The organism is Zobellia uliginosa, from assembly GCF_018860745.1.
GTDB lineage: Bacteria > Bacteroidota > Bacteroidia > Flavobacteriales > Flavobacteriaceae > Zobellia > Zobellia uliginosa_B.
Window position 1 is genome coordinate 1 of the sequence record NZ_JAHKPY010000006.1, and the last position, 57671, is coordinate 57671.

Annotated in this window: 37 protein-coding genes (1 of these 37 running past the window's edge); 23 read left to right on the forward strand and 14 right to left on the reverse strand. The window is 37.9% G+C overall.

The features are described from left to right. From KO521_RS10020 to KO521_RS10045, 6 genes are all read left to right on the forward strand, one after another. Positions 1-1176, forward strand: a 1176-nt coding sequence (locus tag KO521_RS10020; protein ID WP_215939790.1) for a gliding motility-associated C-terminal domain-containing protein, incomplete at its 5' end; no start/stop codon positions are given. 15 nt (positions 1177-1191) lie between these two features. Further along, complete coding sequence (locus tag KO521_RS10025; RefSeq protein WP_215939791.1) at positions 1192-2130, forward strand: PorP/SprF family type IX secretion system membrane protein; 939 nt, start codon at positions 1192-1194, stop codon at positions 2128-2130. 2 nt (positions 2131-2132) lie between these two features. After that, the gene (locus tag KO521_RS10030; RefSeq protein WP_215939792.1) at positions 2133-4061 is read left to right on the forward strand and encodes an OmpA family protein; all 1929 of its coding nucleotides are present in this window, start codon (positions 2133-2135) and stop codon (positions 4059-4061) included. A gap of 81 nt (positions 4062-4142) precedes the next feature. Then, positions 4143-5177: a COX15/CtaA family protein gene (locus KO521_RS10035; RefSeq protein WP_215939793.1), complete on the forward strand. Its 1035-nt coding sequence runs from the start codon at positions 4143-4145 to the stop codon at positions 5175-5177. Positions 5178-5204: 27 nt separating this feature from the next. After that, the gene (locus tag KO521_RS10040; protein WP_215939794.1) at positions 5205-5699 is read left to right on the forward strand and encodes a plasmid pRiA4b ORF-3 family protein; all 495 of its coding nucleotides are present in this window, start codon (positions 5205-5207) and stop codon (positions 5697-5699) included. 111 nt (positions 5700-5810) lie between these two features. Then, entirely contained in the window at positions 5811-6869 is a 1059-nt protein-coding gene (locus KO521_RS10045) for a nucleoid-associated protein (protein ID WP_215939795.1), read from the forward strand. A gap of 57 nt (positions 6870-6926) precedes the next feature. Here KO521_RS10045 and KO521_RS10050 read toward each other — a convergent pair whose 3' ends face one another. Then, the gene (locus KO521_RS10050) at positions 6927-8015 is read right to left on the reverse strand and encodes a hypothetical protein (protein ID WP_215939796.1); all 1089 of its coding nucleotides are present in this window, start codon (positions 8013-8015) and stop codon (positions 6927-6929) included. Between the two features lie 163 nt (positions 8016-8178). On the opposite strand from KO521_RS10050, the gene KO521_RS10060 reads away from it, so the two are divergent. The 6 genes from KO521_RS10060 to uvrB all read left to right on the forward strand — a co-directional run bounded on the left by KO521_RS10060 (position 8179) and on the right by uvrB (position 28981). After that, a complete protein-coding gene (locus tag KO521_RS10060) occupies positions 8179-20565 on the forward strand; it encodes a T9SS type B sorting domain-containing protein (RefSeq protein ID WP_252730001.1) in 12387 nt (4128 codons plus the stop codon). Between the two features lie 6 nt (positions 20566-20571). Next, a complete protein-coding gene (locus KO521_RS10065) occupies positions 20572-22614 on the forward strand; it encodes a DUF11 domain-containing protein (RefSeq protein ID WP_354668201.1) in 2043 nt (680 codons plus the stop codon). A 67-nt stretch (positions 22615-22681) separates the two neighbouring features. Further along, positions 22682-23584 carry an ABC transporter ATP-binding protein gene (locus KO521_RS10070; RefSeq protein ID WP_215939797.1) on the forward strand — a complete coding sequence of 301 codons (903 nt, stop codon included), beginning with the start codon at positions 22682-22684 and terminating at the stop codon, positions 23582-23584. A 5-nt stretch (positions 23585-23589) separates the two neighbouring features. Further along, entirely contained in the window at positions 23590-24423 is an 834-nt protein-coding gene (locus KO521_RS10075) for an ABC transporter permease (protein WP_215939798.1), read from the forward strand. Between the two features lie 128 nt (positions 24424-24551). Beyond that, positions 24552-26933, forward strand: a complete 2382-nt coding sequence (locus tag KO521_RS10080; protein WP_215939799.1) for a T9SS type B sorting domain-containing protein — start codon at positions 24552-24554, stop codon at positions 26931-26933. A 59-nt stretch (positions 26934-26992) separates the two neighbouring features. Then, the gene (gene uvrB, locus KO521_RS10085; protein WP_215939800.1) at positions 26993-28981 is read left to right on the forward strand and encodes an excinuclease ABC subunit UvrB; all 1989 of its coding nucleotides are present in this window, start codon (positions 26993-26995) and stop codon (positions 28979-28981) included. A gap of 443 nt (positions 28982-29424) precedes the next feature. On the opposite strand, the gene KO521_RS10090 is transcribed toward uvrB, so the two are convergent. Next, on the reverse strand, positions 29425-29850 hold the full coding sequence (locus KO521_RS10090) for an Hsp20/alpha crystallin family protein (RefSeq protein ID WP_215939801.1): 426 nt from the start codon (positions 29848-29850) through the stop codon (positions 29425-29427). 257 nt (positions 29851-30107) lie between these two features. Between KO521_RS10090 and KO521_RS10095 the strand changes: the two genes are divergently transcribed. Then, positions 30108-30479 (forward strand): DUF1456 family protein, encoded by a 372-nt coding sequence (locus tag KO521_RS10095; protein WP_215939802.1) that lies wholly within the window; start codon positions 30108-30110, stop codon positions 30477-30479. A 516-nt stretch (positions 30480-30995) separates the two neighbouring features. On the opposite strand, the gene KO521_RS10100 is transcribed toward KO521_RS10095, so the two are convergent. Next, entirely contained in the window at positions 30996-31457 is a 462-nt protein-coding gene (locus KO521_RS10100; protein WP_215939803.1) for an Lrp/AsnC family transcriptional regulator, read from the reverse strand. A gap of 562 nt (positions 31458-32019) precedes the next feature. Here KO521_RS10100 and KO521_RS10105 point away from each other — a divergent pair. The 5 genes from KO521_RS10105 to ald all read left to right on the forward strand — a co-directional run bounded on the left by KO521_RS10105 (position 32020) and on the right by ald (position 39124). Further along, complete coding sequence (locus tag KO521_RS10105; RefSeq protein ID WP_215939804.1) at positions 32020-34974, forward strand: TonB-dependent receptor; 2955 nt, start codon at positions 32020-32022, stop codon at positions 34972-34974. 35 nt (positions 34975-35009) lie between these two features. Then, a complete protein-coding gene (locus KO521_RS10110; RefSeq protein ID WP_215939805.1) occupies positions 35010-35510 on the forward strand; it encodes a hypothetical protein in 501 nt (166 codons plus the stop codon). A gap of 32 nt (positions 35511-35542) precedes the next feature. After that, on the forward strand, positions 35543-36730 hold the full coding sequence (locus KO521_RS10115; RefSeq protein ID WP_215939806.1) for a pyridoxal phosphate-dependent aminotransferase: 1188 nt from the start codon (positions 35543-35545) through the stop codon (positions 36728-36730). Between the two features lie 126 nt (positions 36731-36856). After that, positions 36857-38008, forward strand: coding sequence for a permease (locus tag KO521_RS10120; protein WP_215939807.1), 1152 nt, complete (start codon positions 36857-36859; stop codon positions 38006-38008). A gap of 36 nt (positions 38009-38044) precedes the next feature. Next, positions 38045-39124: an alanine dehydrogenase gene (ald, locus tag KO521_RS10125; protein WP_215939808.1), complete on the forward strand. Its 1080-nt coding sequence runs from the start codon at positions 38045-38047 to the stop codon at positions 39122-39124. Positions 39125-39208: 84 nt separating this feature from the next. Here the strand turns inward: ald and KO521_RS10130 are convergent, their stop codons facing one another. The 3 genes from KO521_RS10130 to KO521_RS10140 all read right to left on the reverse strand — a co-directional run bounded on the left by KO521_RS10130 (position 39209) and on the right by KO521_RS10140 (position 41794). After that, positions 39209-39553: a hypothetical protein gene (locus KO521_RS10130; RefSeq protein WP_215939809.1), complete on the reverse strand. Its 345-nt coding sequence runs from the start codon at positions 39551-39553 to the stop codon at positions 39209-39211. A 274-nt stretch (positions 39554-39827) separates the two neighbouring features. Next, the gene (gene sucC / locus KO521_RS10135) at positions 39828-41021 is read right to left on the reverse strand and encodes an ADP-forming succinate--CoA ligase subunit beta (RefSeq protein ID WP_215939810.1); all 1194 of its coding nucleotides are present in this window, start codon (positions 41019-41021) and stop codon (positions 39828-39830) included. Between the two features lie 134 nt (positions 41022-41155). Beyond that, positions 41156-41794: an LON peptidase substrate-binding domain-containing protein gene (locus KO521_RS10140; RefSeq protein ID WP_215939811.1), complete on the reverse strand. Its 639-nt coding sequence runs from the start codon at positions 41792-41794 to the stop codon at positions 41156-41158. Positions 41795-41959: 165 nt separating this feature from the next. Between KO521_RS10140 and lysA the strand changes: the two genes are divergently transcribed. The 3 genes from lysA to KO521_RS10155 all read left to right on the forward strand — a co-directional run bounded on the left by lysA (position 41960) and on the right by KO521_RS10155 (position 46525). Further along, positions 41960-43201, forward strand: coding sequence for a diaminopimelate decarboxylase (lysA, locus tag KO521_RS10145; protein WP_215939812.1), 1242 nt, complete (start codon positions 41960-41962; stop codon positions 43199-43201). Between the two features lie 116 nt (positions 43202-43317). After that, a complete protein-coding gene (locus KO521_RS10150) occupies positions 43318-43794 on the forward strand; it encodes a thioredoxin family protein (protein ID WP_436801488.1) in 477 nt (158 codons plus the stop codon). Between the two features lie 145 nt (positions 43795-43939). Further along, a complete protein-coding gene (locus KO521_RS10155) occupies positions 43940-46525 on the forward strand; it encodes a M1 family metallopeptidase (RefSeq protein ID WP_215939814.1) in 2586 nt (861 codons plus the stop codon). Positions 46526-46597: 72 nt separating this feature from the next. Here the strand turns inward: KO521_RS10155 and guaB are convergent, their stop codons facing one another. The 5 genes from guaB to KO521_RS10180 form a co-directional block, all read right to left on the reverse strand. Continuing rightward, the gene (guaB, locus tag KO521_RS10160; protein WP_215939815.1) at positions 46598-48070 is read right to left on the reverse strand and encodes an IMP dehydrogenase; all 1473 of its coding nucleotides are present in this window, start codon (positions 48068-48070) and stop codon (positions 46598-46600) included. A 199-nt stretch (positions 48071-48269) separates the two neighbouring features. After that, positions 48270-50744: a TonB-dependent receptor gene (locus tag KO521_RS10165; RefSeq protein WP_215939816.1), complete on the reverse strand. Its 2475-nt coding sequence runs from the start codon at positions 50742-50744 to the stop codon at positions 48270-48272. Next, positions 50725-52092 (reverse strand): HTTM domain-containing protein, encoded by a 1368-nt coding sequence (locus KO521_RS10170; RefSeq protein ID WP_215939817.1) that lies wholly within the window; start codon positions 52090-52092, stop codon positions 50725-50727. The genes KO521_RS10165 and KO521_RS10170 overlap by 20 nt, the downstream gene beginning before the upstream one ends. Before the next feature lie 3 nt (positions 52093-52095). Further along, positions 52096-53235: an imelysin family protein gene (locus tag KO521_RS10175; RefSeq protein ID WP_215939818.1), complete on the reverse strand. Its 1140-nt coding sequence runs from the start codon at positions 53233-53235 to the stop codon at positions 52096-52098. Positions 53236-53347: 112 nt separating this feature from the next. Beyond that, positions 53348-54568: a DUF4856 domain-containing protein gene (locus KO521_RS10180; protein WP_215939819.1), complete on the reverse strand. Its 1221-nt coding sequence runs from the start codon at positions 54566-54568 to the stop codon at positions 53348-53350. A gap of 204 nt (positions 54569-54772) precedes the next feature. On the opposite strand from KO521_RS10180, the gene KO521_RS10185 reads away from it, so the two are divergent. Continuing rightward, positions 54773-55189 carry a hypothetical protein gene (locus tag KO521_RS10185; protein ID WP_252730002.1) on the forward strand — a complete coding sequence of 139 codons (417 nt, stop codon included), beginning with the start codon at positions 54773-54775 and terminating at the stop codon, positions 55187-55189. On the opposite strand, the gene KO521_RS10190 is transcribed toward KO521_RS10185, so the two are convergent. Both KO521_RS10190 and KO521_RS10195 read right to left on the reverse strand, forming a co-directional pair. Continuing rightward, positions 55186-56052, reverse strand: coding sequence for a hydroxymethylglutaryl-CoA lyase (locus tag KO521_RS10190; protein ID WP_215939820.1), 867 nt, complete (start codon positions 56050-56052; stop codon positions 55186-55188). The genes KO521_RS10185 and KO521_RS10190 overlap by 4 nt on opposite strands. A 58-nt stretch (positions 56053-56110) precedes the next feature. After that, on the reverse strand, positions 56111-56710 hold the full coding sequence (locus tag KO521_RS10195; protein WP_215939927.1) for a LysE family translocator: 600 nt from the start codon (positions 56708-56710) through the stop codon (positions 56111-56113). Positions 56711-56954: 244 nt separating this feature from the next. On the opposite strand from KO521_RS10195, the gene KO521_RS10200 reads away from it, so the two are divergent. After that, positions 56955-57374, forward strand: coding sequence for a Dabb family protein (locus KO521_RS10200; protein ID WP_215939821.1), 420 nt, complete (start codon positions 56955-56957; stop codon positions 57372-57374). A 41-nt stretch (positions 57375-57415) separates the two neighbouring features. Here the strand turns inward: KO521_RS10200 and KO521_RS10205 are convergent, their stop codons facing one another. Continuing rightward, on the reverse strand, positions 57416-57671 hold the end of the coding sequence (locus KO521_RS10205) for a quinone-dependent dihydroorotate dehydrogenase (protein ID WP_215939822.1). It continues 779 nt past the right edge of the window; only the last 256 of its 1035 coding nucleotides appear in the window; its start codon lies beyond the right edge, outside the window; it ends in the stop codon at positions 57416-57418.

Consider the following 57671-nt stretch of genomic DNA (forward strand, 5'->3'; position numbering starts at 1 on the left):
GGAACCGATGGCGCTTTGACCATTTGTGCTGGAGAGACCGTAACCGAAGTACAACTTTTTAATGAACTCGGAGGCACTCCTGACCTAGGTGGGACCTGGTCACCCGCAATGGCAGGTGCGGGAACATATACCTATACCGTACTAGGCATCGCGTGCAATAATGATACATCAGTTGTCACCGTTAATGAAGAAACCCAACCCAACGCGGGAACAAATACAACACTCACCATATGCCCCAATTCCACCGTTACCCAAGACCAGTTATTTTCAGTCTTAGGAACAGATGATAAACGAGGTAGGTGGTTCCCAAATCCCGAAGGTGCCAATGCCGGAGTTTACACCTATACCATTCCTAGTAACATTTGCGGAAACGAATCCTCTTCAACTGTCACAGTTAATATTTCTAATCTTGATTCTGACGGGGATACCATATTGGACTGTTATGAAATACTGGATGACACCAATCCTTTTGATGATTGCGATTCTATTGGAGGAACACCCTTACCTGCTAGTGATTGTGATAATGATAGTCTTACTGAAGAAGAGGAAGCTTTACTAGGAACTGACCCTATGAATCCGGATACTGATGGTGATGGTGTTAGCGACGGAAAAGAAGTTTCTGATAATACAGACCCATTAGACAATTGCGATTTCTTATTAGAAAGCCAAACCCTTACTCCAAGTAGAATCTGGAATGATGCGGACTGTGATATGGACAACCTCACAAACGAACAAGAAATAGATAAGAGAACCGACCCTACCAACCCTGATACCGACGGTGATACGATAAATGATGGACAAGAAGTGATGGACAATACCGATCCGCTTGACCCTTGTGATTCTATTGGAGGAACTCCTCCCGCTAATATTTCATGTGAATTATTCGTTGAATTAGACTTGGTAAAACATGGCGATATTTTAAACGGAAATTTCAGGATCATCAACATTGACCGTTATCCAGAGCATCAGGTAGAAATATTCAATAGATGGGGTATCTTGGTTTGGGAATCTTCCAAGTACGATAATGAAAGTAATGCTTTCACAGGCCTATCGCAAGGGAGAATAACAATTATTGAAAATCAAAAACTTCCTTCAGGAGTGTATTTCTATAAAATTAAATACGTAGCAAAAGGTGAAGATAAACTTAAAGAAGGGTATCTCTATTTACAAGATTAAAGAGCAATAATAAGCATGAAAGGTATAATACCGAAAATATTATTTTTATTTCTGACGATGCAATTTTGCTTCGGGCAACAGGATGCCCAATTCACTCAATATATGTATAATACATTGACGGTGAATCCTGGTTATGCCGGTTCTAGGGATATTCTTGGTGTTTCGCTTTTACATCGTTCGCAATGGGTTGGAATGGATGGTGCTCCCAGCACACAAACCTTTACTATTCAAAGTCCGTATAAAAATAAAATGGGGATAGGATTTTCAATCGTTCATGATGAAATAGGAAATAATACCAACCAAAATACAAGTTTTGATCTTGCCTTTTCGTACGGCATACCTATCTCTAGGAATTACGAGTTATCATTTGGTCTATCCGCTGGAGGACATCTTTTAAATATAGATTTCAATAAACTAAGAAATTACAGTGCTAGTTTGGCTCCATCTGTAGAACAAGAGTTGTACAAAAAGTTTTCTCCAAATATTGGAGCCGGAGTATACTTACACTCTAACAAGTTCTATATTGGTCTCTCCGCTCCTAGTCTTTTAGAGACAGAACATTTCCAAAATCCAGATGATAAAGGTTCTGTAATAGCTTCTGAACGCATGAATTTCTATCTAATATCAGGATATGTTTTTGATTTGAACCCTTCATTGAAATTCAAACCTGCATATCTTTTAAAAGCTGTTCTCGGTGCACCACTTCAGGTAGACCTTTCTGCCAATTTTTTATTAAACGAAAAATTTACTTTGGGTGCGGCCTATCGGTTAGATGCTGCAGTGAGTGCTCTTTTCGGTTTTCAGATGAACAGACAATTCATGCTTGGCCTTGCCTATGACAGAGAAGTTTCATCATTAGGCGGCTCACAGTTTAATGATGGTTCTTTTGAAATATTCTTAAGATATGAATTTTTCAAGAACAACAAAATTGACCTAACCCCTAGATTCTTTTAGATATGAGCCTAAAACCTACATATCTGCTATTACTGCTCTTAGTTACCATAGGGTATACCTCCTGTTTCTCTCAAAATAAGAAAAAAGCAGCGGAGGCCGATAATTTTGATCATTACGCTTATATGCAAGATATTGAGTCCTACTCCAGTCTATTGGAAAAAGGGTATGATGAAATTACCATACACAAAAAACTAGGAAATGCCAATTACCATACCGCCAATTACGATGTAGCTACATTTTGGTATGAAAAGCTTTTGGAAAATGATGAAGTGGCTGTATCCCCTGACTACCTTTATAGATATGCACTAGCTTTAAAGTCCATTAAAAGGTATGATGAATCCAATGAATGGATGGAAAAATTCAAACAGGTTAAAACCAACGATATCCGCGCCAAATTATATACGGGTAATGTTAATTACTTAAAAGAGATTCAGATTCCAAAAGAACAATATACCATAGAAAATTTAACTGAAATTAATTCACCCGAGTCTGACTTTGCCCCCTCCTATTACTCAAAGAACTTGGTATTTACGACTTCAAGAGATCTTGAAACCCAGAAATATAACAAACTGCCTTACCTCAACTTATATCAATCAAAAATCACGGAAGAAGAAAATATAAGTGAAATTTCCGGACTCTCCCCTCTTCTGAACACAAAGGCCAATGAATCCTCCACAACTTTTTCAAATGATGGGGAAACCATTTATTTCACTAGGAACAACTTCTCTAAAAATGGATTTAAAAGAGATAAAAACGGAATTAGCAGACTAAAAATCTATAGATCTTTTAAAGAAGGTAATACATGGACAGAACCTGAAGACCTTCCTTTTAACGGCACCAATTACTCTGTTGCCCATCCCTCTCTAAGTAAAGATGGAACTAAACTTTATTTCGCTTCGGATATGCCCGGAGGTATGGGAGCGTCCGATATTTACGTAGTATCCGTTTTATCTAATGGCAGCTTTGGCGAACCCGTAAATATGGGAACCCTTATTAATACGGAAGGAAAAGAAACCTTCCCTTTTATCTCAGATTCAGACCTATTGTACTTTGCCTCTAACGGACATCCCGGTCTTGGAGGTCTGGATATTTTTAAGATAGATTTAGACGGGGAAAGTAAAGTTACCAACTTAGGAAGTCCCATTAATAGTTCAGAAGATGATTTCTCTCTAGTCATGGATTCTTCTGAAGAAGTCGGCTATTTTGCCTCCAATAGAAAAGGAGGGAAAGGCAGCGATGATATTTACAGCCTAAAACGAAGCGATATGGATTGCTTTACTTTTATTGAGGGGCACGCCTATGATAAAGATTCTGACGTACCACTAGCTGAAACTCGCATTGAAGCTTTGGACTATACTGGACAAAAATTAGAAGAAACCGTAACAGCTTCAGATGGTTCTTACACGATTAGAATTCCCTGCCAAGAAAAACAGTATCAACTTTCTGGAACAAAAGAAGGTTATGAAGTAGGAAGCCTTTATATGCTTACCACTAGTGATAAAAAACAAATCAATAATACCCGTTTAGAACTAGAGCAATCCGAAAAGGTGGTTGATGTGGGTTCCGATTTAGTCAAGGTATTAAAACTAACCCCTATTTACTTTGATTTAAACAGCTCCTATATTAATAAAAGTGCTTATCCCGAGCTTAATAAAGTAGTAGATTACATGAGTAGAAGGCCGGATATAAAAATCGCAGTAGGCTCCCATACCGATAGCCGGGAAGGAGATGATTACAATATATGGTTATCAAGACGAAGGGCTATGAGAACGGTAGAATATATTACATCAAAAGGTATTGACCCCTCAAGAATCTCGGGTAAAGGATATGGAGAAACACAACTATTAAATCAATGTGCCAACGGTATACGCTGTTCTGAAAACGAACATAGATTAAATAGGCGTTCTGAATTCATTGTGATTGAAAAATAACGATATTCCTATTCAAGAAATACCTTTTCGATTACTAAAATTCTTCTAGGAGCCTTATTTTTGCATAAAGGAAATTTCGCTATGCAGAACAATTTTAGGAAGGTTGCAAAAGTTGCTTTGGCACTCGTTTACCTAGTTATCATTGCAGGTGCCGTAGTACGAGGTACTGGTAGTGGTATGGGCTGCCCGGATTGGCCTAAATGCTTTGGCCACTACATTCCGCCAACAGAAATTTCAGAATTACAGTGGAAACCTGATACTGATATTAAAAAAGGTCAGATTATCATAGTAAACGAGACACTCCAGGTTGCATCGGAAAGCTTTAAAACAGCTTCTACCTTTAATAAGGCCAAATGGCAAACTTACACGAAGCATGATTATGCTCAATTTAATGCAGCGCATACGTGGATCGAATATATTAATCGCTTGTTGGGTGCCTTGGCAGGGCTAGCTACTCTTATTCTTGCCGTAATGTCTATTCGCTTGTTTAAAACGAATAAGAAAATTACCATCTTGTCATGGCTGGTAGTCTTTGGAATGGGGTTTCAGGCATGGCTAGGCGCAACTGTTGTTTATTCGGTCTTAGAACCTGTCAAAATCACCGTCCATATGGTAATGGCATTAGTAATTGTGGCATTTCTTCTGTATATAATTCATCTAACTAAAGTCACTAGTCAAAATCCAAAGACGTACAAAGATATAATACCACTACTCGCCTTTGTACTTGTAATGACCCTTATACAGGTGGTTCTAGGCACGCAAGTAAGGCAATATGTAGATGACCAAATGGATGTTCTTGGAAATGCTTCCAAAAAACTATGGCTGGCCAATGCTGATTGGCAATTTTACGTACACCGTTCCTTTTCAATTGTTATTGTATTGCTAAACATTTTTCTAGCCCAGCGTATTTATAAATACAAACTTGATTTTCCTAAAATTAATTGGGTATTGCTATTTTTGTTTATTGAAGCTGTCTCCGGTATTGCCATGTATTACTTCCATTTTCCGTTTGCTTCCCAACCTATACATCTGGTATTGGCCAGCTTACTTTTTGGGGTTCAGTTTTATTTGCTTTTAGAAGCTATAAGTACCAAAAGAAGCTATAAATCTTTGTAACTTTGTCCACCCTTAAAAATTGCGGTTATGATTTACAAAATACGGATCATTTTAGATGCCAAAGAAGATATATTCCGAGACCTTGAGATAGAGGCGGGTACTTCTATGGAAGAATTTCACAATGCTATTGCTCAATCTTTTGGATTTTTAGGTAATGAAATGGCCTCTTTTTATACCTGTGATGAAGAGTGGAACCAAGATGAAGAAATTGCTCTTTTTGATATGAGCGATAATGGATCAGATGTAAGGTTGATGAACGAAACCTTTCTAGAGGAAGTTATGACCGAAGAAAGCCCAAAGCTTATCTACGTATATGATTTTCTGAGCATGTGGACGTTCTATGTGGAATTAGCCGATATTGTTGAACACGAACCAGGCATTACCTATCCTAACCTGCTATTTAGTTTTGGAGAGCTTCCTGAAACACCACCGGAGAAGAATTTTGAATCTAAACCCAATGTTGATTTTGACGATACTTTTGAAAATTACGATGACCTGGATTTTGATGAAAACTGGAATTAAATCGTAATCATTTTACCCGAAACTTATACAAACTCATTACCACCCTTCTATTTAGCACTCTGATTACCAGCAACTTGCATTCTACAAAGAATTTAAAACAGCTATTGAATTATGATTAACCTCTACCCTACCCAAATCGAAACTATTTCCTTGCATCGTGTGGGGAACAAAAATAAAAGTGAAGGTATTTTTCTTTCTGAAGAACCCTTCTCTTTAAACGATGAAACAACCGGTCTTTTAAAGGAATATTTCTTTAAGCCTTTTCGCGAAAAGGAAGAGAATTATTTTAAGCTTGTGAATGATGTGGATGTGGAGTTCAATGAGCTCTATAAAATAGTTTCGGACATTTTTGCTGATCCGGAGAGCATGCACCTTAACTCTAAAAAAATTGCTCAGCACCTTTTTGAACAATCCAACCACCCACACATCAAAAGTGGAGAGGTTTATGTGGCTCATTTAAGCAATGTTATGCTGGATAATGTGAAGACAGAGGCTGTTGGTATTTTTAAGAGTGAGCTGAAACATGATTTTCTTCAATTTGAAGAAAAAGGAAGCAACTTGGACATCGTTATTCAGCAAGGAATAAACATCAATAAATTAGATAAAGGTTGTCTTATTTTTAATGTAAACAAAGAGGAAGGTTATAAAGTTCTATCTGTGGATAGTAACCGATACGATACTAAATATTGGCTTGAAAATTTCTTGGAAGTAGACGCTCTTGCAGATGAAAATTTTTACACTAAAAACTACTTGAAATTTTGTCAGAATTTTGCTAAAGATGTAGTGTTGCCCGCTGAAGACAAGCAGCAGGAAGTTCTTTTCATGAACCGTGCCGTTAACCACTTTGCCAAGAACGATGAGTTTGAAGAAACCAGCTTTTTGAACGAAGTAATGGAAAACCCTGAATTGATACCTGAATTCAAGCATTACAAGACCGAAAAAGGGCCCAAATTCAGTATTGAAGACGTGTCTAATTTTGACATTGCCAATAAAGCTGTATCCGATGCTCGAAAGAAAATCAAGAACGTTATAAACCTTGATACCAACATACAAATTAAGTTGGATTTCATTAACCCGGAATCTGCTGAAAAATTTGTGGAAAAAGGTTGGGATGAAGAGCGCCAAATGTACTATTACTTGGTATATTTCAATAAAGAAGAAAAGAACTAATATTTTATACCAAAAGGTGTTTAAAAAGTAAACTTTATGAACACCTTTTGGCTAATTCTATCGGTCCATTTTTATATTTTGTTCCAATATTTGTTTCATACTCACATCTTCGTAATTACGTCGAACAAAATTCAAGGCCAATCCTAAAATTTCTCCCATTGTTTTTGCTTTTTTGAATTGCATGTCAAGTGTCAATTCATAAATGGCATCTTTCAGTATTTCTATGTTTTCCGGAGTGGAAATATGATCTTTTTTGGCAATAGCGATCAAACGTTTTATACGAGCACCAGAACTTAAGATGCGCTTAGCTACAATAGACCTTTCCTCTAATTTATACTGGTCTATAGAGTCTCTTGTCAATTTTTTTCTGACCAACTCTACCATTTGGTAGTTTTCCTTAAAAAATTGGGGCCTGTATACTTTTAACTTTCCTTCAAAACACTGCTGATCAAAATCTATGGCCCGTATACGATACACCACATGGTCAAAATCGTGTACTGGTACTATCACATAATTGTAAGAGCGCATATCCCCTAACAAGCGTATCATACAACGTTCATTGAATTTAACGAACCCTTTTGCCAATTGCGATTTTTCGGTTTCAGTACAATTGGGCAACATATCCTTTATAAATACGTCTCCAGGAATACCTGCAATATGCTCCTCGATCAAAGTGTCTTTATACACCAAAAAGTGAAGATTATAAGGGGAAAGCATGTGCTCCAGTTCCAACCCATAAATACGCGAAGCATCGGTTTTTTTTACATAGAAATATGTAAAGTTATCATTCAAAATATTTCTGACCTTAATCCGAAAAGGTTTGGAGTTACCAAAAGTGCAAAAGTCTACTGAATCTACATTTAGGTACTTGTGAATATTCTCATTACCATCAGAAAGAAGTATGGAATATACTTTCTTAAGACTATTATCGATTTCTATTCGATCAAACTCAGAATAATATACACGAACCCATAAGGTATCAACATCATCGTCATCATAAACTACTACTGAGCCTGCAAACCGCAACAAATCATCATAGAAAATAGGTATTTCTGTCTTTCTACTGTAGTGCTCTAAATATTGATCTAATTTCTTACAGACCGGATAGGCCGGTTTTTTCTTAGACATTAATCGCTCTTCTGACATACATCAAATTTACTTACAAAATAAACATTTCATCGTAATAATCTATCTCAAGTATGTACAATTTACACGTAAAACAACATATTTCAGTGTGTTGACAACATTTATTTAGCTAGAAGACTAATCCTTAGTTATTTTGATTGTTATCCCACTTCAAACCATACCAATGAATAACTTATTTAAAATCTACTTAAAAGGATTTCTTATTATCCTTATAGCATTTACCGGATTTTCCGGGTTTTCGCAATTAAGTGATTTACATTATTTGCCACCATTGAAGCAGGGTCAAAATAACGCGGGTATACAATACCAGGCCGTACATCTATCAACTCCAGAAACCACACCTTTTCAAGTAAGGGTCTATCGCGGAACAAACCCCACAGCTATACAGACTTTTACCATTGACAATCTAAATCCTGCAGTTTGGAACTTAGGGAACGGGGATAACAATATTACTTTGGTGGATAACAATAACACCGGAGTAGTACTTACCAATAGTGGCTTACGGTTCGAAGCCCCTGGTGGAGAGGATTTTTATGTGAACTATAGGGGTAAATCTCCTGCACAAGCCGCATCATTAACTGCAAAGGGCAGACAAGCCTTGGGTACAAATTTTAAATGGGGTGGTGTTCCTAACCTGGGAGCGCAAATATCTAAATCCAACACCTTGGGTATAATGGCCACTGAAGATAATACTACAGTTACCTTATCCGGTTATGATCCAGGTTGCGAATTTAGAGTGGGTGCCGATAGAGCCGGTATTACAGCAAATTCGCATACCATTACACTAAACAGACATGAATCTTTTGTATACGAAACCTATATAGGCACGGCTCCTACTCCAGCGCATGAAGATGGTTGGATTGGTGCTTCTATCGTAGCCAATAAAGATATAGTTATTAGTAACGGTTCTATAAACTTTGGTAGACAAGCTGGTAGTGGAAACCGTGATGCAGGTATTGACCAACCTGTTCCTGAAAACAAACTCGGTAAAGAATATATTTTCATTAGAGGTAATGGTAGAACCAGCGGGGAAACTGAATTTCCTTTGATTATAGCTACTGCCGATAATACACAAATATTTGTAGGAGCAGATACAACTCCTATAGCTACAATTAATAATGGTGATTATTATCAAGTCCCAAGTAATAGATATTCCTCAAATACGGTAGGGGCCAACATGTACGTACGTACATCAAAAAATGCATACGCCTATCAGTGTGTAGCGGGATCAAGTGCTTTTTATACGCAAGGACTAAACTTTGTAGCTCCCGTAAACTGTCTTTTACCTGACAAGATGGACAATATTCCCGATATTCGGAACATTGCCGGAAGTATTGTAACAGGTGGGTTAACAATTACGGCATCAGTAAACACTCCTGACAGTAACGTTAAAGTATTCCAAGACGGAGTTGAGATTAGTAAACCTGCTTCTGACCCTGTAGCAGGTTCTGCCGACTGGAAAACATTTTTTATACCTAACCTAGACGGGAATATCAGTGTGACATCTACCGGCCCTATGGCCATTGGTTTTTTTGGGTATAGCGGCGCTCAAGGTGTAGCCGGTTATTTTTCAGGTTTTGACACCGTGCCGGAAGTAAGGCTGGAAATCAATGGCGGTACTGTTGGGGATTGCTTTGCAGGTTCCAGTATTTTTGAGGCGTCAGATGATAATTTTGATGCATACCAGTGGTTTTTTGATGGAGAAATCATTCCTGGAGCTAACGCTTTTGATTATGCTGCAACCGTAGCCGGAGACTATTTTGTTAGAGGCACCAAAGGTCCTTGTACGTATGACTCGCAATCTATTACCGTCTTCTATTGTGAACCAGACGTTTTAATTAAAAAAACAGTAGATAAACCTGAAATCAATGAAGGTGATACGGCAACTTTTACCATTAGAACAGAAAATTTATATTTCCGAGATATTACCAATTTACAGATTACCGATAATATTCCTGCAGGACTAACCTTAGTAAATGCCAATACCATTAAAGGTTCTTGGAACGGATCGGTATGGAATGTTGGGACATTGGCTCCTGGTGAGGTTGCATTTTTAACGCTAGAGGTAACTGCTGATGAAATAGACACTTTACCTTTATTGAGCTTAACCAATACCGCATACAACACACAAGATCAAGTAGATGCCAACATAACGGAAGATACCCCGTCTGCCCATATCTTAATCCATAACGATTTTGACAACGATGGTGTAAACGACCTTGTTGATTTGGATGATGATAATGATGGTATATATGATGAAGATGAATGTGATACACTTTCTGTAAGCATTTCTAATGGAAATTCGGTCACAAGTGATTTGTTGAGTGTTAATGACTATTTAATATTAGACTTATATGAGATAGACAATTCATTTACAATTGCCATTAATGGTAATGATGTTGCCGGAGAAATTCAGTTAGAAAATAGTGTACCGGGAAACAATGCTCGGTTTTTAGATGGCACCATGCACGGTACAGATGGTAACCCTAGTGTCTGGACCATTAGCGGATCTATTGGTGATCCGGTAATGCGCGTAATCATCAATCAAAATGGCGCTTTTGAATTATTTGCCAAGAGAACTACTGGAGGCATATTGGAACCCATGCTTTTGGACACCGCTGCAAATACTATTTCATGGAACACATCCGGGACGAATTCAGTTACTATAGATCAAGAACTAAGAGGCCCAACCGTACTGCGCGGTACACTTCTTACTGCAGGTTGCGACACCGATAATGATGGCTACCCAGACTCTTTGGATTTGGATAGTGACGACGATGGATGTAGCGATGCAAACGAATTTTATAAAGATGATACTGCCGATGGTGGCGATGGAATGGAGTATGGAACAGGAGTTCCAGTAGTTGACCCAACAGATGGTACGGTAAATGCTGCATCTTACAACCAAGTATATGCTCCGGTCATTGTTTTGGGCAATACTTCTGAGTTATTGAGCGGTACAGATATAAACGGGCAAGATGTGAACTTAGGTGATACTTTTAATTATGTATTACGTTTTCAAAATACCGGTGATGATCATGCTACCAATTTTACTATTGAAGATGTTCTACCCAATAACGTTACCTTAAATAATATCAATATTGATAATGCTCCAGGAGTAACAAATACATACGACGTAGGTACGCAAACTATAAATTTTACTATACCTAACAATTTAGTAGAAGTTGGTGACCCTGAATATAAAATTGAAATTACAGTCTCAATCTCAGGTGACTGTTCTGAATTTGTTGCGGCCTGTGCCGCTCAATTAGAAAATAATGCTCTTGCAAGCTATCAAGGCACATTAAATAACAACACTTTTTCTGATGAGGACGGCAGTAACCCTGCCGGCGCCTGTACAACTACCTTAGAGGTAGCAACAAATAACGTATCGGATGCATTAACAAATTGTAATGTAGCGCGTACGGTAGAACTTTGTGGTACAGATGCCACACTTACTGCTGGTTCCGGCTTTAACACCTACAACTGGGCTATTGACAATAATAATAATGGATCAATTGATTCAGGAGATACGATGTTAAACGATGGTGATTCCGATAGTGACCCAAGCACTATGGTTATTACTACCGCTGGTAATTATATAGTTGAAAAAACAGCAAATAATGGCTGCTCCAACCATACAGAACTTATTAATGTTGAGCGTTATGGAGATACACAGACCAACCCGATTATAGCCTATTTTAACCAAGTTAATGGCGATAGCAATCCTGATAATGACATTCAAGGTGAAATTGTTACCTGTTCTATAGATGGTAACTCAATGCCTAACATCTTCCTTTGTGGTACAAGTGATAGTGCTTTTATACAATTAGGAATTACGGATGCGCAGAGCATTACATGGGAAAAGCTTGACGAAAGCAGTTGTAATGAAGCTACTTGTGGTCCGGTCAGCGATGATTGTGCCAATACGGATAGTAATTGGACTTGGTCCCAAGAAACCGTTCAAAACAATTTTACAATTACAGAGAGTGGTAAATTTAGAGTAGTAATTGGCTATGAAGGCGGATGTTTTAGCAGATTCTATTTTAATGCTTACCAGAATACGCTAGATATTCCAACCCCGACATCCACAGACATTATCTGTAATACAAATGGTTCAATTAGAGTAGTAGATCTAGGATCTGGTTACGGGTATCAATTGTTTGATGTAGAAAACAATACTATTGCTGTTCCTTTCAGTGCTGGTCAAGGTCCAATTTTTGATATTGCTACTAGTGGGACATATAAAGTTCAGGTAACACAACTTGACCCATCAACCGGCGCTCCAATAGCTAATAGTTGTGTATTCGAAACGGAAGAAACAGGTATTTCAGAAAGAATTTTCGACGTTACCCCTACCACTACTCCTTTTGATTGTAATGACGCAGGAACTATTGGTATTCAAGCATTGAACGTATCCCCGGAATACAGTTATGAACTCTTTTTGGATGATGGTAGCGGAAACGCAGGTTCATTAGTTGCCAACAATCTGGTTTCTTCAGATAACACCCATACTTTCTCTGGTCTCGCGGCAAATGACTATGTAATAGTAACCACCACTGTAGATGGTTGTAGAGACGAACGCACCATAACCGTAGGTGAAATACCCGAGTTGAAATTAACGGCAGCTACACAAAACGATATTACGTGTAACCCTGGTGTAATTAACCTAACACCATCAGGAGGAACAACAGATTATGAGTTTGCCATTTACAGCAAAGATGGTATAGCACCATATGCTGATGAATCTACTATTCCTGATGCGGATTTTACTCCGAATACTACATTTTTGTTTGGTTATGAAGGTAGCCCTTCTACCTACGTTCCCGGTGAAGAAGGAGATTATGTTTTTGTAATTAAAGATGCTAACGGCTGTTTTGGACTATCTAACACCGTACGTATGGAAGATTTAGGTACAGTGAGCATTACGGCTTCCAATTCCGCTATTACCTGTGCCGATTCGTCTACATCTGTATTAACAATTACCGCTACCGGCGGTATCGCGCCTTACCAATACAGCCTGGATAACGGAACTACTTATCAAACGGAAAACTTTTTTAATAATATAGCCGCGGGCCATTACACGATTACCGTAATGGACTCTAGCGGTACCAGTGGAACTGGTTGTGAGGAATCTATCACCTATGAGGTTGTTCAGCCATTTAGACTTACGGCTTCGCCTGCCATAATCGAAGATACTTCCTGTGACACTTCTGGAGCTGCAATCCCTACCGCCCTGGTTAAGATTCTAAATACTTCCGGAGGTCAAGCGCCTTATGAATATAGTTTTGATGGTGGTAGTTCTTTTAATCTAATTGATGAACAACGTTTAGCTGCAGGTACTCACCAGTTGGCGGTAAAAGATGCTTTGGGTTGTGAAACGGACCTAGAAATTACGGTACCAAGCAAAACCGTAGACCCCAGTTTTGATAATGCTATTACATACGCTTGTGATGGTAATGGAATAATTACTATCACACCTTCCAATACAACGGATTTCTCATATACCTATCAATTAAACGGGGCAGACAATTCCCCTGCGGACAGCAATATTTTTAATAATGTAGCTACAGGTACACAAACGTTAACTATTGGATATACAAGTACAATTACCACAGACCAGAGCACTTTATTCCTGGAAAACTTTGGAACCGGGGTTACTACTCAAATTGCAGAAGTTGGACCTGGATATTGTTATGAACCGCAAGATGGTACGGACACAGACTGTAATTTAGGTCCTGCAGGTATTTTGGTAAATGCTGAATATGCGGTTACTAATAGAATAACCAATCCTAATGCAACATGGAGAAGCCCTGATGACCATACTGGTTTAACTAACGGTAGATTTATGGCTATAGGTGTAAGCACATCCGCTGGAAATAACAATATCATATGGTCAAGAACAGGATTAGATGTACTTGCTAATCAAGATATAACGATTTCTTTTTATGCGTACAACATACAAATAGATGGTACACCTGGTCGCGACCCTGAAGTATTGGTGGAGTTAGTTGATGCTTCTGGAAATGTAATCAATAGTCAGGCTACAATGGCTATCCCTCAGAACAACAATGCAAACGACTGGCACTTAAGGGAGGTTACCTTTAATCCAGGAGCTAATACAGTTGCGGGGGTTCTGTTACGTACCAACCTAGATAGCGATGACGGAAATTTCTTAGTTCTAGATGATATTCAGGCAACTCAAATTCCTGAAATATGTGAAGAAACCCAAGATATTACAGTTTCCGTGGAAACAGGTAAAGCTTTTGAAGTAAATATCTTAGGAAGCACAAACCCTAGCTGTAATGGAAGTGATAACGGTAGTATCCGTTTTGAAGTTAAAAATTTTGACCCTGCTTTTGGATATCGATATTCTGTTGATGGTGGTACAAATTGGGTTATCGAAACCACTTCTCCAATTACTACAACTGCCACACTAGGTGATGGCACTTATGAGATACAAGTAGAAAAAATTGATGATAATACGTGTACCGCTACCTCAGCAACTACGGTAACGTTGACCTCGCCAAATGCATTAACGGCAACTTTGCAAAAAATGGCAGAGTTTACTTGTTACAACACAGGAGCCACATTAGAAGCAACGGCTACGGAGGGTACACCTGGTTATGAATATCAACTAGAACTAACTGACGGCACTGTTGCAAGAGCCTTCAGTACTTCTGCTCAATTCTTAAATGTACCAGCTGGCGATTACTTGGTAAGGATAACCGATCAGAATAGCTGTGAAATCTTATCTACCACACCAATTAATGTTACTGCCCCTACCCCAATTGCAGTAGACCTAACCGCTACGCAATGTTATGATGGACTAAGTAACGGAACGGTTACCGCAACGGTAGCAGACGGAAATGGAAACTACACTTTTAAGCTGGGTACAGGGGCATATCAAACTCCCACTCCTGTAAATGCAACTGCTTTTACTTTTAATAATTTATCCGAAGGAACCTATGATATAGAAGTAATGGACCAATACGGTTGTACCTCAGGAATTCAAACTATTACAATTGCTCCCGCTGTTACTTTGGGCGTAGCGGTTACAAATGCAAGCGTTTGTGCTTCTGGTTCGCTAACAGCCAATGCCACGGGTGGCGACGGTAATTTTGTATATGCTTTTATCCCTTCAGGAAATACAGTAACTGATAGTGACTTCTCATCTACCAATATAGTAACTATTGCTTTGGCAGATGTAGGCGATTACGACATATATGTTAGAGATAAAGCAAATGGTACAGATGCCTGTGGAACAACAGTAACGGAGACCGTTTCAGCTAACCCTGTATTGGCAGTAACTGCCGTACCAACTGATCCTGATTGTCATGATGGAACCGGAAGTATTGCAGTAAATATTACTGATGGACTTTCACCTTTTGATTACCGTTTAGTAGATATGACTAATGGTACACCCGATCAGGTAGATCTTAATGTTATTGGTAGCACCAAGACATATTACAATCTTGCTCCAGGTACCTATGACGTCATTATTACGGATGATGCCGGTTGTTCAGAAGATGAAACAGTGGTTATAAACCAACCAGATGAACTCACTTCTGTAATCGTATTGGCATATGCAAATGACTGTACAGGAGGAGCTGCTGAATTTGGTTTCGATTTTACTAGTGTTACTACTGGCCTTACCGGAACCATAGAATATAGTGCTGATGGAGGTACGACCTGGCAATCATCAACTATTTTTAGAGGCTATGCCTCTGGTGATGAAGTTTATCCTTCTTTACGTACGGTAGATGGCAGTAGTAACTTAATATGTCAAACAGATCTTCCAAGAGAGATCATACCTTATCCTTTAGATGATTTGGATATAACCACCTCTTCCGTAGTTGAAAACTGCGATGAGCTAAAAGTTGAAGTACAAGGTGGCGAGGGAATACCGGGATACGAATATTCATTCTCCAATGACCCAGCAAATTTTGACGCTTCAACAGCAACATGGTTCGTTGGTGGAAGCACTCATCTTGACGGTAGTGCTGTTTCAGCTGGTCATGGTAGCTATGAATTTACAAACTTGGTTCCTGGTAGAACTTATGTATTCTATGTAAGAGATAGTAATACACCTAGCTGTACAAGGCAAAGTACCGTAAATGTAAATGAGATTGCAGGTGGCTTACCAATGACCATTACCGCAGATATCACCCCATCCTGTAGCACTTCTAATAATGGTGCCATCACCTATACCATTGTAGACGAAGACGGTATTACCGAACCCAATATGGAATGGTTTTTATATGATGTTAACGGTACGCTTATTACAGACAGTGCAGGTACGGTACCCTACAACAATATCATAACAATTACGAACTTGGCGCCTGACGAATATTATATTGAAGTTAGGCAAATAGATAGCGGCGGCACACAACAATGTATCAGTGCTAGTGAAAACGAAATTTTAGATGAGCTGGATACTATTTCAGGAAATCCTAATTCCATTCAAGATATATCCTGTGAGAACCCTGGTTTAATCAAAATAGATAATGTTACAGGTGGTGGCGGTACCTATATGTTTACCGTAACAGGTCCATCCCCGTTTACAACTATAACAAATACTAGTAACAACCCTATTGAAATTGCCGCTAATTCTCCCTCAGGATCTTATAACGTATCTGTAGAAGACCAATATGGCTGCTCCTACAATCTTGGTAATGTTACAATGAGCTTTACGCCAGCACCAGTAATTGTAGATGTTGCGATCGCAAATTGTGATACAAATGCAACAGTAACGGTTAATGCTACAGGTACTGGAACAATCCTTTATTCTATAGATGGAGGTACTACCTATGAAAACAATAATGGCATATTTACTTTTGTAACAGCTAATAACTATGATGTCTTTGTTAAAGATGCCTCAGGTTGTGCCGCTACTCAAAATATTGATGTTCACCCTACCCTACAGGCTACCGTAGGTTTAGATAAACAATTGGGTTGTGGTGCCGGTAATGAAGCAGAAATAGCTATTGAAGCTATTGCTGGTTCAGGAAATTATGAGTTTGAGATTTTGGATAGCTCCGCAGGAATCAAAGTTGCCCGTCAGGCATTAACGACAAGTCCGTTTAATGCTACAATTGATGCCACGGATACCTATACTGTAAATGTATATGATATAGGAACGACATCACCACAATGTAGTAGAACTTTTACAGTGGATGTAGCAACAGCTATACAACCGGATTTTACACCTAACCCTTCCGATGTTAGTTGTTCAGGCGCAAATGATGGTAGTATTGAATTAACTCAAACCAATAATGGCAATAATCCATTAACGTATACATTAACACCAATGCCAGCAGGTGCATCTTGGGACGCTTCTACGCAATCGTTCATCAACTTACCGGGCGATGCCTATGTGGTTACTGGCCTTGGGCCCAACGGATGTTCTACAATACAAAATGTTACTGTAAACGAAAACGCACAAATTACTTTTGCCCTACCAGCCGTATCACAATTCGGCTGTACCAGTGGCAATGACACAAACAATGCTTCTATTACAATAGACCAAAGTACGATAAGTAATGGAAGTGGTACTTACAACCGTTACGTATTCCTAGATGCCGCGACTTTAAATGTACTTCAAGACAGCAATAGTTTGGTCTATGAATACACAAATGTTACAGGTGGCAATGTAATCGTACGTGTTTATGACGATGCAGGTTGTCCAGCAGAACAAACGGTTTCAGTAAATCCATTTGATGCGCTAGTAGATGCCACAGTAGTAGTAACTCGTGAAATTGACTGTGTGAATAGCGGGGAAGATTTAAGAATAGATGTTACCGGTACCTTTACCGATTCCACTTCTGATTTAAGTAATTATGAATTTAGAATCTTGCCTTCTACAACATACCAACCGTCAAATTTATTTTTAAATCGATTAGAAGGTAATTACACCATAGGTATAAGAAATATTACCACTGGCTGCGAAATTACACGAACCCACACCGTAGAAGACCCTAATACTTTTGATATTGTCGTAAATAAACTATCTGATGTGGTTTGTCACGGAACTGATGGAAGTATAGAGTTATCCTTTACCGATGCTATCTATACAGGTAATTTCGCTTGGGAAGTTTTCCATGCAGATGGAACCGAAACCACACGAATAGATGATGAAGGTATCTTTACAGGTACAGGAACAACTACTGCTATTCCAGTTGCGGCCGGTAATTATATAGTTAGAGTTGAACAAGTTGGCTTCCCAGAATGTAGCCAAGAACGCGCGTTTACCATAACAACACCTAGCGCACCTATTACATTGGCAACTATAGAAACTAGAGACGTTGGCTGTAACAATGATATGGGAAGTGCTAATATTACCCCTATTGGTGGCGAAGGTTCTTATGATATTGTTTTGACCAATACCAGTATAAGTACTTCCTACACTGCTACACAAGTGTACAGTAATCTTTTTCAAGGTCTTAGTGATGGCCAATATAGTGTAGAAGTAACGGATAATTTAGGTTGTACCGAGACTTTCACAAATGCATTCGTACTGTCTCCGCCTGAACCGATTATCGCTAGTATTCAATCTGTTAGAGAATTGGTTTGTGAAGGTGATACGGACGCAGAAATAACTGCGGAATTTACCTCAAGAACAATTAGCAACCCTACACCAAGTTATAGATACATTCTTAAAACTTATGATAGTGATGCTTCTGGAGCAAATCTGCTGCAGACCTCAAACCCTCAGACCGTACCAACATTTACCAACTTAGGATCTGGTTTTTATAGTGTAACCATTTTGGACGACCTAAATTGTTCGGATGAAACTAATATTGTAGAGATTGTTGAACCTACTGAAGTAGAAGGACAGCTAGTAACTTCACAAAGACTGAGCTGCTTGTCCGATGCAGAACTATTATTAACTGCTTCAGGAGGTACAGGACCATATACGTGGAGTACTACGGGAGTAGCTCCGTTCAATGCTATGAACGAGACCAATGGGCCAAACACCCATTTGTTTACAGGAATTACGGCCGGTACCTATGAGTATTATGTACAAGATAGTTTTGGTTGTATTTCCGTACTATCAAACAGCATTACAATCAATGCAATAGAAGACCTTGTAGTTATAGTTGAAAATCTTGACCCGATTATCAATTGTAATGGCGCAAGCACCGGAGTAATAGTTGCGGAAGCCCAAGGTGGACTTGGAGATTACCAATACGCATTGTTCTCAGATGCCGCTCTTACAAATGAAATAAGACCTAATCAAGTAACAGGCTTATTTACCGATTTATTCGCAGGTACCTACTTCGTGAGAGTACAAAGTGATGATTGTTTGGAAATATCCGCCGAAATCAATATTACTGAGCCCGAACCACTTGTTATGGATACGGTCAATAGCGAGTTTAACGATGTTACTTGTAATGGCGCGGATGATGGTAGTATTACCATTGTAATGACAGGGGGATCAAATAGCTATCAATATGCCATATCTCCAAATCTAGACCGTTTTAGCGATGACAATACTTTTGAAGATTTAGCTCCTGGTGATTATACCATAATAGCACAAGATTCAAACGGATGTTTTGAGCTTATAGAAGCTACTATAGAGGAACCGGAAGTTTTGGAAGTGATCGCTACCGCTACTCCGGAAATTTGTATAGGCGAGGAAGATGGTACTATAGAGCTTAACATTACAGGTGGTACTGCACCTTATAGCACTCGTTTGCTAGATGAAAGCACTTTTGTGCAAGACAGAACAAGTTTTACCAATATGGCCGCTGGATTGTATATCATCTATATTGAGGATGCGCAGGGTTGTGAAGAGACCATTACGGTAACTGTTGATCCAGGGGTTAACTTAGGAGCTTTCGTTGAGCCGGTATACGGATGTAACGGCAATACGCCTAATAACTACATCAATATAGTTCTTGATGATGCTAGCATAGAGGATGATGTCCTTTTTGGATTAGATACAACAGACCCTGCCGAAATGCAGTTAAACCCTTTCTTTAGGGATGTACCTGCAGGAAGCCATTTTATCAGCATTTCACATGCTAACGGTTGTATTGCCACTTATGATTTTGAAGTGGAGGCTTTTGAGCCATTGTCGCTTACTGTAGTAGAATCCAATATAAACCAGATTACGGCTACCGTAACCGGAGGTCGAGAAAATTATACCTTCTACTTTGGCGATACCAATAATGGTTCCGATAACGTTTTTTATATTACTAAAACAGACACCTATTTGGTTACTGTTGTCGATGAAAACGGTTGTGAAACTTCACAAAGTATTTTTATGGAGTTCATAGATATTGAAATCCCTAATTTCTTTACACCAAATGGTGATGGAGCAAATGACATCTGGAAACCAAAAAATATAGAAATCTATCCTGATATTTTTATTAGCATTTATGATAGATATGGTCGCACGGTATACAAGTTTAGAGACAACGAAGACGGTTGGGGCGGATTCTATCAGAAATCAGAATTACCTTCGGGGGATTATTGGTACGTAATTAGATTAAATGGAGAAGCGGATACAAGAGAGTTCGTTGGCCATTTCACCTTATATAGATAAAACATTGTGAAATTAAAACTATTCATACTATTTTTTGTGGTAACACTGGGCAGTTATGCCCAGTTGAGCGACCTGCACTATTTGCCCCCATTAAAACAAGGGGGTAACAACCAAGCTGTCACGCAACAGCATATTTATCTTTCCACCCCGGAAACTGCTGCATTTACGGTAAATATTTACCAAGGTACCTCTGCTACCCTATATAGTACAATTTCATTATCTAAAACTACCCCTCAAGAAGTAGTCCTCCCGAATGGTGACAATAACATCACCATGATGACCAATGCCAATACGGGAGTAGTTCTTACTACGGGCGGTTTGAGACTTGAGGCTCCGGGAGGGGAAAAATTCTACGTAAACTATAGAGGTAGGTCCGGATCACAAGCAACTTCCCTTACAAGTAAAGGTAGACAAGCTATAGGTACTCATTTTAAATGGGGAGGAACCCCAAATAAAGGTACACAGGCAAGTTTAACAAATTCCCTAGGAATCATGGCCACAGAAAATGGTACCACGGTCACGGTTTCAGGTTATGATCCAGATTGCGAATTTAGATTGGGTAGTGATAGAGATGGAATAACAGCTGATTCTTATACCATTAATTTGGATGCCAACGAATCTTTTGTGTTTGAGGCATATGTTGCTGAAAGTCCCGCTAACGCAGATGGTTGGTTAGGTGCAGATGTAATTTCAAATAATCCTATAGTGATAAGTAATGGTGGTCTTAATACAGGTGCCAGGGTAGGTTACTCTGGTAGAGATGCTGCTATTGACCAACCAGTGCCTCAAAATAAAATTGGTAAAGAATATGTCTTTATAAGAGGAAACGGTACCAGTGAAACAGAAATACCTATAATTATTGGCACGCAAAACGGCACCAACATCTATGTAAATGGGAGTACTACAGCTATTGCAACCATCAATGACGGCGATTACTTTGAAATACCGGAGAGCAACTATTCCGTTTCTTCTGCAGGTGGTAATATGTACGTAACCACTTCAAAAGATGCCTATGCCTATCAACTGATGGCTGGTGCAAGTGCAATTTACACCCAAGGATTGAATTTTATTGCTCCCGTAAATTGCTTACTACCGGATAAAGTAGATAATATAACGCATATAGAAGATGCTGCCGGTATAACCATGACGGGTGGCCTAACATTAATCGCCTCTACCTCAACGCCCGACGCAAACATTCAAATAACGGACGGTAATGGTCCAGTAACCCTTCCTAGTTCATCACCAGTAGCAGGAACAAGTTTGTGGAAAACCTATTATGTTGCAGGTCTGACCGGAGATGTTAGTGTTGAATCTACAGGTCCTATTGCTGTTGGATTTATGGGATTTAGTGGTGCCAGAGGTATCGCAGGTTATTTTTCCGGTTTTGATACCGTACCGGAAGTAGATCTACAAGTAACGGGCGGTGGGTGCTTACCAACGGCAGAAGTAGAAGTTGTTGACCCTAATTTTGATGATTACCAATGGTTTGAAAATGGTGCCTTAATAGCAGGTGCAAATAGCGCTAAATACACACCAACCAATGCAGGCGATTATTACGTACGGGTAACAAAAGGAGGTTGCACCTATGATTCGCAGCCTTTAACCGCTTATTATTGTGATCCAGATATCATTCTAAGTAAAGATGCAGACCAAAATACGGTAACCGAAGGAGATACGGTAACTTTTACCATTACGGTTGAAACTTTAGGAATAGACCCAGTAACCAACTTAGTATTGACAGATGTTTTACCTCCCGGTCTAGAACTGATTTCCTCTTCCATATCAAAAGGAACATTTACTTATCCTGATTGGAACGTTGGAGGAATGACCTCTGGTGACCTAGAAACTTTAACTTTGGTCACTAGGGCCAGTTTAGACAATATTTATTCTACAACCACTAATTACACAAACACCGTTACCAATAGTCAGGACCAGGTTGACTCCAATACCACTGCGGACGATCCTTCCGAAACGGTGACCGTAAACAAAAGCACCCCCACCACGGTAATTACGAATAGAAGAATTACCTATCGCGTAAATAGAAATTAATCTTTTAGTGTAACATTGTTCCAAGTTTCTCGTCAAGTACTAAGTAACCCCTCAAAAAATACTTGACGTGAGCACCATTCTAACAGTTAATCATCTCACCAAAAAGTTCGGAAGCCTTACCGCGGTTAAAGACCTTTCTTTTTCTATTGAAAAAGGTAATGTTTACGGTATTCTAGGGCCTAACGGAAGCGGTAAATCTACTACTCTAGGTATTGTCCTAAATGTTGTGAACGCCACACAAGGTGATTTTGAATGGTTTGATGGTTCTGCTACCACGCACCAAGCTTTAAAAAGAGTGGGTGCCATTATTGAAAGACCCAACTTCTACCCCTACATGACCGCAGTTCAAAACTTAAAATTGGTCTGTAAGATTAAAGAAGTTAGTGAAAACAAAATAGAGGAAAAGTTAGAACTGGTTGGTTTGTTAGACCGAAAAAATAGTAAATTCAGAACTTACTCCCTAGGTATGAAACAGCGGTTGGCCATTGCCTCTGCCCTACTGAACGACCCGGAAATTTTAATTTTAGATGAACCCACAAACGGATTAGATCCCCAAGGTATTCATCAGATTAGGGAAATTATTAAAAAAATTGCTTCCCAAGGCACCACTATTCTATTGGCTTCGCACCTACTTGATGAAGTTGAAAAAGTCTGTAGCCATGTAATCATACTAAGAAAAGGAGAGAAATTATACTCTGGTCGCGTAGATGGTCTATTGGCAAGTCACGGTTTTTTCGAATTGAAAACCGATAACCTAGAAAATTTAAAAAACTATTTAGAAAAACATGCAAGCTTTGGAGAAATAAAACTAGAAAATGGCTGTATCACCGCCTTTCTGAAAGAAGAAATGAATGCAGCAGAACTGAACAAATCGTTATTTGACCAAGGTATAATACTGTCCCATTTAGTAAAACGAAAAGAAAGTCTTGAGGAACAATTCCTAACCTTGACTAAAAACCAATCCAACTAATAGCCATGGTACGACTCTTACATATAGAATTTATAAAGCTATGGAACAACAGGGCAAGCAAGGTTTTAATTCTAGCCTATTTCCTACTCTTAACATCCATAGCACTTATAGCAGCTGTTAAATTTGATATTGGCCCCATCAAATTTCATTTGGCAGAACAAGGTATTTTCAACTTTCCATACATATGGCACTTCAACACCTTTATAACGGCATTTTTTAAACTGTTCTTGGCTATTGTCATCGTATCTATGATGGCTAATGAGTACAGTAATAAGACCATAAAACAGAACTTAATAGACGGACTATCCAAAAAAGAATTCATTCTATCCAAATTTCTAACGGTTATCTCTTTCGCTTTAATTTCCACTATTTTTGTATTTGGAGTTTCACTCGTTTTAGGCCTTTTTTATTCTAATTATACCGAAATAAGCATCATTTTCTCTGGATTGGAGTTCCTTTTGGCCTTTTTTGTTAAACTTGTTGGTTTTTTCTCATTCTGCTTATTTTTAGGAATTTTAGTAAAACGGTCTGCATTTGCCTTAGGTTTTCTTATTCTATGGCAGGTTTTCGAATCTTTGATCCGAGGTATCATCAGATGGCGTTTCTTTGATGGGGAGACCACGGATATAATTATGGGCTTCTTTCCGCTCAATGCCATGTGGAACCTCATTAAAGAACCTTTTACCCGACTAAGTGCGGTACAAACTGCCGTAAACCAAATGGGAGAAGAAATTGTATTGAATTATCATGTACATTGGTATGAATTGATAATTGTGCTGGCTTGGACCGCTATTTTTATTTATGGGTCTTATGCACTTTTGAAAAAGCGGGATCTATAGAAGTTATTTTCAAATTTTCTACTGGATTACCAGTAGAAATACGTCACAGTTTTCTAGTATTTATCAATCAGAATTATTAGCGGATTATCCTTTGAATTATATTCAATCCTAGAATATAATTGAACGCTATGAAATTCATTTTTTCACTATCATTTCTACTCACCTGTTTCTTCGCTATTTCTCAACAAGCAAATGATTGTATCGATGCTATTGTAGTTTGCGGTAATAGTAATATTTCCAGTAATGCCACGGGTTTTGGGCAGCAAGAATTAAGTCCGGATACGAATCCGTGTGTCAACCAAGAGGTTAATAGTCTTTGGGTTAGTGTTAGCATTGCCGTAAGTGGCTCACTTGCCTTTACGATTAAACCTAGAGATAGTGACTTGGAAGTAGACTATGATTTTTTTGTTTTTGGTCCTAATGCCGATTGTCAGAATCTTGGCAGTCCTATTCGATGTTCTACCACAAACCCTAATCAAGCCACTTTATCCAGTAATATTACCGGTTTAAGCGATACTGCATTTGACCAAAATGAAGGTCCTGGGCCAAATGGAGATGGCTTTGTATCTACCATTCCCGTTACTGCGGGAGAACAATATTACATCTTAGTAGATAGACCAAATGGAGATGGTGGTTTTGATTTGGAATGGACAGGCACTGCTGGTTTTCTACCCTCACCCAATGTTTCCCAACCAAATGATTTAGAAGTGTGTTCATCAGATTTAAATACGACGATTGATTTGACGGAAAACGAAGCATCAATAACATCAAGCACTACAGTAGAAATTTTGTATTACACTTCTTATAATAATGCCTTTGACGATATTGATGCTATAACGGAACCAACTCAATTTCTTTATGATAAAACTGAAAGTCGTATTTACGTTCGGGTGACAAATTCAAATGGTTGTTTTGAGATTGTTGATTTTAGCATACGTTCTACAAACTTTGGTGAAACACCAAATCTTAGCTATTACATCTGTGATACAAATCGTGATGGCAAAGAAGATTTTTCTATTATCGATATTACTCAAGATGCTCAAAATGCAATACCAAATGGCTCTGCATATTTACTGGGTTTATATCCCAATGAAAATATGGCCGAGTCAGGTGTTAATGAAATCACAAATCCGATTTTCACTACCGCAAGTACGACCATCTATGCTCGCGTTAGCTCCAATACTAATGGAAACTGCTATATTACATATCCCATTTCGTTAACGGTAACTACCTCAGTGCACCCAGCTATTGTCAATTTAATCCAATGCGATATTGATAAAGACAACTCCTTGGATGGTATTACACAGATTAATTTAAATCAATCATTTCCTAACCTAGACACCAACTCCATTACCTATTATGAAACGGATGCTGATCGTAAAGCCAACAATCCCATATTGAATCCAAATAATTATATCAATACAACTCCTTTTAATACCACTATTTATTATCAAATAGCCAATAGTGATTGTGAAAGTTTAGGTGAAATAGCAATTGAGGTAAAACCCACAACAGTAAGTCTAAATACTATCAGCCCAATAATAGCTTGCGCTGATAACCCTGAGGATGAATTTCCCGAAAGTACTTTTGATTTGGAAAGCATCCGCCAGAATACGTATGCCGGGATGGACGTAGCTTTCTATGAAAGTTTGGAAGATGCTTCTTTAGAACAAAATCCGCTTGACGGAAACTACAGAAGTACCTCAACATTTTTATATACCCGTCTTGAAAATAATAACCAATGCAACAGGGTAGAGGAAATTGAATTCATTGTGAACAATTTACCCAAAATAACCCTAGAAGATAATTATGAGGTATGTGCTGGCGGCGAACCTTTGTTAATTAACGCTCCAAATGGCTTTGATGGATATAGTTGGCTTAAAGTTGATAACGGTACACCCATAGAAATTGGCATTGATCAACAAGTAACTATTACCGAACCTGGACATTATAGCTTAGAAGTTGAAACTCAATATCAAAACAATAATCAAATCTTTAGCTGTATAAATTATGTGGATTTTCTAGTTACACCTTCAATTCCTGTTGTTATTGAGAACATAGATATTGAACAATTTTCTAATTCAAGTACTGTAGAGGTAGAAATAAGGGGAAACTCCGTTTACGAGTATTCCCTTAATGGCGAAAATTATCAAGATGAACCTAGATTTGATAATGTAGAGGCAGGGTTTTATACCGTTTTCGTACGTGACAAAAACGGCTGTGGTACATCTCAGAAAGATATTTCGGTCATAGGTTTTCCAAAATACTTCACTCCCAATGGTGATGGTGCAAACGATACCTGGCGAATTACAGGATTTAGTACAAGTTTTGGCAATCAAGCTATTAACATTTATGATCGTTATGGTAAACTTTTAAAACAGATCAGTTCAAATTCAATTGGCTGGGATGGGTCATTGAACGGGCAGCCACTACCCTCTTCCGACTATTGGTTTAGAATTACCTTGACCGATGGCAAAGAATATAAAGGCCATTTTGCCCTAAAGCGATAGCTTCACCAAAAATTTCAATCCAGCCACAATAGGTCGTAGTTCTTTTGTAATTTTAAAGGATGAAATTTAAAGTAGTCTCAGAGTTCGAACCCACTGGTGACCAGCCGGGTGCTATTAAGCAACTTGTTGAAGGTATTGAAAGTCAAGAACGCTATCAAACCCTGTTAGGAGTTACCGGTTCTGGAAAAACGTTTACCGTTGCCAACGTTATAGAACAGGTGCAACGCCCTACCCTAGTCCTCGCCCACAACAAAACCTTAGCTGCCCAATTGTATTCGGAATTCAAACAGTTTTTTCCGGAAAATGCAGTTGAATACTTCGTTTCGTACTATGATTATTATCAGCCTGAAGCGTTTATTCCATCTTCTGGACTTTACATTGAAAAAGACCTTTCTATTAACGAGGACATAGAAAAATTGCGTCTAAGCGCCACTTCGTCTCTGCTTTCAGGTCGTCGTGATGTGTTGGTTGTGGCGTCGGTTTCATGTTTGTACGGTATCGGAAACCCAGTGGAGTTCCAGAAAAATGTCATCACAATAAAAAAAGACCAAGTTATTGCGCGTACCAAATTCCTTCATCAATTGGTACAAAGCCTTTATTCCAGAACTACGGCCGATTTTAGAAATGGCAATTTTAGAGTGAAAGGAGATGTTGTGGATGTTTTCCCTAGCTATGCGGACCATGCTTTCCGTATCCACTTTTTTGGCGATGAAGTTGAGGAAATAGAAGCTTTCGACCCTTTCAATAACAATGTAATTGAGGTTTATGAAACTTTGAATATTTACCCAGCGAATATGTTCGTTACTTCCCCGGATGTGCTGCAAGGAGCAATTCACCAGATTCAGGAAGATATGGTGAAACAGGTAGACTATTTTAAAGAAATAGGAAAGCCTCTAGAAGCAAAGCGATTGGAAGAGCGCACCAGCTTCGATTTGGAGATGATTCGTGAACTTGGTTATTGCTCCGGTATTGAGAACTATTCTCGTTATTTAGACGGCAGACAACCCGGTACTAGGCCGTTCTGTTTACTTGATTACTTTCCAGATGATTATTTAATGGTAATTGATGAAAGTCATGTTACTATTCCGCAAGTACACGCTATGTATGGCGGTGACCGTTCTCGTAAAGTGAATTTGGTGGACTATGGTTTTCGTCTCCCTGCAGCAATGGACAATAGACCACTAAAATTTGAAGAGTTTGAAGCGCTTCAAAATCAAGCCTTATATGTGAGCGCAACACCTGCAGATTATGAGCTACAACTGAGCCAAGGCGTTTATGTGGAGCAGGTAATTAGACCTACCGGACTTTTAGACCCAATTATTGAGGTTCGACCAAGTCAAAACCAGATTGATGACCTTGTTGAAGAAATTCAAGTTAGAGTGGAGAAAGATGAGCGGACCTTGGTCACCACCTTAACTAAAAGAATGGCGGAGGAACTGGCCAAGTATTTAACACGAATAAATGTTCGTTGCCGTTATATTCATAGTGATGTGGATACGTTGGAAAGAGTAGAAATCATGCAAGACCTAAGAAAAGGAATTTTTGATGTGCTGATTGGAGTAAACCTACTTCGCGAAGGATTGGATTTACCGGAAGTTTCTTTAGTAGCAATTTTAGATGCGGATAAAGAAGGCTTTCTACGAAGCAATAGATCGCTAACACAAACCGTTGGTAGAGCAGCAAGAAATCTAAATGGTAGAGCCATAATGTATGCCGATAAAATTACGGACAGCATGCAGACAACTATTGACGAAACAAATTACAGAAGAGAAAAACAAATTGCGTACAATACAGAACATGGCCTTGTGCCAAAAGCATTGAATAAAAGTTTGGATAGCGTGCTATCTAAAAATTCAGTTTCTACGTATCACTTCGAAAAAGAGGAGATGCGAGCAGCTGAACCAGACCTTGAATATTTAACCAAAGACCAAGTTGAAAAGTTGGTTCGAGAAAAAAGAAAGGCTATGGAAAAAGCGGCAAAGGAACTCGACTTTATGCAAGCTGCAAAACTCAGGGATGAAATAAAAACGCTTCAAGAAAAAGCATAATCAAGTAGTTTTTTACTGAAATTTAAGACCAAAATACATACTTAAATATTTGATATCGATAAATGCTTTAATAAACCTGATTAACAGATAACTAAACGTCATTTTTAGACAAGACTAAAAAATGTTATTTGTCAATTTTTAGGTTAAAAACTAATTTTATATTTTTTAGTTTGTGAGTTTGTGAGTTTGTGAGTTTGTAGAAGATATTCTTACTTCCACTTCAGCGTATCTCTTTTGTATTTTTAAATCCATCTATTTAATTCAAAAAGAGGTAGCTTTTATTATGAATTAACCCACCAAAAAAAGCCCCTTTTAGAAAGAAAAAACACCCTAGAAATGAACCTAGGGTGTTTTAACAAATAACCAACCAAACTTAAATCTACCCAATAAAAATTGGGCTCAAAAAACGCTTTGCCTTAACGGCAAAACAACCAATCTAACTTTTACTTTAATTCAATAAGACGCTTTGGTTTTGGCAAAGCTTCCTCTTTTTTAGGTAATTCCACTTTTAAAACTCCATCAACATAATCCGCTTTTATAGCATCTACATCTATTGATTCCGGAAGTGTAAAAGCTCTTTGAAAAGAAGTGAACTTAAACTCACGACGGGTATAATTTTCATCTTTAACTTCTTCCTCAGTTTTTACCTCAGATGAAATAGTCAAAAGCTCATTATCAACTTCAATATTAAAATCTTCTTTCTTTCTTCCCGGCACAATCAGTTCAAGATCAAAACTCTTTTCATTATCCTTTATGTTAACCGCAGGTGTACTTGTTGCAACGTTTTCCATTCCACCAAACCAATCAGGTTTAAAAATTTCGTTCATTAAAGAAGGAAAAACTAAATTATTTCTTTTTACTATACTCATAATATGTATGTTTTGTGTTAGACTTTAAATTCGATTGGTTAAAATCAAATTGCGTTCCAATTCAATAAACATGACTTTATGACGCTTTTAACACTTTTATAAATGACAAAATGGCGTAATTTCATGTTTTCGAATTACATTTTGTCTTTTTTTGAGAGGTTAAATTTGCTAATGAGCATTTGAAGCCATAACTATATATGGTTTGGAGCTATGGTTCTCTCTCTTATTTGTAATACCTTGCTGAAAATTTTGCTTTTATGACTAATAATGATGTTTTTAAGAAACTAAGAGTAGCTCTAATGTTGAGAGATGATGATATCGTGGACATCTTAAAACTGGTAGATTTTAATATAAGTAAAAGTGAGCTAGGTGCCTTTTTTAGAAAAGAAGACCATCCAAACTATAGAGAATGTGGCGACCAAGTGCTTCGCAACTTTTTAAATGGATTGGTTATTCATCTAAGAGGTACTAAGGAGAACCCAACAACCCCGGGAGAAGCTCTATCTAAAAAAGCGGTTAAAGAAACCAAAATCGTACACGCAAAAAGACCTGATTTTAAAACCCAACAACAAAAGAAAATCAATAAAGATATTACCAACGTAAGATATAAGAACAAAAAAAAATCCTGAGTTCGATGATGAGCCGTACACAGGATTAAAAGTTTGTACAATAAGCATTAGCCAGCTATTCATACCGGTAAATTTAGACTCAACCCTCCTTGTATTCCTGCACATCTACTCTCTGATAGTTATGTTTATCCAATACAAAGGATTTCAATATCTCATTATCTCCCTCAACAGTAAGAATTACAATTTCGCGCTTGTCGTTTAATATGAACCACACGTTCGCCGTCATATCTGTACCCGTGATACCAAAGAATTTACACTTTATGGTCCTGAAATTTGTTCGGCCAAGTTTTTTAAAGGATTTTCATTGTCTTCGTCGTCAGCTAAAACATTTCCATTTAAAGTAGCGTTGCAGCTACCAAGGCTAAACTAATTTTTCTCCTGATTTGTCGTTTTAAATGATTTCATGAATTTCTTTAAAGACGATAGGCTTGTGCGATTGTTACTGAATAGTGACTATTCTAACATATTATTCCTGTTTTTAGCAATAGTTATTCTTTATAAAGGACACTAGTCACCTCATCCTTCAAAGTTAATATGTCTACTCATATTCTCTTCCACAGATATAAAAGACTCTATACCCCTTATACCTTCAATAGTTAAGATAGCCTCTTGATAGAGATTCCTATAATGCAAACTATCTTTAGCGTGTACCTTAATGAAGATATCATACTTACCTGTACTATGGTGGATTTTAACCACCTCTTGAATCTTTGACAATTCTTCTATAACAACTTTGTACAAAAAGCTCTCCCTTAGATAAATTCCCAAAAATACAGTCATCTTATAACCCATCTTACTATAATCCAAACTTAAGGTAGCTCCTTTTATAACACCCATATTTTTCATCTTTCGTGTACGCATATGGACAGTTCCCGGCGATATACCCGCTCGTTTAGCAACCTCTGTATAAGGCATTTGTGCATCACCGGATAATAATGTCAATATTTTGTGGTCTACCGTATCAAGTTTATCTCTCATATGTAGTGTTTTTCTTGGTTATATATAGTCCTTTTCAAGGTTGTGTTCCTAAAGTCAGTTTTATTTAATCGAAAAATGTTCAATTAAAATAACCGTTTAACTGATTTTAGTAAAAATAGTTTAATGATTTTAAAAAAACAGTTACAATTCACTAATTAAACTCGTTTTTTTATGAATATAATTAAATTTTAACCGCGCCTAATTTACGATGCCATAAAAATGTTTTTTTAATGCAATAATTACATATTGATAATTTTTCAAAGTTCAAAAAGTAAATAACTACCATATTGATTGATTTTTAATTTAAAATAATCAATTCGGCAGCTTTTATCTTTATAACTACCTAAAAGTCAGCCTTTACTAGGCTTACCATATTTTTTTATATCAAAAAGTCACACTAATATTGTCTTGTCGGAACATCATATAATAAAGTGATGACCGGCACAGATAAGTATCCGGAACTTCTCTTTAGAACTGCATTTGACCACCGTCCCCCCACAAAATGGAGAAGGTGTGGTTGGACAAATGAACAATGTTTAGTATCAACCAAAACCTTGTACTTATGAAGAAGAACAAAGCTCTAATACTATCGCTCTTATTTTTAAACTGTATATATATAATGTACGGGCAAGAGACAACTATTACCGGAACAGTAATAGATGAAGACGGTGTCGTGTTACCTGGCACAGACATTATTATAAAAGGATCAACCAAAGGAACGCTTACAGATTTTGATGGGAATTACACCATAGATGCCTCGGCAGATGCCATTCTTGTTTTCTCATCATTAGGTTATGCTTCCAAAGAAGTGCCAGTAAACGGTAAAGATGTTGTAAATGTAACTTTGGCCATGGCCGCTGAGCAATTACTGGAAACCATTGTAATAGGCTCACGTGGTCAACCCAGAACAAAGTTAAATACTCCGGTTCCCGTAGATGTCATTGATATCAAGAAAGACGCTATTAATATGCCACAACAAGACCTTTCTCAAATGTTAGCTGCTTCAGCACCATCATTTACCGCATATACAAGTGGTGGTGGCGACCTTTCATCATTTGTTAGTCCACCAAGCCTTAGGGGTCTAGCACCAAACCAAATGTTGGTTTTGGTAAATGGCAAAAGAAGGCACACCTCTGCAATTTTAGCCGCCTCACAAACTGGAACACCATCTAACGCCGTAGATATGAAATTCATTCCTTCAATAGGAATAGACCATATAGAAATACTACGGGATGGAGCATCTGCCCAATATGGTTCTGATGCTATTGCCGGGGTAATAAACGTAGTAACCAAAAAAGGAACCGGTGAATTTACAGGAACCCTAACTGTTGGCGGTTACCCGAACAAATCACCTGACTTTAGCGATTCTGATTTAACCGATGGAGAAAAAGCCTTAAATAGATCTTCTGGAGACTGGGATGGTTTTAACTTTCAGTTTGACGGTAATTATGGTGTTGGTTTTGAAAACGGAGGATACTTTAATGTATCCGCTTTAATAAGCCAATCTGAAAGAACTATAAGGCCTACAGTACTTGAAATAGACCGAGCTCCCTTATACAGTGATGGTTACTTGAACAACCAAACCACAGATGTTACAGGTAGACCGGTAATAACCAACCCAGAATTAGTTGCCGCACAAGCTAGTGGCAATGCAGCAGCAATAAGCTCTTTATCGACAGTAGAAGGCCTCATGGCCGCAAGGGATATTGAACAAGTAGATGTAGCAACCTACTCTGGTCTGCCGGCCAAGACACTCATGGGCTTTGGCTTTAATCTTGAAAATCCGTTGAGCGAAACTACGGATTTTTATGCTTTTGGAGACTTCGGTTACCAATACTCAGATGCTTATAGCTGTTTTTACAGAAGAGCTGCTCAAGCAGACAGAACTAGCTTTGACCTTTATCCAAACGGTTTTAGACCTCAAATTTATACAGACCAATACAATCTATCCCTATCGACTGGTATCACCGGTGAATTGGGCGATTTTGATTTTGACCTTAGCAATACCTTTGGTTACAACTCTGCTAAATATGGCATGTTCAACACTTGGAATGCAAGTATAGGAACTGGTTCACCTACAGATATGTACTTAGGTACACATAGTTTTGCACAGAACACTCTTAATTTAGATTTCACTAATTATTATGAAGATATCCTATCCGGGCTTAATGTAGCTTTTGGAGGGGAATTAAGAGTTGAGAACTACGCAATTGTTGCGGGTCAAGAAGAGAGTTGGACGGCAGGTTCCGCTGGTGTAGTAACCGCTACTGAAGACAACCAAGCATTAATTGGTCCTGATGGCTTTCCGTTGGAAGACCTTAACGGAACTCCTATTGTTGATGGCAGTGGTGCCCCTGTTATACTACCATACGCTGGCGTAAGCCAAGAATTGGTTAAAAACTACGCTTTAAACTGCCAATGTTTTAGGGGTTTTGCTCCCGAAAATGAAAGTAACTCTTACCGCTCTGTAATGGCAGCCTATTTAGATATGGAGTTAGACGTAACAGAGGATTTTTTAGTATCCGGAGCTCTTCGCCTAGAAAACTATTCAGATTTTGGAAATGTATTGACAGGAAAGGTAGCTGCTAGATACTCTATTGGCGATAACTTTGCATTTAGAGGCTCTTTTAGTAGTGGCTTTAGAGCACCTTCATTGCAAGAACTTAACTATTCCCACAGTTATACTTTCTTCGTTGGTCTTACACCATTTGACGGAACACTTTATCCGAATAGCAGCTCTGCCGCAAGAGCTTTGGGTATTGGCCAATTACAAGAAGAAAGATCAAGAAACTATAGCTTAGGTTTTACCACAAAGATTGGTAAATTGAACTTAACGGTAGATGCTTATAAAATTGACATATTCGATAGAATTTTCGAAACGGGAGAATTTGACGCCGGTCAAGCTCCTGTGCTTTCACCGATCATAGGTAGTGGTTTAGCCAGTTTTAGAATTAATGGAGGTGACATTAGCACCAAAGGTGTTGAAGCAGTATTGAACTATAACACCAACCTTGGGGCAGGAAACCTAGGACTTACACTTTCGGGGACATTCAGAGAAAACAAATTTGAAAATGTAAATATCCCCGACCTGAACACAAACCTTTCTGACGATGATTTGGCAGACAACTATGTAAACAGAGGTCTGATAGGACAATTCGAAACAGGAACACCAAGTAGTAAAATAATTGGGACACTTAACTATTCCATTGGTAAATTCTCTGCCATGTTAAGAGGTACCAGATATGGTTCCGTACAGACTAGAGACAGCAGAGAGCGTGGTTTGCTTGATGGCACCGTTGGTTTTGCCGATCAATTTTTTACGCCAGAGTTTACAACGGATATTGGTATCACATACAACTTTACTGATAAAATCAGCTTCACTATAGGAGGTAATAACATTTTTAACGAATACCCAGAAATTATCCGGTATGAATTAAGAACCTTTAACCTGTATTCTAACTATCAGCAAGGATCATCTGGTTCTTACTACTTCGGTAGATTAAGCTTTACACTGTAGAACGAATATTTGGTACAATTTTAAAAAAGAGAATTATGACAAAGCATATAAAGAATATTTTAGTAGCAATGGTAGTTACCGCAGGTCTTTTTTCCTGCGAGCAGGAGCGCTTAGACCCTGTACTCACCACTGCCGAAGGTGGTGGGACACTTAGCGAATATATGGCATATACAATAGCCTCTACCGATCCATCCGGTTCTAACGTTTTTGGAAGAATTGTTTTTTGGAAGAGCACGCTTAACCAGACACTGGTTCAGGTTTCACTATACAACACCGTTCCCGGCCTTGAACATCCAGCTTTGGTTTTGGAAGGAATGGTCGGTACCGAGACTACTACAACCCTTACGTTGGACAACATTTCAGGAGACAGTGGTGAATTTGAAGCTAACAAGTTTTTTGTTATTGACGATACCGAATTTTATGATGCCATCCCTGCAATGGATGCTCACGTTAATATCTATCTGAGCGAAACAGATGACACTATAGTTGCTTCAGGCGATTTTGGCGCAAATGCCAATCCAGTAGAAATGAATTAAACTTAAACTTTTAACTTAAAACACATATTATTATGAAAACATTAGACAGAAGATCGTGGTTGAAACGAGGAGCACTTACAGCTGCCGGGGCAATAGCTGCACCGTATTTAAGTTATGGGGCGTTTGGTAATGAACCTGTAGCCTTAGATGCTCAAGGCAACCTTCCGTATACTCCATTCTTTAAGGAGTATTTGCCCTACGAAGTAGACAAACCTGTTGAACTTCTTGCAAAATTAAACGCCAATGAGAATCCTTACGGACCATCTCCTATGGCAGTTGACGCTATGCAAAAATATGCACCAAAAGGCAACCGATATGCCTGGAAGGAGTTATATACATTAATAGATAAAGTTGCAGTACTCGAAGGTGTTGAAGCTGAAACCATAATGATGGGACCTGGTTCTTCTGACCTTTTAGAGAAAACTGCTATGGTATTCTTCCAAAATGGAGGAAATATCGTTTCTGCGGACCCTGCGTACATGTCATTGATAAAAGTTGCGGAAGCTACAGGAGCAACATGGAAGCCTATTAAACTTAAAGATGACTGGTCTCATGATTTACCGGCTATGGAAGCTGCTATCGATGCTGACACAAAATTGGTGTACATCTGTAATCCGAACAACCCAACCGGAAGTATGACAGACCACGAAGAACTTCTTGATTTTTGTTCTAGGGTTTCTGAAAAAGTACCGATTTTTATAGATGAAGCCTATTTAGGATTTTTAGATGATGCTGCAAAGAAAAGTATGGTATCTCTAATAAACGAAGGTAAAAATGTAATGATTGCTCGTACTTTCTCTAAAATTCAGGGTATGGCAGGCTTACGTGTAGGCTACATGGTAGCTCAACCAGAAACATTGGCTATTATTCAAAAGATAACAAGAGGTGGTATGGGAATTTCATTACCATCAGTTCATGCTGCAATGGCAAGTATGGATGATATTGAATTTTCAAACAAAACAAGAAAATTGAATTCTGAATGTAGAGAGTATGTATATTCTGTATTAGATGGAATGGGCTATAGCTATGTACCATCTTCCACAAGCTTTATAATCTTTCCGATTGAAATGGAAGGAAAAGCATTCTTAGAAAAAATGACCGCAGAAGGCGTTGGTGTTCGTGCTTTCAACATTATGGACAGAAATTGGTGCCGTGTTAGTATGGGTACAATGGAAGAAATGAAACTCTTTGGTGCTGCTTTACAAAAAGTATTGGCCTAAAGTTATGCAATGCCCCCAGAGAGTCGGTTTTAATCATCAATTGCCTTGATATCCCTAATCGACTCTCCACGGGTTTTACAACCCTGTTTCACCTACTCATTCAATAACTCTTAAACAAACCACCTTATGAATTTCGCCCTTCAAAACACGTTAGAACTATTACTCATTATTGGTTTAGGGCTGCTATTACAAAAAAAAGTAGCGAAACAAGACCTTAAAGGTGTCAAAGTTATCATTCTCAGTGTAGCCTTACCGGCCGTGATTTTCGTTGCCCTTTTAAAAATAAAATTAGACAGTTCCCTATTAATTTTCCCCTTGCTTGCTTTAGCATTCAACTTGGTTATGCTACTTGCATCCAAATATATTCTTAATGCATCCGTATCAAAAAAAGAAAAGTCTAAAAGAAGAACTATAATGATGCTAATGCCTTCATTGGCACCAGGCCTATCATGCTTTCCCTTTATTGCCATTTATTTAGGTGATGATTCTGTGGCATTGGCCGCTTTAGCAGACGTTGGAAACAAGATTTTTGTTTTGATATTGCTTTATATGGTTGCCATGCATTGGTATCAAAAAAGAGCTATAAAAGATTTGCAGACTTCAACCTCCGGTAAATTAAAAGGGTTAGGTTTAGCATTGATAAAAGAGCCTATAAATCTGGTTATTATCGTTGGCCTTTTACTACTATCATTTGGGCTCAACTTAGAATCCTTACCGTCTTTTGTGCAAAACACAGCATTACATATCAAAGTGATCATGACCCCACTTATCCTATTATTCATAGGTATGGCAGTTCGCATAAAATCTGGAGAATTTGGACTTATCCTATCTCTACTCACGCGAAGAGCAGGCATCACCTTCTGCCTCTCGGCTATTTTTATTCTGTTACTTCCGGGCTTAGCTACGCCATTGATTCTTTTATTGGTTGTATTTCCACAGAGTTCTTGTAGTTTTTGGCCTTTTGCACATATGAGTGCCATAAGCTCTATGGAAGAAGATGACAAACAGGACAAACCAACTTTTGATATTAATTTTGCGGTTAACATTTTAGCCCTATCATTGCCATTTTCAACTATGCTCGCTATTGGAATCTTCTCTTTCAGTGATTTCTTTGTAAATCCTTCAATTTTGTTATTGTTAGGTTCTGGAATGATCACTGCTTCCTTCATTCCATACATTATTGAAAAAGTAAAGAAAAATAAAGAATCGGAATTATCCAGTCAATTCAGTACTTACGCGGGTATTGACTCCCATTCGCAGACATCAGAAGAGAGCTAGATTAAAATAATCTTTATTAAATTTACAAAAAAAAGCATGACAATCGGTATCCCCAAAGAAGTCAAAAACAATGAAAATCGCGTAGGCATGACACCTGCGGGAGTATTTGAATTAACAAAACAAGGACATATCGTTTATGTGCAATCCGGTGCGGGAGAAGGCAGCGGATTTTTTGACAATGATTACAAAAAAGCGGGCGCCCTTATTTTGGACACTATTGGCCAAGTATATGGTATTAGCGAAATGATAGTAAAGGTAAAAGAACCTATGCCTGAAGAGTATGACTTGGTACAACCGGACCAAATCATATTTACCTATTTTCATTTTGCTTCTAGCGAAGAGCTTACTAAAGCAATGATAGAAAGCAAATCTATCTGCATCGCTTATGAGACGGTTGAAGATGTAGATGGGTCCTTACCGCTTTTAACACCTATGTCTGAGGTAGCAGGAAGAATGGCAGTTCAACAAGGGGCCAAATATCTAGAAAAACCAGCTAAAGGTAGAGGTGTTCTATTAGGTGGTGTACCTGGTGTTGCTCCTGGCAAAGTTCTGATATTAGGTGCCGGAGTAGTGGGCGTGCAGGCTGCAAAGATGGCAGCTGGTTTAGGTGCTCAGGTAACCATATTAGATATTAACATGAAACGACTTAGGTATATCAATGATGTAATGCCTCCTCATGTTATAACTGAATTTTCTAACGAATTCAATATTCGAAAATATATACAAACTCATGACCTTATTATTGGTGGCGTTCTTCTAAAAGGAGCAAAAGCGCCTAATCTTATTACAAGAGATATGCTCAAGGAAATGAGACCAGGAACCGTAATTGTAGATGTAGCGGTAGATCAAGGAGGCTGTGTAGAAACCACCCGCCCGACCACTCACGAAGATCCTATTTATATTATTGATGATGTAGTGCATTATTCGGTTGCCAATATGCCAGGAGCCGTACCTTATACTTCTACCGTAGCCCTTACTAATGTTACCTTGCCTTATGTGGTTAAGTTAGCAAACTTGGGATGGGCAAATGCTACAGACAAAGACCCTGCACTTAAGAAGGGGCTAAATATTATTAACGGAGAAGTTGTTTATGATGGTATAATGGAAGCTTTTTAGTACTAGCCAAATTAACCGAACATCATAAAAAAAACGGTCTCTATGTTAGAGACCGTTTTTTAATTATAAAATTAAGCTTCGTTACTATCTACTTGCAACCTCAATTGGAATACGGTATACCATTCCTTTTTGAAAAGTTCCTTTAGATAATTTTTCATAATCGATAGCACCTTTTAAGTACTCCTTTAATGCTTCGTTTTCTGTTTCAATAGAGAGAATCCTTAAATAATTCCCTTCATCCACAGCAACTCTAACCTCTGCTTTAGAACCTCTGATTTCATTTGGAATAGCGTTGGCTCCTAGCATCTCATAAATTTGAGATGTAAGAACTTTTAAAGCTTTTGGTTGATGTGCTTCTGGCGTGCCGGCAAATGCATAGCCTATGTTCAACGCCATCATCACCATAAGGGCATAAACTGATTTTTTCATGATTTTTTGTTTTGTTTTGCTAATTAAGATAACTAATTCATTTTAAATATATTATAATTTAAAGCTCTAGTAATGATAATTCACTAATTTTTAACACTAAAAAACAATAATGTCATAAAACAAGAGCAAAAACTGACGATAACTCAGCATTTACCCTTGCTTGAGAGATTTATAAATTAAGGTATCAAAAAACATTAGGAATAATTAACAACAAAAAAAGAGGGATGAACCATATGGTTCATCCCTCTTCATGTTTATGTAAAGTAGGTTGAGTCTAGCTCAAAACTTCTTTTACTTTATCCGCAGCTTCTTGAAACTGAACCGCAGAATGAACTGCTAGACCAGAGTTATCGATAATCTCTTTTGCGATTTCCGCATTGGTTCCTTGTAATCTAACAATAATAGGAACTTTAATAGAATCTCCCATATTCTTATATGCCTCTACAATACCATTGGCAACACGATCACAACGTACAATACCTCCAAAGATATTTACAAGAATTGCTTTTACACCTTCGTCCTTTAAGATAATACGGAATGCTTCTTCAACCCTTTTAGCATCTGCAGTACCACCAACATCCAAGAAGTTAGCAGGCTCACCTCCGGCCATTTTAATCAAATCCATAGTAGCCATTGCCAATCCGGCACCGTTAACCATACAGCCAACGTTACCATCTAAATCAACATAATTTAAACCTAATGCGCCGGCTTCAACTTCAATCGGGTTTTCTTCACGTAAATCACGCATCTCCGCATACTGCTTTCTGCGGTAAAGAGCGTTATCATCAATAGATACTTTAGCATCTACTGCCATAATCTTATCATCCGATGTTTTTAACACAGGGTTGATTTCAAACATGCTGGAATCACTCTCTACATAAGCTTTATACAAAGAAGCAACGAACTTTGTCATCTCTTTAAAGGCTGTTCCCGAAAGTCCTAAGTTAAAAGCTATTTTTCTTGCTTGAAATGGCAAAAGACCTGTAGCCGGATCAATTTCTTCGGTATAAATAAGGTGTGGAGTGCTATCGGCAACCTCCTCAATATCCATTCCTCCTTCGGTAGAATACATAATCATATTTCTACCTGTTCCCCTGTTCAAAAGAACAGACATGTAAAATTCACTAGTTTCACTATCGCCTGGATAATACACATCCTCGGCAACTAAAACTTGGTGTACTTTTTTACCCTCGGCAGATGTCTGCGGGGTAATCAGGTTCATTCCAATAATGTTTCCTGAAATTTCTTCTACTTCTTTAAGGTTTTTGGCCAATTTTACACCACCACCTTTACCTCGGCCACCTGCATGTACCTGAGCTTTAATAACGTGCCAACCTGTACCGGTCTCAGCAGTTAGTTGTTTTGCAGCCTCTACGGCTTCTTTTGAATTATGAGCCACGATACCGCGCTGAATGCGCACACCGAAACTGGCTAAAATCTCTTTTCCTTGGTACTCGTGAAGATTCATATATTAAGGTATATTTAGATTCAGAAGCAAAAATAGCAAACCCAGAGGATTTAGACTAATGAAATAAGGAGTTAGTTGTAAGTATCAAAACAAGTTTATAGGATACCCGCCCGTAATTACTGCTAAAATAAAGTTTAAAGATTAAAATCCTGGAAGTCCAAAGGATCAAAATTCTTGAAATTACCGTTCATTTCAATGGTCTTCTTAGTACGGTTCACTTCACTCAACATAGAAATGGTAGATACCAAATGCTCTTTCATGAATACCAGTCGGTCCCGTTCACTGGGCATTTGGAGCAATTTATACTCTTGATCAAATGAGAGTCCCATCTTATGAACCAACACATAACTATTGAATTTTTCTAATGGCAATGGTGTATAAGGCACGCCCATTAGCTCGTATAGTTCATGTATTTTATTAAGCACTTCCTCTTTTATATCTTTATCCGCATCATTGACGCTGTCTATGAACTTAATATTCCCGCCAGCGTAGAGCTTACCTTCCATTTGGTTCTCAAAACTAAGAATACGGAACACTTGGCGGGCTACACAGGTAACATCCATTTCTCCATCATCGTACGTATTAACGATCTCTACCAATTGTACTTCCGTACCATAGGTCATACTGTCATTAATATAGACCGGAATCCCAAAAGTAACCGCCTCATTCCTACAGTCGCTAATTAACTGTTTGTAACGTTCTTCAAAAATGTGCAAAGGCACTGTTTCGCCAGGAAAGAAAATAGATTGCAGAGGTAATAATGCCAGTTTCATAATGTAATATTTGGTCTAAAAATACAACCGAATTGAATAACTACAAACTAATTTCAAAAGCTTGTTTGTTTTAAAAATAACAATTTGTTGTATTTTTTATAATTGTAACTGATTTCTTGTACATATGGGATTAACCGACTAAATTCGCACTAAATACCTATGCATATGAATAATGCCGATTTGCTAAATATAGCAAAAACCTATGGAGATCCCGTTTACGTTTACGATTCGGAAAAAATAATTTCTCAATTTCAGAGACTTACAAACGCTTTTAGTAGCGTAAAGAAATTAAAACTCAACTATGCCGCCAAGGCATTGTCCAATATTGCCATCCTTAAGCTAATGAATAGTTTAGGTAGTGGTCTAGATACGGTATCTATTCAAGAAGTTCAATTAGGACTTCTTGCCGGTTTTAAACCAGAATCGATAATTTTCACCCCTAATGGTGTTTCCCTAGAGGAGATTGAAGAGGCTTCTAAATTGGGCGTTCGCATTAATATAGATAACCTTTCTATTTTAGAGCAGTTTGGAAGCAAGCATCCGGATGTACCTGTCTGTATTCGTATTAACCCTCATGTTATGGCGGGTGGGAATGCCAATATTTCTGTAGGCCATATAGATTCTAAATTTGGTATTAGCATTCACCAGATTCCACATTTGTTACGCATTGTTAATGTTACCAATATGAACATTAATGGTATACACATGCATACCGGAAGTGACATTTTAGATATTGATGTTTTTCTATATGCTTCGGAAATTCTTTTTGACACTGCAAAAAACTTCAAAAATCTTGATTTTATAGATTTTGGAAGCGGATTTAAAGTGCCTTATAAAGAAGGTGATATTGAAACCAATGTTGAAGAACTTGGTAAAAAATTAGGTTCTCGTTTTAACGAGTTCTGTAAAGAATATGGCAAACAACTTACACTAGCCTTTGAACCAGGAAAATTTTTAGTGAGCGAAGCTGGTAATTTCCTTGCTAAAGTAAATGTTGTAAAACAAACCACTTCTACGGTTTTTGCAAGCATAGATTCTGGTTTTAACCATTTAATACGTCCTATGCTTTATGGCGCTACTCACCGTATTATTAACATATCCAATCCAGAGGGTAGAGAGCGTTATTACTCTGTGGTAGGATATATATGTGAGACCGATACTTTCGCCAGCAATAAAAGAATCAACGAAATAAGTGAAGGAGATATTCTTTGCTTTAAAAATGCAGGTGCATATTGCTTTACAATGGCCAGTAACTACAACTCAAGATTTAGACCTGCAGAGGTACTTTGGCATGAGGGAAAAGCTATATTAATTAGGGAACGAGAAACGTTCGATGACCTTACGAAACATCAAATAGATGTTAAAAATCTATTTTCTCCTAAGAAGGAAAAAGCTATAGCAAAATAAAGTTGGCGCATTTTCGTTAGTTTTGGTACATTAGTTGGACTAATACCGCAAAAATCAAAATGAAAATATCCGCCAAATATGCTTTTAAGTCTGTCCTATTTATTTTTATAGGGCTAATGGCTTCAAACAGTAACGCTCAAGAGGTAAAATGGTTGAGCTGGAACGAAGCTGCTGAATTGATAGCCACAGAAAAGAATCCAAAGAAAATTTTTATAGATGTCTATACCGATTGGTGCGGATGGTGTAAAAAAATGGATAAGGATACATTTCAAGATTCTAAGGTAGCTGCTTATATGGCCGATAATTTTTATATGGTGAAGTTGGATGGTGAAGGCAAAGAACCTATTGAATTTAAAGGAAAGACCTACAAGTTTATTCCATCTGGCAGAAAAGGGTATCATGAATTTGCCGCCGCACTTATGCAAGGCCGTATGAGCTACCCAACAACTATTTTTCTTGATGAAGAGATGAATATGCTTTCTCCTGTACCAGGTTATCAGAAGCCTGAGCCTTTCTTGAACATTGCCAAATATTTTGGTGATAATATTTACAAAGATCAAGATTGGAAAACTTACACTGGTGAAGGAAAATAGAATAATAATAAATTATGCTCAAACCCGATATCCGTTAAACGATATCGGGTTTTTTATTGGCTTAAGATTAGCTCTTATCTCTTGTATTCGTTTTGACTTTTAAGTACTTTCATTCTACCAAAGAAACATAGAGTTCCAAAAGTTCATGAAAACATTCTTTATTACCTTAATTGCCGGCCTATTTTTCCTTTCTTGTCAAGATGCAAACAAAACATCATTTCCATTAGCAGACGGTGTTTCATTAGAATTGGCGAACTATAGAAAAAGTCAAGTTTCAAATGTTCATTATGAACTTGATTTTGAAATCCCAAGAGAAAAAACAGAACCAATTCCTGCCAAACTAGTTCTTAGCTTTTCAATAGCTAATTTAGATGCACCTGTATATATTGATTTTAAAGAGGATACTTCCAATTTAAAATCCATTAAAACCAATAATAAAAACACCACTATTGTTCATGAGCTAGAACATATTGTAATAGCTCCTAAGCATCTCAAGATCGGTGATAATACGGTAGCGATTGAATTTATCGCAGGTGATACATCTTTAAATAGAAATGATGATTACCTATATACACTTTTGGTTCCAGATCGTGCACGGACGCTTTTCCCATGTTTTGACCAACCTAATATAAAAGCCACCTATCAACTATCCATAGTGGCTCCAAAAGATTGGAGCGTTTTATGTGGTGCACCAGAAATAAGAAAAGAAGAAAATACCAATAGTATCACGCATTATTTTGACAAAACGGACCAAATGAGCACTTACCTGTTCTCTTTTGTTGCAGGCGAATTTAATTCTTCCCATCAAAATCCTGGTGCGTTTGATATGAATATGCTTTATAGAGAGACGGACGAGGATAAAATCGCTTTCAGTACGAACACTATTTTCGACCTACATCAACAGTCTTTAACATTTTTGGAAAACTACACGAATTTTAAGTTTCCGTTTCAGAAACTAGATTTTGCAACGATTCCCGGTTACCAATACGGCGGAATGGAACATGTGGGTGCTATTCAATATAAAGAAAGTGCATTATTTCTTGATGAAACTGCAACTGAAAATGAAAAGCTTAGAAGAATTAAACTCATAGCACACGAAACAAGTCATATGTGGTTTGGCGATTTGGTTACCATGGATTGGTTCAATGACGTTTGGATGAAAGAGGTATTTGCCAATTTCATGGCGGATAAGATCGCTAATCCCGCCTTCCCAGAGGTAAACCATGACCTTGCCTTTATGACCACACATTATCCAAGGGCATATAGAGAGGATAGAACTAAAGGCTCTAACCCCATACGCCAGGAATTGGATAATCTTAAAAATGCAGGTTCTCTATACGGCAGCATTATTTATAGTAAAGCCCCCATAATGATGCGGCAACTAGAACACGTTCTAGGAAAAAAAGCTTTTCAGAAAGGTGTACAAGAATACATTAAAACCTATAGTAACGGCAATGCTACTTGGAACGATCTTATTACCATATTTGCCAATAACACGGAGTTTGATGTTGAAAAATGGAGCGAAGTATGGGTAAACGGTGCTGGCCGTCCTATATTTCATGAACAAATCGTGTATGACTCCAATGATAATATTATGTCTTTTACTATCAACCAGACCGCAGAGGACGATAGTTACCGCATATGGCCCCAAACTTTTGATATTAGCTTAGTCTACAAAGATAGTTTTGAGACTATTACTGTAGATATGAATACAAGTAGTGTAGAGCTTAGTGAAGCCGTAGGCAAATTAAAACCCTTATCCATTATTTATAATTCTAATGGTATGGGGTATGGTATTTTTCCCTTGTATAATATCAAAAGCGAGGAAGCTCCTAAAATTGAAGATGACATTGCTCGTGGATACGTTTATATTAACAGCTACGAAAGTGCATTAAACGGTTTAATTGAACCAAAAAATTTACTGGAATTTTACAGAGAAAGTCTAGCCGTTGAAAACAATGTACTCTTAACTAATCTCCTATCCCGTTATATTAACAACCTTTTTTGGAAATACCTATCTCCTGAGGAAAGAAATAGGTATCAGCCTCTTTTGGGAGATATGCTATGGTCTCAATTGCAGATGGAGATGCCAGCTAATCTTAAGAAAATACTGTTTTCAACTTTTCGTTCTATTGCTTTTTCAGAGAAATCAAAAGCTCAACTATACAAGGTTTGGCATAAAGATCATATAATTCCGAATTTGAAACTCAATCAAGATGATTATACCAGTATGGCAGAAAGTCTGGCCATTTTTAAACATGATGACTATGAAAACATCTTAGAAACCGCCAAGCAGTCTATTAACAATCCGGATAAGCTGGCTGAATTAACTTACTTACTGCCTTCACTATCAAATGATGAAAAAGTTAGAAATAAATTCTTTGCATCTCTAAAGGACGAGAAAAACCGGCAGAAAGAATCTTGGGTATTAAATGCGTTAAGCAACCTTAACCATCCGTTACGGACAAATTCTAGTTTAAGTAATCTAAGGGCGAGTTTAGACCTATTAACAGAAATTCAAAAAACAGGTGATATTTTCTTTCCTAAAGGGTGGTTAAACAACACTATAGGAAAGCACACTTCTGCCAAAGCCTATGCCATACTCAACGAATTTATAGATGAAAACCCTAGATTAAAACCGACGCTTAAGAGCAAATTATTACAAGCTTCGGATGACCTTTACCGAGTACATACGTTAAGCGAAAAAGAAGATTTGGGCCCTACCGACTAAGATTACCTGGGGAATATTACAATTAAAAAGAGCCCTTTTAAAGGGCTCTTTTTGGTTAATTTATGATATCACCTATCTACTGTAATTAGGTGATTCTTTTGTAATAGTTACATCATGCGGATGGCTTTCATTGATCCCACTAGCAGTAATCTTAACAAAACGACCATTTTCTTTTAAAGCATCAATGTCTTTTGCACCACAGTACCCCATTCCTGCACGAAGACCGCCAACAAATTGGTGAATACTCTCGTAAAGTTCTCCTTTGTAAGGTACACGACCTACAATACCCTCGGGAACTAATTTTTTAATATCATCCTCTACATCTTGGAAGTAACGGTCCTTACTACCTTGCTTCATAGCTTCTACTGAACCCATGCCACGGTACGATTTAAACTTTCTTCCTTCGTATATAATTGTTTCTCCTGGCGATTCTTTTGTTCCCGCCAATAATGATCCTAACATTACAGTGTCCGCCCCCGCTGCTATTGCTTTAGGGATATCTCCAGTGTAACGAATACCACCATCTGCAATTACTGGAACACCAGTACCTTTTAAAGCTGCAGCGACTTCCAATACTGCCGAAAATTGTGGAAAACCAACTCCTGCTACCACCCGTGTTGTACAAATTGATCCTGGTCCTATACCAACTTTTACGGCATCTGCACCAGCTTCCACCAAATATTTAGCTGCATCTCCCGTAGCGATATTACCAACAATGACATCTAAATCCGGAAACTTCTTTTTAACCTCTTTCAATACTGCAACCACACCTTTAGTATGACCGTGAGCCGTATCAATAACTACGGCATCAACACCTGCATTTACTAGCGCTTCTGCCCTATCTACGGCATCTGGAGTAACCCCAATGGCAGCAGCCACCCGAAGTCTACCGTACGTATCTTTGTTTGCAATTGGTTTTTGAGTTAGTTTGGTGATATCTCTAAAAGTAATAAGACCAACTAATTTGTAGTTATCATCAACTACAGGAAGTTTTTCAATTTTATTTTCCTGAAGAATATCTTCTGCCTGAGCTAAGGAGGTTCCTTCACTTACCGTTACCAAATTCTTAGTAGTCATTACTTCAGAAATAGGACGATCATTGTTTTTTTCAAAACGAAGGTCCCTATTGGTTACAATACCTATTAGTTTTCCTTCACTATCAACAATAGGAATACCGCCAATACTAAATTCCTTCATATTCGCTTTTGCATCACTAACAACCGAATTTAAAGGTAAAGTAACAGGATCTATTATCATACCACTTTCCGCTCGTTTTACTTTACGCACTTTTACCGCTTGCTGAGCAATACTCATGTTCTTGTGAAGCACCCCAATACCTCCTTCTTGCGCAATGGCAATAGCCATACGAGATTCGGTAACCGTATCCATCGCAGCAGATACAACCGGTACATTTATAGTGATGTTACGTGTAAATTTTGTTTGGATATTAACTTCTCTGGGCAGTACTTCAGAAAAAGCTGGTACTAAGAGTACGTCATCATAAGTGAGACCTTCTCCAACAATTTTATTCAGGTGGGCTTCCATAGCAATTAATGATTTAATTGCGTGCAAATGTAGTGAATTAAATTCTTTATATCCTTATAATCAATACTCGTTTGCCACTAAAATAAATCCTACTGAAATTACAGACATAAGCACGGGGAAATATCTTTAAATACAATTAAAAAACATTACGGTTTTTTATAGATTGGTGAGAAAATCAAAATGGGAACGTACTGTATAACTACAGTTTAATTTGAAGCGTTGTATAGATTGTTCTCGGCTCAGACGGTATAATACCGGGCCCTGGGTAGCCCGTAGCCCTTCTGGTAAAATATATATTATCTAAAAGGTTATTGACACCCGCTTCTAGTTTCCACTTTTTGTAGGTATACGAGAGTGAGAAATCCAAAATATCATAAGAAGGAATCTCTCCTTCAATACCTCTTTGGTTATCGTTTACATCTTGTAAAGCATTCGTAGCATCCGTAAATTGTTTATCAAAATAAGTGTACTGCAAGCTTCCCAATAGATTTCCATAACCAAAGTTTAACCCAGTCTTAAGGTTGACCTTAGGTATAAACTCCACTTCATTACCTTCTACATTGTTACTTTCAGAAGAAAGGTATTTAGATTGTGTTAAAGCTACATTAGCAAAGTAATTCAACTTCATTTTTTCAAGCTGAGGAAAGAAAGTTTCCTTAACACTCCAATTAGCAAAACTTTCCAGACCATATATAAAAGCGGTTCCGATGTTTCCCCTAGCTCTTAACAACCTTCCTGTTGCCACTTCTTCACCTGCGGCATTAATCTGTGTTTCTTCTTTCAATATCTCCCCTAACCTATTGTCATAATAAAGGCCGTAAACACTTACATCGTAAGATAATACATCCTTTAGTCTTCCCCTAGCCCCAAGATCAGCCGTAAATCCGTCTTCATCGGATATATTAGGGTCCACTTCAAAAGAAGGGTTCACAACGCGGATATCACTAAAAGTTACAGACCTATAATTCTGCGAAAAATTACCATATAGCTCTACACTAGGTGACACTTTATAAGTAGCTCCTAAACCCAAAAGTAAAAAGGTTCGTTCAAAAACATTATTATCTTGTATTTCCCTATTAGATAATGGATTGTTGGCCAAGTCCAAAGTTATTTCGCGATAACTACCAATACTTTCTGTTTTAATATGCTCTAATCTAAAACCGGGAGTTATAGCCAATCTATCCGAAAGATTAAAAATATTTTCACCAAATAAAGCCACATTAAAATTTGGGAAATTGAATTCAGATTGCCTTTCATAATTAGGAAAACTAGTATCGGCAAAAGTAAAATCCGCGTCTTTAGCGGCAGAACCCGGGCCTTGTCTTTGATCGTTATCCGTCTTATAATATTTTGCGCCCAGTAATAAAGCAGATTCTGTACCAGCTAGGCTATATCTTGTCAACACTCGCGCTTCAGCTCCATAATTGCTGAAATCATCAACTAACAATTCCCTTGGCTCAGTTAAAACATCATCTTGAGAAACCCTGTTGGTCCGGAAACCCAAGGCTCTACGAGAGGCATTCAGGCCAAAAATATTAAGACTAAAATCGGTTTTGCGTGAGAATGCGTGATCCAAACGAAGTGAATACAAACGCCAATCTACCTCAAACCAGTTTCTATCCCGATTGCTAAAAGTAGGGTTTTCGTAAAATTGTGCATCCGTAAGACCACCTGGCTGTTTCGCCAAATAGTTCATAAACGTGGTTTCTAACGTAACTTTTGTTCTATCCGTTATCTCATAGCCCAAATGCGTAAAATAGTTCTTGCTATTAAAATTAGAATTTGGCCGAAAACCATTTCCATCCTTATAATTGAAATAAGTGTAATAACTGAATTTACCAACCGTACCACTTAAACTATTGAAACTAGTAAACAAATCATAAGAACCAACGGTCTGGCGTGAAATGAGTTCTATTTCTTTATTAGGATTCGGTTTTTTGAATTTAAAGTTTATAAGACCTCCAAATTGAGAACCATACTGCAAGGAAGCGGCACCACGTATCACTTGAATTTCCTCTAGCGCCTCGGCTGGTGGAGTATAATAACTTTCTGGGTAACCCAAAACATCCGCACTTATATCATACCCATTCTGGCGGGTGTTAAAATTAGCCGTTCTATTGGGATCCAGCCCCCTACCTCCAATATTTAATTGCAAACCGGCATCACCATTATCATAGATATTAAGCCCTACAACCTGACTATAGATTTGTCTTGCGTTATTGGCTGCCAAATTTCCCGTTAGGCCCTCTAACAAAACAACTTCTGTCTTTTTTCCCGCATAGATTGCTGTGCCTTCTACTTTTTTAAGCTGTTTTAAGGCGAAAACTTTTTCCCGCTTTTCAGTTAGAACGACCTCTGAGAGTTGTTGTGATTTTATACGCTGAAGCTGAACATTAAGATTAAAGGTGGATTCAAAAGTTAACTCCTTTTGATATACATCATATTCAAAAGCAAAAACCACCACGGTATACTTACCGCCTTGAATATTGGTAAACTCAAAACGCCCCTCTGAATCTGCAGTTCGCAAAAGTTGAAGTTCTTTTAAGTATACTTCGGCATCTTCTACTGGGTTGCCCTTTTCATCCGTTACTTTACCTGAAATGGTAAGCTGCGCAAAGGCTGAAAACGAGGTTAAGAATACTATGAGTATGATACTAAATTCCCTTAATTTCATCAGTAAAAGGTATTATCCATTTTTTGTGTTCAAATGACTCCTGCACTTGGCCAAGGTCTACTTCTGGGTCTATATAGGTTGTACTTAGTCTTCCGTTTAAGGCCACTCGGCTATCCACGAATATTTGTACGTTTTTATGTCCGTCCCTTTCAAAATGGGCTTTTAAATAATGTGCATATTCCAAAATAAAATCCGGTTGAAAGGACATTTGTTTTTCTTGAAACGGCGTCAAAAAATCTGAATTATCTATGTAAAACCACTTGCCAGAATCTTTACTTACCACTTTAAATTGGGCATAGCCAGACTTTTCCATCAGCATAACTCGCCAAGAAAACCGATAGCCTTCTTCAGTCCAAAACAATTCTCCCGGGTACCCCAAATACCGCCAGGGCATTAGCAATTGAACTACAAAAAACAAAGTGATTACACCTAGTTTGAAATTTGTTTTAAGGTTTGGAGCTGTCTCTAGGCTTAGGCCATTATCAAATAAATTGCCAGGTATTTGTAAAAGACCGCTCAAATAGCCTAAAAGCTTATGATGTAATGAGGAGTCAAAAAATATTAATGTAGATATAATCATAACATAAGGAAACATCCCTATAGGAAATAGCACTCGTGTCATTACATGAAAAACAACCACCGCTGCAAAAGCATACGGTCGTGTTTTTTTATACAGCAATAAGAATGGAATTGCCAAATCATAACCGGCGCCAAACCAACTAAAAGCGTACTGCATCCATTCTTCATGTAAAAACGGACCTAAAAGTGGTGTATCAAATTTAGAAGGTAACCAGATTTTTAAAGGCATGGCTTTTAAAAGCCAATCAGAATTTAGTTTAGCCAAACCTGCATAAACATATACTATTCCCAACAGGAGTTTAATTCCGTTAATAGTCCAAGCAGGAATCCTCTGGAATGCTTTTTTAGGGTGATATTTTGCATCCAAAGAAAAATACGCATTGGCAGGTAAAAAAATCATCAAAAAACTAATTAGGCTTATAAAATAGTAGTGATTGAGATAGGTGGTCTTATCCATCAATTCTATATAAGTAAAACTGAAAAAGAACGTTAGAATCGCAAGTTTGTACTTATATCCTAAGGCCACAAAGATGGCGGAAAGGCCACAGATAATAAATATGAGATACGTATAAACACCTAAAGGCTTCACCCATTCAAAACCGTAATACGAGAAGAAAAACTCAGGTTGAATGTATAATTTATCAATCCATCCATAGCTCCAAAACCTTATGATACTCAGTAACATCATCAGACCAAATAAAATACGAAAGACCGCCAAAGGGGCGGCCTCTACAGGGGCTGATATATATTTACTGATTAGACTTTTCATTTTCTAGTCGCCATCCGCATCAACAAAATCAATACTTACGCTCATGGCAGAAACCATATCCACTTTTAAAAGTGGAACAATACGTTGCACCTCATCATAGGCCAGCAACATATTGGTAGGAGGCACATTGTTTTCTATTTCTTCACGAAAAGGTGCTAGTGCCGTAACCTTGGTTCTAGCTAAATCAAACTGGTCATTAATTAGTTTCTTTAAATCATCACCATCTTTTACCGTGTTCAAAGCATCTAAATAAGAACCCAAACTTTCACCAGAAGTACTTTTTCCATAGTGTACACCATTAAAAAAATCCTGTACCGCATCTAAACCTTCCAAGAACAATTCATTGGAGATATCTGCTTTATAATACGCCTCTACGTTCTGAGGAAGTACGGTTTCCGAAAAGGCTCCAACTGGAATTCCCATTTTACCCGCTCTCAAAAATTTCTCGTAATAAAAAACATAATCGTTAATAAAGCGATCTACGGATGCCGTTGATGAAGCACCATTATTAGCCACGAACGTATCTCTATAGCCCGACTCCCATTCTGCAAGAACACCTGTCGTTAGCGTTACCATATCGGTAATAACATCTTCCGTATAAGCTATTAAATTCTCTTTGTCAGCTCCGTTGTAATTTTCTAAAATGGCCTCATCCGTTTCTCCTAATCCGTTGATTACGTAATCTAAGGCAGGAAAACCTTTTGCATCCCTATTAGATGCCAATGCCAAATCATAAGTTCCAGAAGTTATATAACCATCTATTTTATCCGTATCAGAAGGATAAATATTCATATTTAACCGAAGACCAACTGTTTCTGCGGGACCTATTTCAAACATGGAAACTTTTTGCCAAATTTTATAAGCAGACAACCATGAGGCTCTTAAGGCTACAAAATTAGCTTCATTAGAATCAGTTTTAAAGGTGTCAAAAGAGGTTTGCAAATCAGTCATTTCACTTGAAAACGCTTTGTATGAAGGAAGGATAATGTTGTCTGCCCAATTGGCCAGCATAGGTCCTCGTTCAAAACTTACAGGTTGGGGCTTTGGGTCTATCGTTCCATCATCTGTTGGATCCGTACCTCCATCAGAACTACACGCCCAAATCATTGTTGCCACAAACACAACGGTAAAAAACCTCTTCATACCTTATTTTTATTTATTCTAAGTAAGCAAAAGTATAAAAAGCAGCCTGTTATATCCTAACAGACGCTGCTTTTTTTCAACACTTAAATTCTAATTCTTTCTGCAAGTAAGATTATTCAGCAGCTTGGACTACAGTAAAATCAAATTCTTCTGCAATATCCTCAGAAATTTCGTCAATAGTATTTGCTGTAACGTCCCATAGTCCGTTTTCACCTTCCATCAATTCTTCCAAAAGTTCATTGGACTCCTCTTTGGTAAGGTATGGGGCATCGGTACCAGGCTTACGAGTAAACCGTAAACTGTAAATGAAACCGTAAGCTTCTGAAAGTGCGTGAAATGCACTACCATAATTAGGTGTTTCCGCAGCTAAAGTTACTTTGGCCTGTTGCAAATAGTAAATACCTCTAACAGCAATGACCTGTGATATTTTTGCTCTAATAATTTCAGCTTGTGCATCGCGAACATCGTAGTCACCAGAAACAATTGCAGCACGACCTAATTTAAAAGCCTGGAAAATCTCATCTGCAATACCGGAAAAATCTGAATCTTCTTCCAACTTACCAATGTACTCGTTCAAAAATTTATCAGCACCCAAATCTGCATTCGGATTTGAAGCATCGGCATTAAGTCCGTAAACATAACCATAAGCTTCATCCCACTTGTGCTCCATATTGGTATAGGTCTTACCCTCTAATACCGTACCTGCATCATTATCTGCACGACTAGTACCTTCATCCAATACTGCTGTACTTAGGTAATTGTTCAAAGCCTGATCGGTCATCAAAGCCCCAATCAATCCTTTAGCGAAAAGTTGATTATATTCTAGACCTTCGGCATTTACATATCTTGTTTTTTCACCATCCGCTAATTGACCTGCAATACCAGCTTCAGCAGCCACTTCCCAGTTTGTAAATACTTCAGTAACCTGTCCTTCTATCCATGACTCAAACTCTGTACGGATAAGGGTTTGATCTGTGGTGTTTGTAGAAAAGTAATCTACAGAAGCAGCAGTTTTACTTCGCAAATTCTTATCGGAGGCATTTAAATCTGAATCTTCAAAATCTGCAGCTCCCTCTTCATGAGCGTACATAGCTTGTAATGTCTCTACTGTATTAGTATTGGTCGTAAAACCTCCTAAGAGCTCCTGTGCCATCAATATACGAGTGGTCTGACCACTAAAACTAACAGTTGGTTCTCCTTCTCTTTCAAAAGAGTAACTGGCCGGATTTTCTATCTCAATAGTATTGACCATTTCTGTAGCGTCATCATCAGAACTACATGATGTTAGAAATGCTGTAGAACCAATGGCTATTGTAAAAAAGAATTTTCTCATTATAAAGCTTTAATTTATTTAGACTTGATTTAAATAAAGCGCAAAACTAAGACATGAGATTTAGCTGTGCAAGATTATTTTTATTAAATCTAAATAATATCCATTATGATATCCACCCTGTTCATCTTGCCTCTATTCTCAATAATTCGAGAACAGTTAAATATTTTATTTTTAATTAATCTAAATAAAAATACTATTTTTGTTATGAGAAGATTTCTAAACATTTTTAACCCCAAAGAAAACCAGATTATATTTATGGAAGACATTAACCCTATTTATCATAATCCATTTGGCGTAGCATTTCAATGGAAAAGAAGTACAACAAGAGACACTGGCAAAATTCAAATTGTTTTTAGGGATACCGGACTACTACTAACCCACAATGAACTTGAAAAGTTTCAAAAAAATATTGAATGTACTATGAAAAGTAATACGCCTTGCGTAGAGTGCCACCAACATGACACTTGCAGGTCGTTACTTTTGGATACACCTGCTCCACAAATAACTTTGGCCATGAATTCGCAGGAACTAAATGCTGTCCAAGATTTAATAGATGGCACCTTATTTCAGTTAAATCTAAATACGTATTTAGATAAAATGTGTGGTAACAAAGATGATTAATGGTATTTTAAGAACAACTCTGTAGCCTTGTTGTAAGCAGCTTCAAAAACCATCCAATTAACACCGGCATCCGCTTTTTCAGCAGTAAAATAAGAAAGCATTTTCTCGGTAGGCATGTTCCCTGTAAGTTCATCTTTTGCCATTGGACAACCTCCAAAACCTTGTACGGCACCATCAAATCGGCGGCATCCGGATTTATAAGCAGCATTTACCTTTTCATGCCATTTGGCAGGTGTTGTATGCAAATGTGCCCCAAATTCAATATCCGGGTATCTAGGAATCAATTCCGAAAACAGATATTGGATTACATCTGGAGTAGAAGTACCTACGGTATCTGAAAGCGATAAAATTTTAGCCCCCATACCGCTTAACTTTTCTGTCCATTCACCTACTATGTCCACATCCCAAGGATCTCCATAAGGATTTCCAAAACCCATAGATATATAGGTCACCACCTCTTTCCCGGAAGCATCGGCAATGTTAAGTATTTCCTGAAGGGTTTCTACAGATTGATCTATAGTCTTGTGCGTATTCCGCATCTGAAAATTCTCGGAAATTGAAAAAGGGTATCCTAAATATTGAATCTCAGGATGCTCGGATGCATCTTGTGCGCCCCTAACATTAGCCACAATACTTAATAGTTTACTTTTTGTTTTAGAAAGGTCCAATTTTGATAGTACCTCTGCAGTATCTACCATTTGTGGAATTGCTTTAGGAGAGACGAAACTACCAAAATCTATGGTATCAAAGCCACAACCCAATAAAGCTTGAATGTATTTTACCTTTTCATTGGTAGGTATGAAAGGTTTGATGCCTTGCATGGCATCTCTAGGACATTCAATAACCTTAACCTTTTCTATCATGAAAATTAAATTCTAAACAGGCAGTTTAAACTACCCCTTTAACTACTCAAAATTAGCATTATTTATCCGATACTAGAATATAGACTGCAATGCCAATAAACACAATGATTTGCAGCCATTTTAGATAAATCCCTGCCATTAAATTATTCTTAAAATAAACCGAAATACTACCGGATAAGATGGCAATAAGACTAAAAACAATGAATGAGATAAACATAAATAGAAATCCCAGTACATAGAACTGCACCATGGTACTTATCTCTTCACTAAATAGAAAACCAGGAAAAAATGCCAAGAAAAATATGGTGACTTTTGGATTTAGTACATTCATTATAAAACCTTGCTTAAACAATTGCCAAAGTCCTTTCTTAGGCACGGCTCCTTCTGTTAAATTTAAAGAACCACTGCTTCTAAAAACCTTAAAGGCAAGATAAAAGAGGTAAATAGCGCCCAAAACTTTAATTCCAAAAAAGAGGGTTTCGCTGTCTTTAATGATTATAGAAACCCCAAAAGCCAATAAGCTAGTATGCACCAAACAACCAGAAATAAGACCGGCTGTGGTTGCTAATCCATATTTCTTACCATTTACAAGACTCTGCATCAACACATAAATGTTGTCTGGACCCGGCGAAATGGACAAAGCCATAGTGGCCAACATAAAAGTGTAAAGTATTTCGTAATTAACTGTACCCAAATTCCATTTTATTTTAAGTATAAATCTTAGGTTCTAAAATTTTCTTCTGGAAACCTTAATGTGTGCACTAAAGTAACTACTCTTTTTTATATCTTGTCACAAATTCAGGTTTCAACAAAATCCAATTTTTATGTTCTGAGTTTTTAGCTGGTCGCAATTTCCCCTCCTGTCAGGCCATAAGAGTAATTGCATCAAAAAAAAATATGACATGAAACAAAGTCACATTACATTCACTTTGAGTTTAGTTTTGGTAGCGCTGCTTTTAGTAGCCTTTGAAATCAGAAGTGAAACCAAACCAATATCAGAAACTTTCATGCAGAAAGATAGCCTGTTACGTCATGTAGTGTTGTTTAAGTTCAAACCAGACACATCAAAAGAAGATATAAAAAAAGTTGAAGAGGCATTTACTGCATTACCTTCTAAAATTCCGCAAATAGTAGGTTACGAATGGGGACTGAACAATAGCCCTGAAGGTTTAAACGAAAGTTTCACACATTGCTTTTTTCTGACTTTTGAAAGTGAAGAAGACCGTGCTATTTATTTACCTCATCCAGACCATAAAGCGTTTGGTGAAGTTTTAGGTCCGCATTTAGGTGGTGTACTTGTTGTGGACTATTGGGCTAAATAAAATTGACTTCCATCTTATAACCTCTCCTTATTTTTATTGCATTACCTCTCAAGAATAGCTTTATTTATTCTTTTTATCAAACCTGGCCCTTCATATATAAAACCAGTATATAATTGAACAAGGTCCGCCCCTGCGGCTAGCTTCTCTAAAGCGTCTTCTTCAGAATGTATTCCTCCCACACCTATTATAGGAAAAGCCTTGTTGCTCTTTTCTGCCAAGAACCGAATTACCTCTGTACTTCTTTTAGTCAATGGTTTTCCGCTTAGTCCGCCCATTTCTTTGATTAGTGACTCTTCA

Excerpts from the sequence above, each read along its gene's own strand:
- KO521_RS10025 (WP_215939791.1), top strand. The coding sequence starts at position 1,192 with ATGAAAGGTATAATACCGAAAATATTATTTTTATTTCTGACGATGCAA.
- KO521_RS10030 (WP_215939792.1), top strand. The coding sequence starts at position 2,133 with ATGAGCCTAAAACCTACATATCTGCTATTACTGCTCTTAGTTACCATA.
- KO521_RS10035 (WP_215939793.1), top strand. The coding sequence starts at position 4,143 with ATGCAGAACAATTTTAGGAAGGTTGCAAAAGTTGCTTTGGCACTCGTT.
- KO521_RS10040 (WP_215939794.1), top strand. The coding sequence starts at position 5,205 with ATGATTTACAAAATACGGATCATTTTAGATGCCAAAGAAGATATATTC.
- KO521_RS10045 (WP_215939795.1), top strand. The coding sequence starts at position 5,811 with ATGATTAACCTCTACCCTACCCAAATCGAAACTATTTCCTTGCATCGT.
- KO521_RS10050 (WP_215939796.1), bottom strand. The coding sequence starts at position 8,015 with ATGTCAGAAGAGCGATTAATGTCTAAGAAAAAACCGGCCTATCCGGTC.
- KO521_RS10060 (WP_252730001.1), top strand. The coding sequence starts at position 8,179 with ATGAATAACTTATTTAAAATCTACTTAAAAGGATTTCTTATTATCCTT.
- KO521_RS10075 (WP_215939798.1), top strand. The coding sequence starts at position 23,590 with ATGGTACGACTCTTACATATAGAATTTATAAAGCTATGGAACAACAGG.
- KO521_RS10080 (WP_215939799.1), top strand. The coding sequence starts at position 24,552 with ATGAAATTCATTTTTTCACTATCATTTCTACTCACCTGTTTCTTCGCT.
- uvrB (WP_215939800.1), top strand. The coding sequence starts at position 26,993 with ATGAAATTTAAAGTAGTCTCAGAGTTCGAACCCACTGGTGACCAGCCG.
- KO521_RS10090 (WP_215939801.1), bottom strand. The coding sequence starts at position 29,850 with ATGAGTATAGTAAAAAGAAATAATTTAGTTTTTCCTTCTTTAATGAAC.
- KO521_RS10095 (WP_215939802.1), top strand. The coding sequence starts at position 30,108 with ATGACTAATAATGATGTTTTTAAGAAACTAAGAGTAGCTCTAATGTTG.
- KO521_RS10100 (WP_215939803.1), bottom strand. The coding sequence starts at position 31,457 with ATGAGAGATAAACTTGATACGGTAGACCACAAAATATTGACATTATTA.
- KO521_RS10105 (WP_215939804.1), top strand. The coding sequence starts at position 32,020 with ATGAAGAAGAACAAAGCTCTAATACTATCGCTCTTATTTTTAAACTGT.
- KO521_RS10110 (WP_215939805.1), top strand. The coding sequence starts at position 35,010 with ATGACAAAGCATATAAAGAATATTTTAGTAGCAATGGTAGTTACCGCA.
- KO521_RS10115 (WP_215939806.1), top strand. The coding sequence starts at position 35,543 with ATGAAAACATTAGACAGAAGATCGTGGTTGAAACGAGGAGCACTTACA.
- KO521_RS10120 (WP_215939807.1), top strand. The coding sequence starts at position 36,857 with ATGAATTTCGCCCTTCAAAACACGTTAGAACTATTACTCATTATTGGT.
- ald (WP_215939808.1), top strand. The coding sequence starts at position 38,045 with ATGACAATCGGTATCCCCAAAGAAGTCAAAAACAATGAAAATCGCGTA.
- KO521_RS10130 (WP_215939809.1), bottom strand. The coding sequence starts at position 39,553 with ATGAAAAAATCAGTTTATGCCCTTATGGTGATGATGGCGTTGAACATA.
- sucC (WP_215939810.1), bottom strand. The coding sequence starts at position 41,021 with ATGAATCTTCACGAGTACCAAGGAAAAGAGATTTTAGCCAGTTTCGGT.
- KO521_RS10140 (WP_215939811.1), bottom strand. The coding sequence starts at position 41,794 with ATGAAACTGGCATTATTACCTCTGCAATCTATTTTCTTTCCTGGCGAA.
- lysA (WP_215939812.1), top strand. The coding sequence starts at position 41,960 with ATGAATAATGCCGATTTGCTAAATATAGCAAAAACCTATGGAGATCCC.
- KO521_RS10150 (WP_436801488.1), top strand. The coding sequence starts at position 43,318 with ATGGCTTCAAACAGTAACGCTCAAGAGGTAAAATGGTTGAGCTGGAAC.
- KO521_RS10155 (WP_215939814.1), top strand. The coding sequence starts at position 43,940 with ATGAAAACATTCTTTATTACCTTAATTGCCGGCCTATTTTTCCTTTCT.
- guaB (WP_215939815.1), bottom strand. The coding sequence starts at position 48,070 with ATGGAAGCCCACCTGAATAAAATTGTTGGAGAAGGTCTCACTTATGAT.
- KO521_RS10165 (WP_215939816.1), bottom strand. The coding sequence starts at position 50,744 with ATGAAATTAAGGGAATTTAGTATCATACTCATAGTATTCTTAACCTCG.
- KO521_RS10170 (WP_215939817.1), bottom strand. The coding sequence starts at position 52,092 with ATGAAAAGTCTAATCAGTAAATATATATCAGCCCCTGTAGAGGCCGCC.
- KO521_RS10175 (WP_215939818.1), bottom strand. The coding sequence starts at position 53,235 with ATGAAGAGGTTTTTTACCGTTGTGTTTGTGGCAACAATGATTTGGGCG.
- KO521_RS10180 (WP_215939819.1), bottom strand. The coding sequence starts at position 54,568 with ATGAGAAAATTCTTTTTTACAATAGCCATTGGTTCTACAGCATTTCTA.
- KO521_RS10185 (WP_252730002.1), top strand. The coding sequence starts at position 54,773 with ATGAGAAGATTTCTAAACATTTTTAACCCCAAAGAAAACCAGATTATA.
- KO521_RS10190 (WP_215939820.1), bottom strand. The coding sequence starts at position 56,052 with ATGATAGAAAAGGTTAAGGTTATTGAATGTCCTAGAGATGCCATGCAA.
- KO521_RS10195 (WP_215939927.1), bottom strand. The coding sequence starts at position 56,710 with ATGTTGGCCACTATGGCTTTGTCCATTTCGCCGGGTCCAGACAACATT.
- KO521_RS10200 (WP_215939821.1), top strand. The coding sequence starts at position 56,955 with ATGAAACAAAGTCACATTACATTCACTTTGAGTTTAGTTTTGGTAGCG.